Raw genomic sequence first — 56,736 nt, 5'->3', positions numbered from 1 at the left:
CTCCATCTTGGCCAGGGTGGTGAGTCTGGCGGCTTCGTTCACCGGGTCGCCGATTACCGTGTACTCGAAGCGCTTGGCGTGGCCGATGTGTCCGGCGATGACCGTGCCGTAGGAGACGCCGATGCCGGCGGTCAGCGGCGCGAGCTCGGGGAGCCTGGCCTGGAGTGCGCGAGCGGCGCGCAGGGCCCGGCCGGCCTCGTTCTCCACCTCCAGGGGCGCCCCGAACACGGCGAGCAGGGCATCTCCTTGGAACTTGTTGATGTACCCGCCGTTGCTGTCCACGGCCTCGACGGCGATCCGGAAGAAGTCGTTGAGTACCTGCACGACCTCGGCGGGTTCGTGCGCGGCGGCGAACTCGGTGGAGCCGGTGAGGTCGACGAACAGGACCGCGACCTCACGTTCCTGGCCGCCGAGTTCGGTGCCCCGCTCGAGGGCGTTGCGCGCGACGTCCTCGCCGACGTAGCGGCCGAAGAGGTCCTGGATGGCCTCGCGTTCCTGGAGTCCGGTGACCATCTCGTTGAAGCCCTGTGCGAGTCGCCCGATTTCGGAGCTGTCGTAGATCGTCAGCCGGGTCTCGAGATCGCCCTTCTTGACCAGTTGGACGCCCTCGCGCATCTCGCGCACGGGGTCGGCGATCGAGTCCGAGGTCAGCCCCATGCCGATGGCGCCGGCGATCACGGCGACACTGGCCAGCACGGCGACGGCGACGAGGATGTGGGCGGGGTCTTCGCCGAACAGGCCGAACCACTGTCCGATGAGGATGAGGATCACGCCGGCGATCGGGATGACTGTGGTGAGTGACCAGCCGAGGAAGATGCGCCGACGGATGCCGGGGACGTGCCGGTTGGTCGGGACGCCGCGCGCGAGGGCGCGCACCGTGATGGGGCGCATGATCCGCTCGGCCTGGAGGTAGGAGATCAGGCAGGTGACGACCCCACCGAGGATGCTGGTCACCGCCACGATGAGGGCGAGGCGTGGGGAGTGGCCGACATTGACGACGACGAAGAGGAGAGTTCCGATTCCCCACATGGTTCCCGAGATCAGGGCCTGTTGAAGGGGCAGACGCAGGGTGCGGTTGCGTATCTCGCCGCCGAAATCCCCGCCGGAGCGGTCGGCCCGCAGGACGGGGAACAGGAGCAGGGTCGACGCGATCACGCCGCCGATGAACGCCAGGACGAGGTACCCGATGAACAGGTACTGGTTGAGGAAACGGAACTCGTCCAGGTCGAGAAAGCTGTCGAGCGGGAGGACGAAGCGGAGGAACGCGAACACGAAGACGGCGCCGATGATGTTGGCCTGCACCATCGTCAGTGCATAGACGGGCCAGGGGGTGGCCCACAGCCACCTGAACAACCTGACCCAGTTCTCCATCGACCCCAGCCTAGTTCGCCCCGCTCATCCCGGGTATGCATGTGTGTCGCACCGCGGGGATAAGGTGGGGCCATGCCCGGGGTATTCGATCGTCTGGCCGGCCAGGATGAGGCCGTGGCCCAGTTGCGAGCAGCGGCTGTCGCAGCTCGCGACCGTGTCCCCGGACAGGGTTGGGATTCCGCGGATGCGCGCATGGTGCACGCGTGGCTTTTCACCGGCCCGCCCGGCAGCGGCAGGTCCGTCGCGGCCATGTCGTTCGCGGCCGCGCTGCAGTGCGAGCATCCCGAGATCGTGGGCTGTGGCGAGTGTCGGGCCTGTCACACGGTCCTGGCCGGTACCCATTCCGATGTGCACCTACTGGCCCCGCAGGGGGTCAACATCCTGCTCAAGGACGTGAAGGAGACCGTTCACCGGGCCTCCTCCAGACCGGGGACCGGGCGGTGGCAGATCGTGGTGGTCGAGGAGGCGGACCGGCTGACGGAGCAGTCCGGCAACGCTCTGCTCAAGGTCGTGGAGGAGCCGCCGAGTCGGACGGTATTCCTGTTGTGTTCGCCCACCACGGACCCGATGGACATCATGGTGACCCTCCGTTCGCGGTCGAGAAATGTTGCTCTCCGGCAGCCCGGTGCCGCGGCCGTTGAGTCGGCGCTGCTCGCGGACAGTGGCATCGATCCGGATCTGGCGAGGTGGGCGGCGTCGGTGTCCTCTGGGCATGTCGGTCGTGCGCGGTGGCTGGCCACGGACGAGGCGACCAGGGAGCGGCGCACCACGGTGCTGCAGCTGCCGATGGTCATGCACAACCCGGGGCGCGCGTTCCCGCTGGCGGACCAGTTGGTCAAGACGGCCGAGCAGGAGGCGGTGGCGCGGAACACCGAGTCCGACGAGCGGGAGATCGAAGAACTCCGGACCGCGCTCGGCGCCGGTGGCACGGGCAAGGGCACCGCGTCGGCCGGCAGGGGAGCAACCGGCGCGGTCAAGGAGTTGGAGAAGTTGCAGAAGTCGCGCCGCACCCGGTCGACGCGGGATTCGTTGGATCTCGCGTTGGTCGACCTGGCCGGCTTCTACCGGGACGCGTTGATGGCGTCGCTGGGGGCCCAGGACGTGACACTGGTCCACGCGGACAAGGAGGCGGAGACGGCGCGTCTGGGCGGTCACTATCCGTCCGCGTCCATCCTCGGCGCGATCGAGGCGGTGCAGGAGTGCCGGCGGGCGATCGAGGTCAACGTCAAGCCCAGGTTCGCCGTGGCCGCCATGGTGGGGGCCATCCGCGCAGCCCTGAAGTGAGTGGAGAGAGTCCACCGCGCGGCCTTGAAGTGAGTGGAGGGAGTCCTCCGCGGAGCCTCGAACGACGTGGTGGGCACGGGTGGGGTGACGCGTTTTTTCTGTGGCGGGTCCCGTCGGATATAGTTGCCTCGCCCCACAAGGGCTCGCCGCGTTAGCTCAGTCGGTAGAGCATTTCACTCGTAATGAAAAGGTCGTCGGTTCGATTCCGACACGCGGCTCCACTAGGAGGGCCTCTGACGTGCATCAGCGCGTTAGGGGCCTTTCGAGCATCTGTGCGAAGTCTGCTGTGTGATCACACTATGAACACGAGCGTTCTGCGAAGCGCGACACTGGACGGGTGGCGCGGGGTAAGTTCCCGTGGGTGACGACGACACCAGCGACCTGGATCTGTGACGAATGTGGCGAGACGATCGGCGAGCCCGGACAAGGCATCGTGGTCTGGACGCAGAGTTGGGATGACGATTCCGCAGTTGATCGATTCCGGATTGTTCACAAGGAGACTTCCGGCCGACAGTGCGATCCCGGCGGCAATTCTCGCTGGGTGGACGTTTCTCGCTTGGTCGGAGCAGACGGGCTCGCATACTTGCTGTCGTTCCTCAGCGTCGGGCCGATCCTCGGCGGGGGCGGCCTGAAGATCAGGGACTTCGACAACTATGTGGATACGGTCCGTCGACTCCAAACACCCGGCTACGAACAAGCCCGCTCGAAGTTTGGCAGCCAGGAAGTCGCAGATAATTATGGAGACGCGAATGAGTACTTCCCCTATCTCCCTGAGGAGCTCGAAAAGATCATTCACCTCTAGCGCGCCTGGTTGCGAGGGATGAGCGCGCGCATCGCATCGACAGCTGCGGCGCCCGCATCGTCGTACACGCTCGTGTAAACGTCTGACGTGATCGCCGTGGACGAATGCCCGAGGACGGTCGAGACGACCTTCATGGACGAACCAGAGGCCAGCATCAGGGACGCTGCCGCGTGGCGTAGGTCGTGGAATCGCACAGGCGGTAGATCGGCCTTGAATGCCTGGCGCTGGAACTCCTTCAGGAGCCACGAGGGATCGAGGTCTGTCCCGTCCTCGCGCACGAACACTCGGGAGGTGTGGGAGTAGGCAGGTCCCCAGGCGAGACGATCAGCATTGGTGCGAGCGCGATGGGCCTTGAGGACTTCCACACCCTCCTTGCCGATGGCGACGACGCGACCTGACGCGCTCGACTTGGGCGAGTCCTCCTGAACCTTGCCCACGACGTTGACGAGTTGGCGCTCAATCGTGATCGTGCCTGCGTCCATGTCCACGTCTGCCCATCGAAGGCCGCACACTTCCCCTCGCCTCATGCCCGTGTGCGCAGCGACGTAGAAGAGGGCGTAGAGCCTGTGCTGTTCGACGTGATCGAGGAAGGTTCCAAGGTGATCCCCTCGCCACACCATGACGCTGCTCGGACGCTTCGCCTTACGCCGGGCGAGGGAGGGTGTGGAACCCTCGTTGATCAATCGCTGGACCTCTGCTCGCCACTCGTCCTCACGCCCCCGTGTCCACACAAGGGCCTTCGTGCGAGTCGCAGTGGGCATCTTCACCAGGGCTGCCGGGTTCGTGGAGATGTAGCCCTCACGCACAGCGTCGCTGAGCGCGCTTCTGAGGACCGCTCGCACACGTTGTGTCGTCGCGTTCCCGGTAGACGACGTACGGCGATTCTGGGCGCTGCTGTTGACCTCCTGCAGCATCGCCGTGATGTGATGCGCTCGCAGGTCGGCCAGGGCGATGCCGCCCAGGTGGGGGATGAAGACCTTCTCGATGTAGCGCCTGTAGTGCGCAGCGGTGTTCGCCTTCACGTCGTGCTTGCTGTCGATCCATCGGGTGAGGAAGTCGCCCGTCGTGATGCGCTTGTCTACGCGAATGCCGTTGGCTGCTTGTGCTCGCAGGTCATCCATGACCTTCTCGGCCTCGTCGCGAGTATCGAACCCAGATCGAGAGACCTGTCGGCGCTCGCCTGTGTGCAGCGTGAGGCTGAGCGTAAAAGCCCACGCGCCGTGGTTCGCCCACTGCCCGTTCGCTCGCCTCAACTTGGGGCAGGACCGCCCGAGTTGCTTTCGCTTCCCGGTGCTCGGGTCCAGTTCTGAGCAGCCGCACCGTCGATAGACAGAGCCACGGGCCATTGCTTATTCCTCCATCTGCTGGCGAATGATCTTCGAGAGGCGCTTGGTCATGCCGCCCCGTAGGGTGCGCAGTTCTCGCGGGGACTTGTCGGCGTGCTCGCTGAGGCGCTTGTCGCGTTCGGCGGTGAGCGAGTGGCCCCAGAGGTCCACGGCAATCTGCGTGACCTGCTCCTGGGTGATCCCAAGGACTCGGGCCGCACTTTCGTCTGCGCTGTAGTCCTCGACGGTCGAGAAGTCGACGGACACGACCCGGGAGGGTGTGGGAGTCTCGCCCGCGAGTGCCTCACGGATGACGCTGCGCTTCATGCTCATGTGCTCAGTCACGGCCACATCACCCGTGCCGGCGAACCATGACGAGAGTGGGCACTCGAAAACGATTGAGAGCACGAGCAGTTCGTCAATGGTGATCGACTGACGGCGACCCGTCTCAATCGTCGTGACGTTGGCCTGGGCCCATGAAAGTCCCATCGAGTTGGCCTTGCTCGCTACCTCTGCCTGGCTCAGGCCAGCAGATATGCGCTGCTTGCGTAGGTTCTCGCCGACGATACGACCGGTGCTCGATTCGCTCATGAACAAGACTGTATCACCTTCATGCCACGCGTTTGACTTAGTTCATGAACGCATGGCACATTGTCACCGTTCGATCATGAATCAACTCAGAACGTGACATGAGGAAGGCTAAGTCATGGCTATGACAAGGGAAGAACTGCTGGCATTGCCCGCGACGATCAAGGTGCCGCAACTGGCGAAGGCGCTGGATGTCTCGACGACGTACGTCTATCGAATGATCAAAGAAGACAGGCTGCCGGTGCCGATGCATCAACTGGGTTCGAACTTCAAGTTCCCGACAGCGCCCCTTCTCGACTACCTCGGGATCCGGGACGAGGGAAGTGATCCCACACCTCCCGTGCAGGGCGAGACGATGACTACGCCCAAGGGGACGGTGATCGTCTCTACGAAGCGATACAAGGTCCGCGGTCGATCCATCCTCGGCGCTGATCTGATCGCAGGCGCTCGCCTGTTCGGGGTGGGGGCATGACTGTGGCGATCACCGACGAGGGCGTGGATATCGACCTCGCGATGGAGCACCTGGACCTCATCTTGGGGGAGGCAAAAGGTTATGCATGGCTCGCAAGTTGCGGGCGAGCCGAGGTGGTCAACGGAAAGCCGAAGATGATCAACTGGCAGCAAGAGTCATTCGCGTGGCCAGCAGAGCGAGACGACGTGCGCGAGTACATCGAGACCCACGCGATGACGCGCGAACTGTTCTTCTGTCCGTTCGTGCACAGGAGTGGGGACAGCAAGCGCAAGGGCGCGTCCGTCGAGCGCCAATGGGTGGTTGTCGATCAGGACCGCCCAATGACGAACCCAGGCGCACTGAGGCCCACGCTTGTCGTGAACTCGGGAACGCCGGGTCACTCGCACCTTTACTACTCCGTCCCGGAGGGTGTGGAAGTCGATAAGTACCAAGCGTTCGCGAAGGGGCTGGGTGAGTGCCTTGGGTGTGGGAATGACAAGACGACCGACGAGGGGTTCCTACGGCTACCGGGGACTCGCAACCTTAAACACGACCCGCCGACTCTGTGTGAGGTAGTCGAACGCACGGACGCGACCTACACCCAGCAGGGCCTCAGCGTCGCTGTGAACGTGCGACCGAGTGCACACTCACATGACCGGGTGCCAGGCGCTCAGAATCGCTCTCAGGGCCTTCAATTCGAGCCTGTGAAACCCGCCGTCGTGCCCCGGTCGATCAAGCGAGCACTTCGCGAGGAAGACCCCGGTGACGGGACGGCTCGATTCAAGAGAACCATGCGCCTGGTCAAGGAATGCCAGGAAGCGGGAATGAGTCAGGCGGAAGCGCTGTGGGTGCTCACGAATCACGAGCCGTCCGTGGCGAAGTTCCAGCACGAGGACCGATTGAGGGGCCAGGTCGTCGCGTGCTGGGAGATGAGCACGAGGGACGAGGGGCCGGGAACGCACGAAGACGAGAACGGGCTTTCCCTGCTCGATCTTGACGACCTGCTGACGCGAGGCATTGAGCCCGTCGAATGGCTGGTGCCGCAGGTGTTCCAACGGGGCGGGCTATATCAGGTCGTGAGTTACGCGGGCATGGGCAAGTCATTGCTGATGCTCGATATCTCGCAGCGACTCGCACGAGGCATCGAGGCGCTGCCGGGGGCTGTGATTCCCGACGGGGATTCCACACCCTCCAAGGCGTTGACTGTTCTCTATATCGACGGCGAGAACACGCAACGGATCATCATGTCCCGACTTCAAGAGATGGACGTGAGGGGCCTCAATCGCCTGAAGTACGCCAGTATGCCCCCACTCCTTCCGCTGGACACGGAACGCGGAGGGGCTGAGTTCGTCGCACACGTGCGACGGGTACAGGCTGAGGTTGTCGTGATCGACACGCTCTCTCGCTTCGTAGAAGGAGATGAGAACGACGCAGCGACCTATGCGGCTCTGTACCGCTATGCGCTCGCACCGCTGAGGGCTGACGGCGTGACGATCATCCGCCTGGATCACACGGGCAAGGATCAGTCGAAAGGTGCCCGAGGGTCAAGTGCGAAGAATACCGACGTTGACGGGTCTTGGATTATTCAAGGCGAGAAGAACTCGTCAAGGTTCAAGCTCGTCTGTGACAAGGACCGGACGGGCGACCTCGCATCCGTCGTGCCGATACGTCGAACGCAGGAACCACTCGGGCACGCGGCGACAATGCTGGGCGGGGACGTTCCCACACCCTCCGACGGACTCCTTGATCTGGACTTCACGGAAGTCGATGAAGGCATCCGCCCGTTGGTTGAGGCCGTTGACGATGCAGGCCTTGACCACGACGCGGGCAGGGTTCTGGTTGCGAGGGCAATAAACAAAGCGGGCCTCAAGGCCGGTACCGAGAAGACTCAGCGAGTGATTGCGTATCGAAAAGCGCGAGGCCCGGCCTTGTGAAAGGGCGTTCCCGGAGGGCGTACTGGCGAGTGTCCTTCGGGAACGCTCTTCGGGAACGCTCTTGTGTTCCGGGAACGCCGTACCGTACTGGCGAATAACTGCAGGCAGGACATGTCCCGGAACACTCAGTACGGTCGCCCCAGTCGCGTTTCCGGGACGGTGCGTGTGTGTACGTAGTGCACACACCGCCGGTACGCCGATTCGAGGACGTACTAATGGCTCAGTTGAATCCAACTTCTCTTAGCATTAATTCGATCCGGAAAGGAAGGTAGTTCGATGATTCGACTAAGGCATCTGCGAGGCGCTCTATGCGGAAAGCGAGAGTGGGCGCAGTTTCTACACGGCGGACCGGAAGGGTCCCAGGTCTCGGTGATGGTTCACGTGGACGTTATGTGTCCAGACTGCAATACGCCTCACGGGTGCGTAGACGACGTACTGAACCCGACCGTGATGATTCTTCACCACGACGACACCTGTTGGAAGACGCGGGGATATGTCGTCGAGGTCGGGGAAGAAGCAATCACCGAACACTACTTCCGGACCGAGATCGTTGCACCTGCTAAGGCGAGTGCGTGATTGCTATAGCAATCCAGGCCAGAATTTTTGCCCCTGTCGAAAGGAGAATGAGGAATGGATATCGAGGACCTGAAGGACTACATCGACCAGATGAAGGTCATTGTCGAGGATCACGCGACCTACGCTGTGAGCGTCGAGGCTGAGGTGGACGACTCGCGCACACTCACTGAGGCGGGGGGTGTGGAACGCATCAAGGGGTGGGACGCACAGCGCAAGTGGTCTGATCGTCTCGCAGGCATGCGCGATCAGATTGACGCGGCTGTGGACCAGGCGGTGGAGGACGTGCGCGTGGCTGACGCTGCGATCACTTCGCCCAAGGGCTCAACGGATGAGCGCTCGCTCGCAGAGGCCACGTTCTCGCGTCGCAGGGACAGCATCGTGAGCAGTCTCGAGGCGGAGGAGGGGCAGCGACGCATAGAGAGAGGTGTGGAATTGGTCGCCTCGGAGGGCCACGACGACGCGCTCAAGGCGATCATCACGCAGGAGGTCATCGACCGTCTGGAGACACCCGAGGCTGTGCAGGAGTTCAAGCGTCGCGTCTCGCCTGAGTACGTGCGAGCGAGTGACAACCTGCGAGCGACTGAGCGCATCGCTGCTGTGGCCCGGCACGACCTGGCGATGGCGACTGCACGAATCGACGCAGGGTTCCGTCTCCCTGAGTTCTCGCTCAACTGGGTAGAGGCTGACGCCGCCGCTTGATCGTTCGTTCATTCAGTCTCGCTGTGCAATACGCCGGCGAGACTGAGTGCAGAGGGCGCTAGATTCGCTGCTGAGCGCCTGGCGCCGTCCCGCACGAGTGCATACATGGTCACCGTGTCCCAGACGCTCACAGGCGCTGCTGTGTCCGACCCACCCGCTACGCTGCTGGCATGACGGAAAGCGAACAGCCGCAGATCGAGGACGCACCGAACTCCGCGTACGCGCTGAGGGACTTATTCGAGCGTGTACGAACCTCAGGGAAAGATAACTTCCAGAACGGGTGGGCAAGCGCGTTGGGTGCGGGCTTTCCGTCGCGGGAGTTCTCCGAACGCCATTCGGCGATGATGGACCTATTCGGTGAGGTTTCCGCGACGGTTCGCGCCTTCCCGGACGAATCGCGTGAGTACCGCAGGTATTCCCCTTACCTGCAGAAGTGGCATGGTTACGCCATTGGTTACCCTAATTGGAATGGGGGAATCAAGCTCGCTGACCATCTCGATGTGCCTGTACTCGATCAGCTTGAAAGTCTTGGCCAGTTTCTAGAATCGTCTAACTCGTACCCATCGGGGCAGGCAACGTCCTCTGAACTCACTGAGCTCTTGCGAGCGTTGGAGGCTTTGAAAGACGTAGTCGACGCTGCAGAAGTTGCTCCGGCGATCCGTGATCGGATTGCGTATCATCTTCGTCAGGCTGAGTGGTACATGGCTCACGCTTCCACTTTCGGAGCGGCAGCTATAAAGCGACACGCGACCTCAGCCGCTTCCGAGGGGCTGGGGTTGTTTTCGCGTGTAACCAGCCCCGAACTAAAGAAGAAGATTAGCAATGCGGCATTGTGGATATTCGCCGCGCTTGGACATGTCGAGGATGTAACAGGCGACGTTCACGGGATTATCGAGAACGTGACGGGGACGTACTCTGCGATTGAGCAGGTTGTCGCGACTGATGGTAACGACGAGTCTCAGAGCGACGACTGACTACTCCACTGCCCCCGCACGAGGCGAGGGCAGTCGGGAGGGTGTGGGATTACTCGGCGGGCACGCAGTCCTCGCACAGGGACGAGCCGGAGGCTTCGTCGTGGTACAGGTCGACCTTCGCGCCGCAGTTGTCGCACGGGCCTTGGTCGTTGGCTGCTTCTCGCGCGGCCTGTCGCTCAGCCTCCCAGGCGACGAACTCCTTCTTGACCTTCGCAACGTCCTTCGCGGGCAGGGCGTATCGCTTGCCTGATCCCACACCCTGCGAGGTCGCACGCAGGAACACTCGCAGGGTCTTCGGGTCGGTGCCGACCTTCTCGGCGACCTCGCGGGTGGAGAGAGTCTTGGGTTCGGTCATGGTGTCCTCCTGGGCAGCGGGGGTCTGACGTGAGGACGATAAGAGACTTTGCTCGCTACCCCGAAAGACTCTTGTGCATCATCTCCGACATGCGGAACGCTGCATCGCGTCCACCTGTCCCTCGTGCGGGTCCACCCTTGAGGCGAGCGCGTGTGCAGTCGCGTCGTGCGTCGCGGGTGTCGTCGTGATCGCAGTGTCGGTGTGTCAGGCGCTGGTACCACTCGTAGACGCAGGCCTTGCGCTCCTTGTAGGAGTCAGGGTGCGAGCACAACGTGTGGCACGTGGACGTGGAGTAGTTCTGGTGTGAATGATCGCGCTTCATGTGTCGAATGCTATTGCCGTGCGGGACACGTCGAGCCTCTGCAGTGTGATCACAATGTGCACACACACGTCATTGCACGAGAGTCAGTGAAAGCGATAGGAAACAGGCTTCTTACTGGGCTTTTGTGAATCGGCGTGTGATCACGAATCACGACGTGAGTAGGTTCAGACCTAACTCGTAATGAAAAGGTCGTCGGTTCGATTCCGACACGCGGCTCCACGAAGCACCCACAACCCCGGCCCCGGCCGGGGTTGAGTTTTTCCCGGCGCCGGCCCCGGAGTCGGTGGGCAGGGCGGGACTGGCACCGTACAGAGCGATCGTCGCACCGGCGCCCCTGATTCGCGATCTCGGTAGGCTCGTGAAGAAGTACCGAGAAAGGTCGCCCGTGGAATTCCTCCTCATCGCCGCACTGATCGCGATCACCGTCGCTATGGTCAACCGTAGTCAGAACAAGGGGCAGACGCAGCTGCAGGCGCACCAGAACCGCCACCTCGAGGACTACCGGGCCGAGGCGTCGCGGTGGGTCGAGCGACTTGGTGGTCAGGTGTTCAACATCGACGGGATCGACGACGCGTCCAAGCAGGCCATGGCCGACGCCTCGGAGCGGTACACGTCCGCGGTCGCCGAGTTGGAACGCGCGCAGACGCCCGTGCAGGCGCAGCTGGCCAAGGACACCGCGCTCGAGGGGCTCTATTACGTGCGAGCGGCACGGGAGGCGATGGGTATGGACCCCGGTCCCGAGCTGCCAGCCACCCCGGGTCAGAGCCGGGCGGGGCGCGTGACCGAGGACCGGACCGTCGAGGTGGACGGTCGGACCATGAGCGCGGCCACCGGGCCGAGCGACCAGACGCCCCACTACTACCCGGGCGGCGTAGTGGCCGGGCGGCCCGTTCCCGCCGGCTGGTACTCCGAGCCGTGGTGGGCGTCTGCGCTGGCCAGCGGCATGTGGATGATGAGCTCGATGATGATGTTCAACATGATGTTCGCCGGCATGGCGGGGGTCGGGTACTCCGGTGAGGACTTCGCGTCCGGGGTCGGCGAGGGCGGCGCGGACATGGGTGAGCTCGGCGGTGACATGGGCGGAGATGCCGGTGGCGACGACGGTGGGTTCTTCGACGGCGGACTGTTCGGAGGTGACGGCGGCGACGTGGGCGGAGATGCCGGTGGCGACGGCGGCGGCTTTTTCGACGGCGGAATGTTCGGCGGCGGTGACGGTGGCGGCGGGTTCTTCGGCGGCGGTGGCGACGGCGGAGGCTTCTTCGACGGCGGACTCTTCGACTTCTGACCCACCGCTTCACACGCCGGGCCGACCCCGACGAGACACGCCGGGCCGGCCCCACCGATCAGCCGACTGTCACCAACCTGGACGTCGAGTACCTCTAGCAGGTGGCCAGCACCCGGTCGATCGCGTCACGTTCGGCGTGCGTCACCCACAAGCCGTACCGCTCCTTGACCATGACCTGACGCGCGACGTACGAGCAGCGGAACTCGCGACGCGGCGGTAACCAGGTGGCAGCGTCGCCGTCACTCTTGCTCTGGTTTACGTGCCCGGCCACCGCCAGCAGGTTTAGCGGGTCGTTGGCGAAATCGCGCCGCTGATCCACGGTGAGCCGCTGAGCCCCCTTCTGCCAGGCGTCCGACAGCGCCACCACATGGTCGACCTGTACCTGCGATGAAGTGCCCTGACCGCGCTGGAACTCGATGCGCTCCCCGGAATACGGCCCGGTCAGCACGCCCGTGAGCACCACACAGTCGCGGGTCCCCGGCTTGAGCGTGGCCTCCACCAGGTCGCGACGCAGGATGTCGTTACGGGTGTCGCAGCCGTTGTGCCCGAACTCCACGCCGACATCGTCCGACCAGGCCTGACCGAACAGATCCCGGTCGTACCCCGTCTTGGGCGCCCGTCCCTTGACCTCGAGTTGCCCCACCGCCGCGCGGGCGGCCGGGATCAGCGGGTCGGGCGGGGGACCCGGCGCCGGCGGTGCCGGCTCGCCGGGCGGCGGGGGAGGAAGTGCCGCGTCGGTGCCGGGTGCCGGCGCGGAGGGCGGTGTGGATGCGGGCCCGGACGACGACGGTGCCGCCGACGTGACGGTCTGCGAAATGCCGGGTTCGCCACTCGCTCCGGTTTCCCCGGGACCGGCGACACCGCCCTGGTCCGAGCACCATCCGATTCCCGCCACCACGGCCACGGCCAGGGTGATGCCGAAGACCGAACGGGACGTCGTGGAACTCATGCCGGGCACCATAACCCCCGCCTCCGACACGACCGTCAGGGCGCGGCAGTCAGGGCTTGTCGGACGCGGGCGCTAGCCTGACCCGCGATGACGACCACAGACCGGACACCGCCCGAGGCCCCGCTCCCGGGTGCCGCGGGGACTCAGTTCCCGGGTGCCGCGGGCACCCTGCGCGCGCCGTCGGTGCGTGGAACGGTCGCGATGTGCGCGGTGGTCGTGATGGCGGCCGTGGCCGTGCGCACGTGGGTGGCCGCCGCCGGCTGGTTCTACTGGGACGACCTCATCCTCCACGGACTGGCGGCCCGGCACCCGTGGCCCTCGCCGGAGTTGCTGTTGACGGACCACGACGGGCACCTCATGCCCGGCGGCATGGCGCTGGCGTGGATCGCCGCCCACGTCGCACCCCTGGAATTCCGGGTGCCTCTCGTGCAGATCGCGATCCTCCAGACGCTCGCGGGCGCGGCGTACGCCCGCTTGCTGTGGGTGCTGCTCCGGGGCAGGCCCGTGCTCCTGGTCCCGCTCACCGCGGGACTGGCCCTCCCACTGGGACTTCCCTCGGCCACCTGGTGGGCCTCCGCGCTCAACGTGCTCCCTCTCGTCGCCGCGCTGTGCTGGGGTGTTGCCGAGATGGTCCGACTCGACCGGACCGGGCGGCGTCGACATGCGGTCGGGGCGGCGCTGGCGACGATCGTGGGTCTGCTGTTCGTGGAGAAGGCGTTCGTCATCCCCGTGGTCTGTGCGGCAGGGCTGCTCGCCTGCTGGTGGATCGCCGGGGGAGGCCGACGCGAACTCAGTGAGATGTGGCACCGCACGCGTCAGGCCTGGGCCGCACAGGTGGTGATCGTGGCGGCGTGGGCGGCGGTCTTCGTCGTCGTCGTCGGGAGGTTGGGCGGTGGGGACTCCCCCAGCGACGCCGAGGGCACCCGCCCGGGCTTTCTGTCGCTCGTCGACACCGCCTACCACTCGGCCGTGGTCCCGACGCTGGCCGGTGGACCGTGGCGGTGGGAGCGTTGGCATCCGGGCCCGCCCATGGCGGACCCGCCGGTGGTCGCGGTGGCACTCGGCGTGCTCGCCTGCCTCGCTGTGGTCACGTGGTCGCTGGTCACCCGGCGGCGTACCGGTCCGATCTGGGTGGGGGTGGCCCTGTACCCGTTGGTCGCCGTGGTGCTGGTCGCCGTGGGCCGCGCGGGACCGGACACCGCCGCGGAGATCGTGGACACCCTCCGCTACCACGCGGAGTTCCCGGTCATCGTCGGTGCGGCGGTGGCCTTGGCCCTGTCCGCGCCGCGGCGCCGGACCGTGGGCACGCCGGAGATGCGTCGGGCAGCCACGGCGGTGGCGCTCATCGCGGTGCTGGTCTCGTCGGCGGTGTCGACTGTGACGTTCCGCCAGGTGTGGTCGGAACAGCCGTCGCGGGACTACACGATCCCGCTGCTGGAGACCCTGCGCGAGCGGTCCGTTCCGATGCTCGACCAGCAGGTCCCCGTCGAGGTCCTGCTCCCGGTCACCGCGCCCGCGAACAGGGTGTCAGCGGTGGTCGCCGGGGTCCCCGAGATGCCGGAAATGGGGGACTGGACCACGGATCCGGTGCTCATCGACGAGCAGGGACAGCTCCATCCGGCCCAGGTGGCGTTCGGTCGCACCATCGGGCAGGGCCCCGAGCCGGGCTGTGGGTTCCGGATCGGGCCGGGCGGCGACAGGCTCGACCTGGACGGCCCGCTGCTCGGGCGGGAATGGGTGGTTCAGCTCAACCTGTTCGCCGACGCCCCGGGCGAGGTGGCGGTCCGGCTCGACGAGGGTGGGGACACCGTCGCCCCGGTCGAGGCCGGACTGAGCACGGTTTACCTCCGCGTCGAGGGCGCGGGAACAGGGGTGACCGTGACGCCACGCGGAGGCGTCGACGAGCTGTGTATCGGCAGCGGACCTGTCGGAGTCCTCGTGCCGCGATGAGGAGACGGCCGGCGGTGCCCCATAATGGGCGGGTAGGTAGGCACGGGGAGAACGGAGGCGGGTCATCGACATCGCGTTGGTCATGATCACGCTCGTCGCACTTCTCGTGGTGCCCGGAGCGATCGTCGGTCTGGCCGCGCAGTTGCCACTGCGGATGTCAGTGGCCACGTCGATCCCCGTGTCGTTCGGCATCGCCGCGATCGCCGGCTACGTCTACGGCCGCATATCGGTCCCGTGGTCCCTCGGCGGGTACGCGGTGGCCACTGCCGTCACCACCGCGGTGGTCGGCCTCGTGGGGCTGCTGATCACCGGCGCGGGCTGGCTACGTCGACGGCTTCGGAACCGCCGCAAGGGTGAGGCCACGGGCGCCGGTCGCGGCCGAGGTGGGCGTCGCGGCCGGCCCGGCCGCCTCGGCCGCCCACGTCGACACGGTGGCACCGGTCGCCGGCGTCAGCGCCGGCGGGGGGCCGCACGGGTGGGCGGCGAGCCGCGCGACGCAGGCGTGGACACCGCTGGCGGGACCGACGGGCGGTCCTGGTGGTGGCTGCTGCCAGGCGCGGCGGTCGTGGTCAGTGCCTGGTTGATCGGCCAGATGATCATCACCGAACTGTCGGCGACCCCCGGCGGCATGGCGAATGTGTTCCAGGGCTGGGACGCCCACTGGCACGCCAACTACATCCGGTTCATCCACGATCTCGGACTGGCCTCACCCGATCACGCCGGCGAGCTGCGCTACCCGGAGAACGGCGCGACCCTCTACTACCCGAGCACCTGGCACGCGATCGCCGCACTCGTCATGACGCTCCGTGGGATCGGGGCGGTGGAGGCGTACAACCTCGTGCAGATCGGTTCCGTCGCGGTGGTCTTCCCCCTCGGAGTGGCGGCCCTGGCGTGGATCATCACGCACCGCCGGTACTCGCGCGCCGTGGTGGCCACCTCGGCGGCGGTCGCCGCCATGGCCACGCCACTGTTCCCGGGCCTGCCGTTCGTCGAGGTGATGGTCGCCGCGACACCGTCGGCGGTCGCGAACGGGATGGCCGGACTCGGCGCGGCCGTCGTGGTGGCCGCCCTGGCCGATCGCCGGCTTATCCCCGCAGGTGCCCTGGGACTCGTCGGGATCGGCGGGGTGCACCCGTCGGGCATGGTCACCGTCGCGGTGATCGTGCTGTTCTGGTGGTTGTTCGAGGGACTGTGGCGACCGGTCCGGGGCCGCATCCGTGACTTCGCGGTGCTGGCCGGGATCGGACTGGCCGGCGTGCTCACGTTGCTGCCGCAGATCCTCACCGTCTCCGCCGAGGCGGACGACATCTCGGCGTTCGAGTTCCAGACAGGCGCGGACCGCGCGGCCACGTGGGGCAAGGCGGTCGCACTCCAGGTGCGGCACGTGCAGGACTGGGGCGTGCGCTGGGTCCTTCTCTCCCTGGCCGCGGTCGGGTTGATCGTGATGCTGCGCCGACTGGTCTTCTGGCCCCTGCTGCTGTGGGCCGGACTGCTGGTGGTGTGCGTCAACGCGATGAACGTCTTCGGCAACTGGACCGGCGGCGCCCTGCGGGCCCTCGGCAGCGTCTACTACAACGATCCCCGCCGGATCGGAGTCGTGATGGCCGTACTCGTCGCGGCGGCCGTGGGCGTGGGGGTGGGCGCCTTCGTCCAGATTCTGGCCGGCTGGCTGGGCCGCCTGGTGGACCCGATCACCGACCCGAACGGCAGCGGCGTGGCGCTCGCGCGCGTCGCGGTGGCGCTCGCCGCCCTGACGGGCGTCGGCTCGTGGGTCGTCCAGACCTCGCCCGAGTACGCGGTCGCCGCCGGGGTGAACCAACGTTGGGGACGCATGGTCGACGTCCACGACCTGCGTGCCTTCACCTGGCTCTCCGAGCAACCACAGGCCTACTCCGGACTGATCTACACCAATCCCGACGAGGGCTCGGGCTGGATGTACGCCACCGACGGCCTGCCGTCCACGTCCAGGCACTACCTCTACTCCGGGGACACCACACCGCTCACCGACTACCTGTTCCACACCATGGACAGGGCGGGCACCGACCCGGAGGTGGACCGCGCCCTCGCCGACCTGGGCGTCACCTACATCTACGTCAGCCCGCCGAACTACTGGCATTTCCAGAAGGACAACAAGGCCCTGCTCGAACTGGATGCGACACCGGGCCTGGTCAAGGTCTACCGGGACTCGCACGTGCGGATCTTCGCGGTCCGCGCCGCCTTCACCGAGCCGGAACTCGCGCAGATCCTCGCCGACTCCCCGTTCCCGCCCGAGCGTCGCACCCCGCTCACGCTCGCGACCGAGCTGCGCGGACCGGAGTGACCAGCACCGGCGGTGCAGGGGTGACCGCCACCGGCGGTGCAGGGGTGACCGCCACCGGCGGTGCGGGGGCGGCCGGCACCGGCGGCGCGGGGTGACGGCCCGGTAGGACGGCCGTATTCTGGGCGGGGACGTCCAGAGGGGATGCCAGCGGCCGAACCGCCGCACACCGGAGGGGGACCACTTGCGCGCACTGGTGACGGGCGGGGCCGGCTTCATCGGCTCGACCCTCGTGGACAGACTGCTCGACGAGGGCCACGACGTGACGGTCGTCGACGACCTGTCTCGCGGGCGGCTCGAGAACCTCACCACGGCGCGTGAGTCAGGGGACCGCTTCGCGTTCCACCAGGTCTCCCTCACCGACCCGGCGATCGAGCAGATCATCGCCGAGGCCCGCCCCGAGGTGATCTTCCACCTGGCCGCGCAGATCGACGTGCGCCTGTCGGTGGAGGACCCGGTGCACGATGCGCAGGTCAACGTGGTGGGCACCGTGCGACTGGCCGAGGCGGCACGCCGGGCCGGGGTACGCCGGATCGTGTTCACCTCCTCAGGGGGATCGATCTACGGTCCCGTCACCGAACTGCCCGTCGCTGAGTCGAGGCCGGTGGACCCGCTCAGCCCGTACGCGGCGGGCAAGGTCGCCGGTGAGATCTACCTCGAGATGTTCTCCCGGCTGTACGGGATCGAGTGGGCGGGCGTGGCCCCGGCGAATGTCTACGGTCCACGTCAGGACCCGCACGGTGAGGCCGGCGTGGTGGCGATCTTCTCCCAGCGTCTGCTGGCCGGAGAGCCCACCCGCGTGTTCGGCGACGGCGGAAACACCCGCGACTACGTGTTCGTCGACGACGTGGTGGACGCATTCGTCCGGGCCTCGCGGGTCGAGGGCGCGGCGGGGATGCGCTTCAACATCGGCACCGGCATCGAGACCTCCGACCGCGGCCTGCACACGCTGGTCGCCGAGGCCGCAGGTGCGGAGGACGACCCGGATTACGCGCCCGCCCGCCTCGGCGACGTGGCCCGCTCCGCGCTGGACGCCGGCCGCGCCGGTGAGGTGCTGGGCTGGAGCCCCCAGGTGTCGATCCGCGAGGGCGTGGCCCGCACGGTCGACTACTTCCGCGGCTGACCCGCCCGGGGCGCGGGGATCTCGACCAGCTCATCGGGTGCCTCCCACAGCACCTCGGGCTCGGAGTACGGGGCGTCGTCCCGCCGGAGCCACAGCCCGATGAGGTGTCGGCGGACGATCGGCAGCATCCGGCCCTCCTCGCCGCGGCCAACACCCGTGTGCCTGGCGCGGATCTCCCGCTCGCGCCACAGCGGCGCCGTCCCGCCGAGCATCACCGTGAGCATCGCGCGGAACGCCCCACAGTCCCGGTCGAACACCCCGCCGTGGCCGCGCGTGCCGTAGACGAGCTCGTCGTCGTCGAAAAATCCGGTGTCCAGTCGCACCACACCGTCCGCCAGGTCGGCGTGGCTCCCGCGCCGGCGCAGACCGAACCGGACCTGCAGCAACTCGACGGGGTCGGCGGGCGCGGTGAACGAGAACCGCCGCACGGGCCCGGGGGCGCGCCAGTCCGCGGGGCCGCGCACGCCCACGCCGAGGTCCGGTGACTCGGCATAGATGATCCTGTCGGCGCGCAGGCCGAGGCGCTCGGCGGTGCCGACGATCCGGCCGCCGTACGAGTGCCCCACGACCGTCACCTCGGCGCCGGGGCAGTCGATCTCGATGAGTCGGTCGACTTCGCGGCAGAAGCGGACCAGGCGCGGTGCCATCTCGAGCGCGAAATGCGGTCGTCCGGCGTCGGTCATGATGTCCTGCGGGAACTCGCCGTCGAGGTAGGCCACGGCGACCAGGCGGCCGTCGGAGGCGGCGACCAGGTCCTCCACGACGTCGGTGTTGACGTGCGACATGTCGAGGTTGGTGCCGGTGCCGGGCACGTAGACGGCCACGGCCTCGGTCCGCGGCCCCGGGGTGCCCACCACCTCGATCATCCGCCCGCCGCGCCGCGCGGAGAACCCCACGAAGGAGCGACGACGACGAGCCGTCCGCCGCGCCATGGTCTCGAGCCGACCGATTCTCGGGCTCCAGGGGGTGCCCGCGATCTGCTCTCGGTGCAGTGCGCGCCGGACGGACACCGCGTTGGCCCGGGCCCGCACGGCCCACGGGACCCCGTACGTGCCGCCCACGGCCTCGGGCTCGGCCAGCGCCAGCAGGCGCCTGTCGGCGCGGGTCATGTGCTCGATGGTCGAGTACACCTCGTCGGGGTCGGCGTCGGCCCACGCCGCGACGGTGGCCCGGGTGTCGAGGCCGGCGGCGACATCCGCGGGAGGGTGCACGCTCGTGCCGGTCAATCGGGCGAGGTCGGCGAGCGCGTTGTCGACGGCCCGGTCGAGCGTGGCGCGCAGGCGATCACGCTCGGGTCCGGGGAGCGGGTCCGGTCCGTCCACGTCGTCCCAGCTGTCCTCGGCGAGTTCGACGAGCCGGTAGATGCCAGCGAGGACCTCGGACAGCCCGCGGGCCTCGCCGTCGAGTGCCTCGGCGAGTCCGGCCAGGGCGGGGGAGTCGACGGGAGCGGAACAGACGGCGTCGCGTGCGGTGGTGATGCCGTCCCGGGCGGCGACGATCTCGGCGGCCATGTCCAGCAGCCGCGTCACCGCCGGTGGCGGCGGGTTCTCGGGGATGGCGCCGCTCACCGCGGCCGCCGGACGGGCTGGGAGTCCGCGATCGCCCTCGCGGCCTCGGCGACGGCGGTGTCGGTCATCGTCCCGTCCGCCAGCGAGCCGGCGAGTTCGAGCAGGTGTGAGACGCGGTCGGCGGAGGGATGGAGAAGGGCGCGCAGCCGCGGGTCGATGTCGTCGTTGTCGTCGTCATCCCCGCCCGGTCGAGGACCGCCGGCGGTGAGGGCGTCGAGGCGGTCAGCAGCTACGTCGGGACGGCGAGCGGCTCCGTCGAGTCGATGAGACGCTACCTCGAGGCGGGCGCGCAGGCGGGCGGCCTCGGCCCGGACGTCGTCACCGGCGTCCACGGCGCGGCTCAGGCCTGGAGGGGGTCGTCGTCGCGGACGGGCTTCATGATTCGCACGTCGATCTGGTCCTCCGGGCGCACCGCGTTTGCCAGGGCGATCGTCCGGGCCAGGCGCGAGTACCGCAGTTCCTGCTCGCGGAACCGCACCCACGTCGACACGGTGACAAACGCGAAGCCCATGACCAGCGCGTACAACACCAGGTCGGTGCCGCGCTGCACGCCGAGGTAATTGGCCACCACGGTGAGATCGTCGGGGCGGAGCACGGCGTAGACCATGAACACCACGAACAGGACAAAGCCGATCTTCACACCGGCCTTGGCCCGCGCCTTGCGGCGGTTCGCGACGAAGAACAGCACCAGCCCGGCGCCGGCGAGCAGCAGGAGAACCTTGATCATCGGGGAAGCCTCCGTCCCACGAAACCGTCGGACAGGATGTTGATCCCGTTGAGCAGCGACTGCCCCTTCGACATGGAGTACTCGGTATAGAGGATGTCGACCGGCTCCTCGGCGACCCGCCAGCCGCGCGCATCCATGAGCTCCACGAACTCGCTCGCGTGGCTCATCCCGTTCATGCGCAGGTTCAGGTCCTCGGCCACGCGACGGTTGAACACGCGCAGGCCGTTGTGGGCGTCGGTGAGCCCGAGGCGGCGCGTGCGGGGGCTGAGCAGGACGACGGTCTTGAGGACGATGCGTTTGATCAGCGGCACCTGGTCGCCCTCGGCGCGCGGGCGACCGAAGCGTGTGCCCACGACGATGTCGACGGGCTCGGAGCGCAGGCGCCCGACCATCGTCAGGACGTCCTTGACCTGGTGCTGACCGTCCGCGTCGAAGGTGACGAAATACTGGGCGCCGGGCTGGGAACGCGCGTACTCCACGCCGGTCTGGATGGCCGCGCCCTGGCCGAGGTTGACGGGGTGACGCACGAGGTGCGCGCCGGCGCGGTGGATGGCCAGGGACGAGTCGTCCGTCGAGCCGTCGTCCACCGCGACGATGTTGGGGAACGTCTTACCGGCCTCACGCAGGACGTCCTCGATGACCGTGCCCTCGTTGAAGCAGGGCACGACGAGCCAGACGTCGCTGTTCCGGACGGGGGTGTCGCCGACCGTCTCACCGGGCCCCGTGGGCCGCACACTGTCTCCACTCATCGCGGGTCGATACTATGCGATCGGACGTACAACCCGGTGACGACAAGGACGGCGGTTCCCCGATGGCCATCGACGTGATGCTTCCCTACTACGGGGATGTCGACCACTTCAAGAAGGCAGTCGACAGCGTTCTCGCGCAGAGCTACGGCGATTTCCGGCTCGTGGTGGTGGATGACGGCTACCCGGACCCGGAGCCCGCCCGGTACATGGGTGAGATCACCGCCCGCGACAGCCGCGTGACGTACGAGAAGAACGAGACGAACCTCGGCGCGAACGGTAACTACCGCAAGTGCATCGGCATGGTCACGGCCCCGATCGTGGTGATCATGGGTGCCGACGACATCATGCTGCCCAACTACCTGCAGGTCGTCGCCGACGGCTTCGCGGCCGTGCCCGACGCCGCCGTGATGGAGGTGGGCGTCAGCGTCATCGACGAGAACGGCCAGGCCGTGCGCGGCCTCTCGGACAGCGTCAAGGCGATCACCACCCCCAAGACCGACGGTCGGACCGTGCTGCACGGCGAGAAGCTCATGACCTCGCTCATGCACGGCAACTGGACCTACTTCCCGTCGCTCGCGTGGAGCTCCGAGTGGGTCAAGCGGATCGGCTTCCGCGAGGGCCTGGACGTGGTGCAGGACCTGGCGCTGCTCGTCGACGTGATCACCGGCGGCGGCCACATGATCTACGACCCGACCCTGGCGTTCCTGTACCGCCGCCACTCGGCCTCGGACTCCTCCGTCCGCGCGCTGGACGGCCGTCGCTTCGACGAGGAGTCCCGCTTCTTCACCGGCGAGGCCGACGCGTTCGCGGCCCGCGGCTGGAAGAACGCCGAGCGTGCCGCGCGACTGCACGTGACCTCCCGCCTCAACGCGCTATCACTGCTGCCGACCGCGGCGAAGGCCGGCAAGCTCGCCGAGGGCGGGAAGAAGCTGCTGGGGCACACGTTCCGGAAGTTCTGACCTGTGGCCGAGGAAATGAGCAGCGATACCCGGTCTGCCTTGTGGTCGCTGGGCATGGTGTTCTACTTCGTAGAGGTCCTCGTGGTGGGCTTCGCGAGCTTTCTCTTCGGCGGCTTGTCGGTGATGGCGTCGGACGGCTGCTCTGCGGACAACGTAATGCGGATCTGTTCGCAGGAGTGGCAGTCGGTCATGACGTACACCGCGACCGGGGTGCTGGTTATGACCGTGATCGCCATGTCCGTGCTGATGGGCGTGGTCCGGGAACTCTGGACGCTCGGCCTGGCGATCGTGCTGACGATTCTCTTGCCGATAGTGGCGTTTGTTTTTACTCACGCGATCGTCACCGCCTGAGGGCGACGTCCACCGAGCCCTCCACGGTCGTGACACCGGCGCTGGGTCGGGCACACTCGACTCATGCTCCCCGACACCTGGATCCCGCACCGCCGCGAGGACGGCGAGTTGATCGGCTGGATCGACATTACCGTCGCCGAACCGCGGATCGTCCCGATCGACCGCCTGGGCCGCGCGCTGGGACCGGTCGACGATTGGTTCGAGGCCGAGGAGGCCCTCGAGATGATCGGCCTGCGTTTCCTCGCCGAGCGCTACGTGTACGGGGCCGACGGGGGAGCGGCCGGTCACCGAGGTGCTGGGGGAATTGATGACGACGACGAGCCCGCCCAGCCCGTCACCGTGCGGATCGCCCACGTCTACGATGACCGGATCGTGCTCACCACGGCGTTGACCGATGCGATCGAGGACGTGGGCGAGGAGATCGTGGTGCCGTTTCCGGCTCCGGCGGAACTCCGCGTCCTCGGCTGAGGGGCGCAGACAGGCTGAGGGGTGCGGACTGGTTCCGTTAGCGAGGCTCGCCGACGGCTCTACCGCCGCACCACCACGACCTGCGACTTGAGCAACCGGATCTCGAACAGCTCCGGGTCGGCGAACTGCGCTGGCCGGAACGCGATGTTCTCCCGCGAGTTGTTCTGGACGCGCGGCATCTCGTTGATCGTGGCGAGAAACGACCAGCGTCCGGCGTCGTCGCGGTCGAGAACCAGGACGTCGGGCGCGCGGAAGTCGCTGGCGTCCATGGCGGCGGCGAACTCGGTCGGCGAACCGGCCCGCGACCACTCGCGGAGCTCCTCGGTGCGGGCCTCGTAGCGTCCGGTCGGGGTGGCGTAGGCCTGCGAGGGCGCCTGGAACATGAAGTACGGCCGATACGCGGACAGTCTCGGATCCGAGCTCAGCAGGACCAGGTCCGACGGCTGGTGATGCGGGGTCATCTCCTCGATCGCGCCGAGGACGTCCTGCGGCATCCCGGTATTCGTCCGTGCCGCGGCGGCGAACTTCGTGTCCTCCTCCGAGACGTGCTGCACCATCTGCACGGCTGCGAGCCCGGCCACGACCACCGCCGCGGCCAGGACCTTGCCGCGGGACTTCGCCGGTGAGGTCGCCGCGGCCCAACGGGCGAGGGCGAGAGCGCCCACGACGCCGGCGAGCGCCAGGACGAGGGTGAGGGGCGGGATCATGCGGAACGGCAACAGCGAGCTGCCCGTGACGGCCCGCAGTCCGGAGAGGACGAACCACGCGAACACCGTCACCGTGCTCAGTCCGAACGCGCGGGCCAGCACCAACTGACGGTCGGGCGAGGGCAGGATTCCCGAGGTCGCGTGAGGGCCGGCGGGGAGCGAGGTCGTGTGAGGATCGGCGGGGAGCGGGGTGTCGTCGTCGTCGACCCGCGCCCGCACCGCCTCGGCCCCGCGCCCGGCGACCCTGCCGGCGCCTGACGGCCACACGGTCACCACCACCCACACCACGCCGATCAGGCAGAGCAGCCCCGCGGCGGACACCTCGAACATCGGCAGCGGCCAACTGGCCGAGGACTCCGGCGCGAAGTCGTTCGCCACGGACGGCTCGGTCTCGGCGCCGCCGAGCACGGCCACCAGGTACGGATGCCACGTGATGAGGGCGATCGCGGCGGAGATTCCGGCCATCCCCAGGAGCCGGCCGGCGAGCGCCCGGACGGTCTCGCGGTGGTGGCGCCACCGCCACGCGGCGATCACCACGACCAGCCCGACCAGCAGCGCCGCGAAGCCCGCGATGAGCGTGTAGCCGAGCGCCGCCCAGCCGAGGTACACGCCGATGGTCACCACGAGGGGCCACGTGGGCTCGCGGTAGGCGGACGGGCCGGGCGCACCGCGTCGCTCGGTGACGCCTCGGCACAGCAGGATCGTCGCCACCACGACCTGCGGAAGCAGACAGATGAGGATCCACGAGTACGGCTCGTAGGCGTTGGTGTGCCCGCCGATCACCGAGGTGACCAGGCCGAACAGGACCGCGAGCCGGGCGGGGACGAGCCAGCGCCAGGAGACGAACGCGATCGCGCCGGCGACGGCCATGGTGGCGATCGCGTACGGCTTGTAGAACTCCCAGCCGTCCACGCCGAGCAGCGCCGCGAGTCGCCCGCCGACCCAGAACCACTGCGGCGGGTAGAACGGTGCGGCGTCGGCGTAGAACGGGTCTGACAGGGCGGCTGAGTCCGCGAACCGGGTCAGGTAGGTCACCCGGTTGATCTGGTCGCCGCCGAGCCCGAACAGGTAGTGCGGCGTCCCGTTCAGCAGCAGGCCGAGGTGCGAGGCCGAGAGGAACGCGGGGCCGGCGGTGCCGAGCGCCCACAGGCCCCGGTCACCGGTGCCGCGCCGCAGGAGCAGCCAGCCGGCCAGCACCACGAACCCCGCGGCCAGGGTCGCCCCGAACGCCTCGGGCAGCCAGCTCGGTTCGACGAACGGCAGCAGGCTGATCACGCCGAGCGTGACCGCGCCCATCACCACGGCGACGAGCAGCCCGGCGAGCAGTTCGGCCGCCCGCCGCGCGAGGGAGCGGGGGTCCACCACGGGGCGCGGGGCCGTCACTGGTCGCGTTCCTCGAGTGGTGAGGACCGGGCGGTGACGACGACGAGGCCGGCGATGTGCACCAGGACGCCGATGCCCGGTCCTGCGAGCAGGGCGATCGCGGAGCGGACATCGAGCGGACCGGGAACGGCGACGAGCAGTGCCGCGGCGGCGACAACCGCGACCCACCAGCCGACGTTGTAGAGCAGGTGGCGGTCGAAGGCCAGGGCGGCGTTGCCGGTGACCATGAGCGCGGCCGTGCCGACGGACGCGGCGGTGAGCGCGGCCAGGACAGGACCGGACAGCTCGAACTCGGCGCCGAACAGCACCCGGATCAGCCACGGTCCCAGCAGCCAGGCGGCCCCGGCACCGACGACGCCGACCGCGGTCACGGCGGCGAGCGGCAGCGCCAACGCGCGCGGCCCCTGCCGGCGGCGCTCGACGAAGTAGACGATGATCGCGCTCTGGAAACTCGTGAGCGGCACGAGCAGGGGAGCGCGGGTGAGGGTGATCGCGAGGATCACGGCACCGACGAGCGGGGCCGGATCATCGGGCCGGGCCGTCGCGGTGACGAACAGCGGGAACCCGGTGACCAGTGCCGAGGTGCCGGCGGAGGCGAGCATCGCGGTGCCCGTGTTGCGCCAGAACTGGCCGCGTCCCACATCGAGAGCGGAGGCCAGGGCCGAGCGGGTGGCCGGGGACAGGGCCACGAGCAGAGCCCAGGTCACGGCTCCGGCGACGGTGGCCAGCGCGAACCCGAGTGCGGCGTCACCGATCCACCAGGCGATCCCCGCCACGACCAGACGCAGGGCGGCGTCGACGGTGACCAGGACGGCGTAGAGGCCCCACTTCTCCGTGCCGGACAGGGCGCCGGCGGTCGCGGCCTGGAGGCTGAAGCCGAGGATGCCGAACGCCATGATCGCCACGCCCAGGCCCGAGAACGTCGGCAGGCCGACGGAAGTCCAGGCGGGGGCGCTCACCACGACGGCGGCCGCCAGGGCCACGCCCAGCACGAGGCCGGACGGCAGAAGCCTCACGCGGGGACCGGGCGGCGGGACGGCGGCCCGCGGTCTGGTGGTGGCGGCGTTGTCGTCGTCCTGCGCGGCGAGCTGACGCGCCGACCGCACCGCGCGGGTGGCCTCCTGCATGAGACCGTTGGCCACGCCGCCGAGCGCGAAGAACGCGCCCCAGTACGTGGCGAACAGAGGATAGTCGGCCGGGCCGAGCGCGCGGCCGGCGATGAGCATGACCAGGTACCCCGACGCCGCGGCGAACAGGGTGGCCATGGTCAGCGCTCGCAGACCGCCCGCGGCCGGCCGAGCGGAATCCGGGCCGGGCGCGGTGTCGGTCCCGGGCTCAGCGGGATCCGGGCTGGCCATCGGGCATGCCGAGGGTGGGCGGCAGCGGCTCGGAGAACAGCCACGCGTTCCACAGCGGCCGCAGGTCGACCGGGGAATGATCGGCGGCCATGTGCAGGAAGTCGTCGGTGGTGACGTTCTTGCCCGAGTACCTGGCCACCCAGGCGCGCAGGAGCTCGAAGAACTTCTCGTCGCCGATCGTCAGGCGCAGCGCGTGCAGGGTCAGGGCGCCGCGCTTGTAGACGCGGTCGTCGAACATGTCCCCCGGCCCCGGATCGGCCAGCAGGATGTCCTGCGGCGAGTTCTGCAGCTTGGAGTAGTAGCGAAGGGCGTGGCTGCCCGCGTCCGCCCCGCCGGAGAACTCCGTCCACAGCCACTCCGCGTAGCAGGCGAAGCCCTCGTGCAGCCAGATGTGCTTCCACTCCGCGGCGGTCACGGCGTTGCCGAACCACTGGTGGGCAAGCTCGTGGGCGATCAGTCGTTCGTCGGCGCCGTTCGCCTCACACGTGTTGCGGCCGAACGTCGACATGCCCATGGCCTCGAGCGGGATCTCCAGCTCGTCGTCGGTGATCACGACCTTGTACTGGTCGAACGGGTACGGGCCGAAGAGATCGCTGAACACGTCGATCATCTGGAGCTGCTTGTCGAACGCCTCGCGGAACCCGCGCTTGAGGTCGGCGGGCAGATAGGCCCGGAACGGGACCTTGCCGCCACTGACCTCGAGGTGCTCATACTGCCCGAGGTTCACCGTCACGAGGTACGTGGAGGTGGGGTAGGGCAGGTCGAATTCCCACGTGGTCATGCTGCCGCTGCGCTTCTTGGCGACGAGCGTGCCGGTGACCACGGCCCGGTAGGGCGAGTCGGTGGTGAGCTTGATGCGGAACGGGGCCTTGGAGGAGGGGTGGTCGTCGCAGGGGAACCAGCTGGCGGCACCGTTGGGCTGATTGGCCACCAGGACGCCGTCGGTGAGCTCCTCCCAGCCGACCTCGCCCCACGAGCCGCGGATGGGTCGCGGGTTGCCGGAGTAGCGGATCGTGATGGTGAACGTCGATCCCACGGCCAGGGGCTCGGAGGGCGTCACCGCGAGCTTGCCGCGGGGACGCGACCAGCGCACGCTCCGACCGCCGCCCATGGTCACCTTGGACACGGTGAGGTGCTGCGACAGGTCCAGGTGCAGGGTCTTGAGCGACTCGGTGACGGTGCCGCTGATGACGGCCTGGCCCCGGAGGTTGTTGGAACTCATCTTGTAGGTGAGATCCAGTTCGTACCGCGAGACCCGGTACCCGTGGTTGCCCGCGGTGGGCAGATATGGGTCGACGGGGTCGGTGCGCGACGGGTTGAGGGGAGCCGCGACTTTGGCGACGAGGTCTCGTTTCACTGCCCTGAGTTCCATGACCTGCGCGAGTCTAGTTGACCCGCGACACCGCCTTTCGTGTTGCGTCAGCCCCGCTCCCGGGGATCATCAGCCCCGCCACGGCGCGATCGGGTTGCCCTGCCAGCGCGTGCCGGCCGGGATCCGGTCGCCGCGCATGACGAGCGAGGCCGGACCGACGGTGGCGCCCTCGCCGATCGAGGACGCGGGCAGGGTCACACAGTGCGCCCCGAGTGTGGCGCCGGCCTCCAGGTCCACGCGGTCGATCTGCATGATCCGGTCGTGGAAGAGGTGGGTCTGGACCACGCAGCCGCGGTTGACGGTCGCGCCGTCGCCGAGCGCGATGAGGTCGGCCTCCGGCAGCCAGTACGACTCACACCACACGCCGCGACCCAGGCGCGAGCCGAGGAGCCGGAGCATGGCGTTCATGACGGGCGTGCCCGTGGCCGGCCGGGCCATCCACGGCGCGGCCAGCAGTTCGACAAACGAGTCCGCGACCTCGTTGCGCCACACGAACGAGGACCACAGGGGTTGCTCGCCTGCGCGGATCCGGCCCACGAAGATCCACTTGGCGAGCACCGCCAGCACCAGGGCGACCAGCCCGGCGTAGGCCAGCACGACACCGGAGGTCAGCGCGGCCACCGCGAAGCCCCAGCGGTCGTGGACGGTCTGCATGAGCACGAGCACGCTGACCAGCAGCAGGAACGACAGCCAGACGGGCATGAGTCGGAGGGTCTCCCAGGCGCCACGCGCCGCCTTGAGCCGCTTCGGTGGCTCGTACGTGCGGGCGCCGTCCGTATCGGTGACGGCCCGCGGGAGCTTCTGCGGCGGGGAGCCCAGCCACGAGGTGCCCTTCTTGGCCTTCTGCGGAGCCGAGGAGAGCACCGCGACGAGCCCGCGTGCGGGGACCTTCCGGCCCGCCGACGCGATCCCCGAGTTGCCGAGGAACGCGCGCTTGCCGATCTGTGCGTGCTCGAGCCGCATCCAGCCCGACCCCAGTTCGTAGGGGGCGACCATGGTGTCGTCGGCGAGGAACGCCCCGTCGCGGACCGTGGTGAGGGACGGGATGAGCAGAACCGTCGACGCCTCGACGTCCTTGCCGATCTTCGCACCCAGCATCCGCAGCCACACGGGCGTGAGCATCGAGGCGTACAGCGGGTACAGCCAGTTCCGGGCGGCGTCCATGATCCGCTCGCTGCACCAGGCCTGCCACGCAATCCTCGAGTGCACCGGGTGGAACCCCGGGGCCAGGCGGAACGACAGGACCCGGATCGCCACGAGGGTGAACAGGGCGAACAGGGCAAAGGCGAGCAGAGCTCCGGGGATCGACCACAGTGCGGTCCGCAGGGCCAGCTCGGCCGGTCCGTCCGCGTCGCGGGCTCCCCACACGACCAGGACCAGCCCGGCGGCGATCGCCACGACCGGCATCCCGCCGAGTACCAGCGCCGACACCTGGTAGATCGAGCTCCACACGCGGCTGTGCGGGGCGGGCTCGGCAGGCCAGCTCGACCCCCTCTTGCCCCGCTTGAAGGCGGGCGACCCGGCGTACCGCTTGCGGGCCTTGACGGTGCCCACCACGGCGGAGCCGATCTCCACGTGGGCGCCCTCCCCGATGGTCGACCCCGGCAGCAGGGTCGACCGGGCGCCGATCACGGCGTTCGCGCCGATCTCGATGGCACCGACGTGGACCACGTCGCCGTCGACCCAGTGGCCGGCCAGGTCGACCTCGGGCTCGATCGAGACGCCGTCACCCACCGTGAGCAGGCCGGTCACCGGCGGGAGGGTGTGCATGTCCACGCCCCGACCGATCTTCGCGCCCAGGAGCTTGGCGAAGGTCGACAGCCAGCCGGCGCCGGTGAGGGAGGCCGTGCCCGAGGACTCGACGAGACGCTCGGCGGCCCAGATCCGCAGGTGAACCGACCCGGCCCGCGGGTACACCCCGGGAGTCACGCCGGCCAGAAGCAGACGACAGATCCCGGCGGTGACGAGCATGCGGCCGACGGGCAGCAGGAGCAGGACCGCCATGAGCGCGAGCACCCACCACGACACCGGCCTGGCCCACGTCACGCCCAGTTCGGCACCGATGTTGTTCGCGATACCAAGCCACGTGAGCCACTGCAGGCCGGTGATGGTGAGCAACGGGATCGTGGAGAGCACCTGGACGATCTGCGCGCCGCGGCCGACGGGTCGCACCTCCCGGATCTCCACCTCGGCCTCGGGCTCGAGCTCGTCGAGGAAGGACGCGAAATCGCCCAGCCGGGACCTGTCGTAGATGTCGTTGACCGTGACGGCCGGGAACCGCTCGCGGACCCGCGCCACCACGTGCGCCGCGGCCAGCGAGCCGCCGCCGAGGGCGAAGAAGTCCTCGTCCACGCCGGACACGTCGGCACCGAGGGCGCCCGACCACAGCTCGGCGACCCACGCCTCGGTGCCGTCGAGCTCGGACTCCGACGCCGAGGTCTGCGTCAGCGGCCACGGCAACGCCGCGCGGTCCACCTTGCCGGACGTGCGGGTGGGGAGCTCGTCCACCAGCGCCAGCCGCGGGACCACGCCCGACGGCAGGGTCTCGCGCAGCAGGCCCGCCGTGTAGGGGAGGTCGAAGGTGTCCGGGTCCTCCGCCACGAGATACGCCACCAGGACGGACTGTCCGGCATCGGTCTTCTTGATCGCGGCCGCGCCCGCGCTCACCCCCGGGAGAGCGGAGACCGCGGTGTCGACCTCGCCGAGCTCGAGGCGTCGGCCACCGATCTTGACCTGGTCGTCGACACGCCCGTTGAAGTAGAGACCGTCCTCCTCGAGTCGCACCACATCGCCCGAGCGGTACGCGCGCTCCCAGCCCAGGGTGGCCATCGGCGCGTACTTCTCGGCGTCCTTTACGGGATCGAGATAGCGGGCCAGACCCACGCCACCGATCACCAGCTCGCCCGACTCGCCGAGGCCGACCGGCTGCCCCTCGGCGTCCACCACCGCGAGATCCCACCCGTCCAGTGGCAGACCGATCGACACCTCGCCGACCCCGTCCATCGGGGCCGCACAGGAGACGACCGTCGCCTCGGTGGGGCCGTAGGTGTTCCACACCTCGCGCCCACCACCGGCCAGACGTGCCGCGAGCTCCGGCGGGCACGCCTCGCCACCGAGGATCACCATCCGGACACCCGCGAGCATCGAGTCCGACCACATCTGCGCCAGCGTCGGCACCGTCGAGATGACCGTGATGTCACGCTCCCGCAGCCACGGCCCCAGATCGAGACCGGACTTGACGATCGACCGCGGCGCCGGGACCAGGCACGCCCCGTGCGCCCACGCCAGCCACATCTCCTCGCACGAGGCGTCGAACGCCACCGACAGCCCCGCCAGCACCCGGTCCCCGGGCCCCAGCGGCTCGGACTGGAGGAAGATCCGGGACTCGGCATCGACGAACGCCGCCGCACTGCGATGCGAGACCGCCACACCCTTCGGCAGGCCCGTGGTGCCGGAGGTGAAGATGATCCAGCAGTCGTCGGTGCCGACCGGGCCTCGTCGTCGTCCCTCGTCCACCACCCGCCCCGGGGCGGTGACCCGCAGGCCCTCCGCGGTGAAGACCGCCGCCACCTCCGCCTGGCCGAACACCAGCTCCGCCCGCTCGGCCGGATCATCCACGTCGACCGGCACGTACGCCGCGCCGGCGGCGAGCGTCGACAGGATCGACAGATACAACTCCACCGTGCCCGACGGCATGTGGATCCCCACCCGGTACCCGGCGCCCACGCCCTGGTCGTGCATCCACCGCGCCGACGTGTGGATCTCCCGCCACACCTCGGAATAGGACATGACCCGCGTGCCGTCGTCGAGGCACGGCGCATCGGGATGACGCTCGGCGGCACTGCCGAGGACATCGATCAACGTCCGCGGGTCAGGGGCGTCTGAACTGCGGAGATACTGCGCGGGGATGGTGTGCACCGGCGCATGGTATCCCGCCGAGGTGAACATCCAGAGCTGACGCGGGAAAGCCGGGGGTTTGTCAGGCACCGACGCCAGGGCGCCGATGGGCGTCGCCACCCGGGGTCCGGCAGGTGCCGCCGTCAGCGGGCTCTGTCGGGCGCCGCCATCAGCGGGCTCTGTCGGGCGCCGCCGTCAGCGGGCGAGCGCGGCCTCGAGGTGCTGCAGCGACTTCTCCAGGAACGACGGCTGGAACGGCGGCAAACTGAACTGCTCGCGCAGGACGTCGGGAACCGCACTCCAGTCGTAGGTCAGCCGGACCCGGGTGCCGGTGGCCGTGGGCTCGAGGTCGTACCGCCAGGTCCACCCGCCGGTGCCGAGTTCGCCGTTCTGGTCGTACTGGCCCGGCTCCCACGCCAGGGTGCGGTCCTGCTCGAACGCGATCACCCGGTTGTGCATGGTGTACGGCGTGCCGTCCTGCGGGAACCCCATGTTCATGCCGAACACCTGGCCGACCTCGGTGATCGGCGCCGGGTCGATCGCCTCGCGCACCCAGTCGCCGGGCTCGGTCTCGTGGTGGCGCGCGGGATCGGCCAGCAGGGCGAACACCTGCGACGGAGACGCGGACACTTCGTGGTCCACGACGAAGCGGGCGGCGTCTGGGGCGGTCTGGTTCGGCTCGGCCTGGTCGGTCATGACGTGCTCCTCGGGATGGAGTTCGGGAGATCGCCACCAGCACACCACAGGCGAGGCGCTCCGCGGGACCCCCGCGGGCCACCTGCCGTCGCGGTCCGGCCCCGCGCCCACCTCTACCGGATCGCACAACCCGCCCCGCCGACCGCCACCCTCCTGGTTGTATGTCCATCTATGACAGGGCTACTCACGGACAAGACCATCGTGATCATCGGCGCCGGCCCCGGTTTCGGCCGGACCCTCGCGCTGGAGGCCGCACGCGAGGGCGCGGCCGTCGTGGTGGCGGCGCGGTCCGCCGAGCGACTGGAGAAGCTCGCCGCCGAGGTGACCGAGGCGGGCGGCCGGGCCATCGCCGCGACGGTCGACGCCACGGACCCGGAGTCGGTGCGCGCGCTTCGCGAGACCGTCGAGAAGCACACCGACGCCGTCCACGGCCTGGTCAACAGTGCGTTCGCGGTGCCCAGCATGAAGTCGCTCGCGCAGACCGACCACGCCCAGATCACCGCCGGCATCGACCTCTCGGTAATGGGCGCCCTGCGCGCGACGCAGGAGTTCACGGACCTCCTCGAGGCGGGAGGCGGTTCGGTGGTGATGATGGCCTCGGCGGTCATCCACCACTCCCGCGAGCGCTACGCCGGCTACAAGATCGCCAAGACCGCGCTGGTTGCGCTGGCCCACTCACTGGCCACGGAGCTCGGCCCGCGCGGGATCCGCATCAACACGGTCGCGCCCGGCTACATCTACGGCGACACCCTCAAGGCCTACTTCGAGTCCCTCGCCGAGAAGTACGGCGGCTCCACCGACGACGTCTACCAGCACATGGCCGCCAAGATGGACCTGCGCCGCCTGCCGTCCGAGCAGGAGATCGTCGATCCGGTCCTGTTCCTGCTGTCGAGCCGCTCGTCGGCGATCACCGGCCAGACGCTCACCGTGGACTGCGGGGAGTTCCACACCTGACGGGTCCGCTCGTCAGGTCTGTACCTCGGCCCCGGCCCCGGCCCGGTCCTGCGCCCTGACCGGCCCGGCCCTGCCCGGCCCCGGCGCACCGTCGCACCCCTAGGGGTGTCGGCCAGTGAAGATCAGGGACGGGGTCGGGTCGTTCCCCGATGTGGGATCGATCGTGCGGGAGGACAGTGGAAGTCACCGGGGGAGAGCCCCCGGAGACAACCGATCTGACGACGACACCGAGGAGTTCCGTCATGACCAGTATTCCCACTTCCGGCAATCCCTCCGGCGCCAAGCGGCTGGTCCGGTCCGACGACCGATGGATCGGTGGCGTGGCCGGCGGTGTCGCGAACTACTTCGGGGTGGACCCGACGCTGGTCCGGATCCTGTTCGCCGCGGCGCTGCTGCTGCCCGGACCGCAGGTTCTGCTCTACCTAATCCTGTGGCTCGTGATGCCGAATTCCGGAGCCTGATCCGATACTGCCCGGGACCGGGGTGGCCGGGGCATGGCAGGCTGACCCCATGAACGATTCCAGCACCCCCACCCCCGGCGAGTACGCCTCCGTCCGCATTGAGAAGGGCGCCCGTCACCCGCATGTCGCGCAGGTGACCCTCATCGGCCCCGGTCGCAACAACGGCATGGGCCCGGAGTTCTGGGCCGAGATGCCCGAGGTCATGGCCGAGCTCGATGCCGACCCCGAGATCCGTGTCGCGGTGATCGCCGGCGACGGCCGTAACTTCTCCTACGGTCTCGACCTCATGGCGATGATGCCGCAGTTCATGGAGTTCCTCCCCGAAGACAAGACGCCTGACGCCTCACGCAACGAGCGCATCCTCGACTTCGTCGAGACCATGCGCCGGGGTATCGACGCGGTGGCCGCGGCCAAGACCCCCACCGTCGCCGCGGTCCAGGGGCGGTGCATCGGCGGTGCGATCGACCTCATCTCCGCGTGCGACGTGCGGCACGGGTCGGCGGACTCGACCTACTCGATTCGCGAGGTCAAGGTCGGCATCGTCGCCGACATGGGCACGCTGGGGCGCCTGCCCCACATCATCGGCTCCGGCCTGACCCGCGAGCTCGCCCTGACGGGCCGTGACATCACCGCCGAGACGGCCCTGCGTTACGGCCTGATCTCCCACGTCGCCGACGACGCGGCCGGTGTCCTCGAGTCCGCACACGCCACGGCCGCGGAGATCGCCGACAACCCGCCGCTCGTCGTGCGCGGTGTCCGCGAGGTCCTCAATCGCGCGATCGAGGGCCCGATCCACGAGTCGAACCGCTATGTCGCGACGTGGAACGCGGGCTTCCTGGCCTCCGCCGACATGATGGAGGCCATCGGCGCCGCGCTCGAGAAGCGGGACGCCAAGTACACCGGTCGCTGACCCGCCGGCGGGCGGCCCCGGACGCGAGTCCGCCGCCCGCCACTTGCCTACCGCGGGCCCGCGCCTGCAAACCGCGAGGCCTCCCGCCCGCCGCGGGCCCGCGCCTGCAAACCGCGAGGCCTCCCGCCCGCCGCGAGCCCGCGCCTGCAAACCGCGAGCCGTCACTCCGGTACGTTTTCCCGAGAATTCACCTGGGGAAACGCTGACCGGAGTGACGGCTCGTTCGGTTATGCGTGGGGCCGGGACCGCAAGCTCGATGCTGAAAACAGGCCCGACGCGGTCAGCGGGCAGCGGTCAGTGGGCCGCGACGAGCAACGACGAGACTAGCAACGACGCGACGCACAGCGGCCCCACGCACAACGAGCAGAGGGTTCTACACACCTCCCTGTCGGGAGCCGTGTGCAGAACCCTCTGCGTATTTCAGGTGGTCCGGAGTCAGCTGACGCTGACCATCTCCCGGTCCTGAGCGTCGGTGCGCGCGGCACCGGGGGCCTCGACCGCGAGGTTCTCGCCCTCGATGTCGACCTTCGGCAGGATCCGGGCCAGCCATCCGGGCAGCCACCAGGCCTTGTCGCCGAGCAGGTACATTAGCGACGGCATGACCACCATGCGGACGATGAAGGCGTCGAAGAACACGGCCGCCGCGAGCGCGAAGCCCATCGTCTTGATGAACGCCATGTCCATGAAGATAAAGGCGCCGAACACGCTGATCATGATCACCGCGGCGGCGCTCACGACGCGGGCGCCGTACTTGTACCCGTGGACCACCGCGTCGCCGGCGTTCTCGCCGTGCGAGTACGACTCCCGCATCCGCGAGACCAGGAAGACCTGGTAGTCCATGGCGAGGCCGAAGACCAGTCCGATGAGGATGATCGGCAGGAAGCTGATGATCGGAGTGCCCTCGACCAGCCCGAGCCAGCCCCACTGGAAGATCGCGACGGTGGCGCCGAGCGTCGCCAGCACGGACAGCAGGAAGCCGAGCGCGGCGGTGAGCGGCACGACGATCGAGCGGAACACCACCATGAGCAGCAGGAATGCCAGGGTCACGACGATCGCCAGGTAGGGGATAAGTGCGTCGAACAGTCGCTCGGACACGTCGGCCTGGATGGCGGTGAGCCCGGTGATGCCGTAGTTCGCGCCGGTCTCCGCGGTGTACGCGTCGGCGTGATCGCGCATCGTGTGCAGCAGGTCCTCGGTGGCCTCGTCGGTCGGACCGGTGGTGGGGCTGACGAGGATCTGTGCGGTGTCGGCGCTGGCCGGGTCGGCGGGGTCGCCGTTGGTTCCGATCACCTGGGCGTTGACCACGCCGTCTATCTCGCGGAAGTCGGCGGCCGCGGTCTGGAAGGCCGACATCCGCTCGTCGGCGGGCACCTCGGCGGCGTCGACGATCGCCAGAAGCGGGGCGTTGGCGCCGGGGCCGAAGCCGCGCTCGAGCAGGTCGGAGGCGTCGCGGGCGGGGGTGCCCTTCTCCATGGTGGTGTCCGACGGGAGGGCCAGTCGCATGGAGCCCACCGGGATGGCCAGCAGCGCGAGGATGATCACGCCTCCGGCGAGCCCGATCCAGGGCTTGGCGCGCATGGCCTTGGCGAAGCGCTCGCCGGCGGTGTGGACGCCGTCGTCCTCGGGGTCGGGCGCGGTGATCTTCGGCAGGCGCCCGGCAAAGACCTTGCCCTTGAGCGCGCCGAACAGCGCGGGGAGGAGCGTGAGGGCGATGAGGACGGAGACCACGACGGCGCCGGCCGCGGCGAGTGCCATCACTGACAGGAACGGGATCCCCACGACCGTGAGGGCGACCAGCGCGATGAACACGGTGAGACCGGCGAACACCACTGCCGATCCGGCGGTGCCCACCGCGCGACCGGCGGCGTGTGCGCGATCGTCGGTGAGTCGGATCTCGTGCTTGAAGCGGCTGGCGATGAACAGGGAGTAGTCGATCGCCACGGCGAGGCCGAGCATGGTGGCCAGGATCGGGGTCATGTCGTTGACGTCCACCACACCGGAGAGGGAGTGGACGGACAGGACGGCGATGCCCACGCCGACGATCGCGGTGACGATCGGCAGGCCGGCGGCGGCGATGGACCCGAAGGTGACGGCCAGGACGATGAGGGCCACGACGATGCCGATGATCTCGGACGTGAACCCGATGGCGCCCATGTCCTGGGCGGCGGGACCGTTGTAGGCCACCTCGAGGCCGAGCGAGTCACCGGTCTCGGCGACGGCGTCCATCGCCTGGCGCTGCTCGTCGGTGATGTCGATAGCGGTGGGGGTGATCTCGGTGTCGAATGCGGCCTGGACCTTGTAGACCGACGCATCGGGGGAGAGGGGTGAGACCGTCTCGGCGTCCTTGGCGGCCTGGGCCTCGTCTCCACCGGCGGCGGTGGCCTGCTGGATCAGGCCGGCGGACTGGGCGTTCACGGCGGTGACCCAGGGCAGGTCGCCCTCGGCCCCGGATGCGAGCGCCTCGGCGGGCAGGCCCAGCGTGCCCACGGCGTCAGGGGTGGCCAGGCCGGGGATCGCGCGGATCTCGTCGAGGACCTCGGCTACCTTCTCCTGGTTCTCCGGGCTGGTCAGCGGGCTGGAGTCCGGCGTCGCGATGACCATCGTGAAGGTCGGGGCGGTCTGCGGGTCCTCGCCGGTGTCGCTGGGGAAGCGCTCGGTGAGCAGGGTCTGCGCCCGCTCCGACGGGATGCCGGGGATGGTGAACGAACTGGAGGCCGGCGCCGAGAACGCCGCCGCCAGGCCACCGACCACGGCGAGGAGCCCGATCCAGGAGGCCAGGACGATGTACCAGCGTCGGTACGAGGCCCGTCCGATGCGGTAGAGGAAGGAAGCCATGTGGTCTGTCTGCTCCTAGTCGGTGGGGGTGGGGGCGGCGGCGACGGCGGTGGCCGGTGCCGGATCGGTGGGGGTGGGGGCCGCGACGAGCATCGGCAGTGCCGTGAACGCCTCGCGGAGGAGGTCCTGGTGGGTGCGGCCGCCGAACTCGTCTGTGTCCTTGATCCGGATGACCGTGACCGCCAGGGTGAACGAGAGCTCGACCAGCACGTGGGGCACCACCGAGACGGCGGGGTCCACGCCGAGGCGCCGTGCGATCTCGTGGACGTTGCGGGAACCCACTTCGGGGTGGGAATCCCGGAGGTGGCGACGGAGGTCGGAGTTGGTCTCGATCGCGTCGACGAGTGCGCTCAGCTCCGCGATGTCGTCGTCGTGTCGACCGAGCATGGCCAGCCACGCGCCGCGGAGGGGGTCCGCGCAGCTGAGCTCGTCGCTCTGGTCGCACAGGAGGCCGTGGAACTCGGTGATGAGGTCGGTCGCCAGGTGCCCGAGGACCGCGGCCTTGCCGGGGAAGTAGTTGTGGAAGGTGCGCACCGAGACGCCGGCGGTGCGCGCGATCGCCTCGACGGTCGTGGCCTCGTAGCCGTCACGGGCGACGTGCAGCAGTGCGGCGTCGGACAGCGCGGATCGGGTCTGCGCCTTCTTCTCTTCGCGCAGCCCGCGGGGTTTGAGACAGTCGGGACTCACCAGGCCCACGGTACGGATCGTGCATGCCGATGCAAAGTTTCAGAGTCATGAAATTTCGTGATGATCATCACCGTGACCTGCGGCACAGTGGATCGGCGCGGGTAACCGTCGGCCGAACCCCGGCGTTGGACCGCTCATTGAAATGGCCGGGGCCCGGCACCGATCGTCGGTGCCGGGCCCGGAGCGAGGGCGCTGTGGGTCAGCCCCGGAAGGGCTCGGCCTTGTCCTCGGGGTGCTTCACGAAGTTCTCGAGACCCTCGGCGACGAGCTTCTCGCCCCACGCCTTGTCCTTCCACTCGCCGGGCGTGACGTGCTTGCCGGGCTCGAGGTCCTTGTAGTGGAGGAAGAAGTGCTCGATGGCCTTGAGTTCGAACTCCGGCACGTCGCCGACGTCCTGGATGTGGTCCCAGCGCGGGTCGCCGTCGGGGACGCACAGGAGCTTGTCGTCGCCGCCGGCCTCATCCGACATGGTGTAGACGGCCACGACGCGGGCGTTGACGATCACGCCGGGGAAGACGGACTCGTCGAGCAGCACGAGGGCGTCGCAGGGGTCGCCGTCGTCGGCGAGGGTCTCGTCGATGTAGCCGTAGTCGGCCGGGTATCCCATCGAGGTGTAGAGGAACCGGTCGAGGTAGATCTTCCCGGTCTCGTGGTGGATCTCGTACTTGTTACGCGACCCCTTGGGGATCTCGATGGTCACTTCGACGGACACTGGCGTACCTCGCTGATCGGAGTTGTCTGTTTCCGGGTCTGCGCGCCCGGGGAATCCGGGCTGATTCTAGTAGGCGCTCCGGTGTCGGGGGTGGGCGACACCGTGGGTCCCCGCTAGCGTGGATGGCTGCAGACGACGCCGCGCTCGACGGCGCCACAGATCAGGCGAGGACGACGAGGGGGCGGTCCGTGGCAGAGCGGGGTGTGTGGCGCGGCCGGTCACTGGCGTGGCGGATCGGTGTGTCCGTGGTGGTCCTGGCGGTGCTCGTCGCCGCCGTGGTGGCGGCCGCTCTGGTCACGGAGGTCGACGACGACAACGCCGCCGCACCCGGGCTGCCCGCCTCTCCCGAGGTCCGCGCCCCGGGCCTACTCGCGGTGAGCGAGGACGCGCCGATGCCCGATCCCGCTGCGCTCGCCCGGGTGCTGGCCCCGTTGGCGGATTCGGCGGAGGTGGGCGAACTTGCCGGCCGGGTGGTGGACGACGCGACGGGGCAGGTGCTGTGGGAGCGCGACCCGGACAAGCCGAAGGTCCCCGCGTCGACCACGAAGCTCCTCACCGCTCTGGCGGCGCTCACGCAGCTGCCGGCGGACAAGCGCGTCGACACGGTGGTCGCCCGAGGCTCCGATCCCACGACCCTCGTCGTGATCCCGGGCGGTGACCCGACCATGTCCCGGGGCTCCGAGTCGGGCCCGCTCTTCCCCGGCTCGGCGACGGTGGTGGAGCTGGCCGACATCGTGCGTGGGGCGGGGTTCACGCCGGCACGGATCGTCGTGGCCCCCGGACCGTATATGGGGCCGGGGTTGGGGCCGGGCTGGTCACGGGGGGAGATCGCCTCGGGGAATCTCGCCCCGATCGAGCCGTGGATGCTCGACGGCGGGCGTATGGACCCGGCCGACGAGTACTCGCCGCGGTACCCCGAGCCCGCCCTGGCCGCGGGCCGGATCCTCGCCCGTCAGCTGGGCGTGGACCCCGAGACGGTGCGGGTGTCGGCGGAACCGGTGGAGACAGGCGAGGAGCTCGGGAAGGTCTCGTCCGCGGACCTGGTCGAGCGCGTGCGGTCGATGCTTGTGCACTCGGATAACGTGCTGGCCGAGGCGGTCTGCCGGGAGGTGGCACTGTCCCGCCATCCGGACCAGAAGGCGGACTTCGCCGCCGGGGCCACCGCGGTCACCGACACCCTGACCGAGCTGGGGATGGACCTGTCCGGCGTGCGCCTGGACGACTGCTCCGGCATGAGCGCCGGCAACCGGATCCCGGCGCGTGTGCTCACCGACGTCCTGCGGGTCGCGTCGGGCCCGGACGCCTCTCGCGAGATGCGCGACCTGCTCGACACCCTGCCCATCGCGTCCGGGTCGGGCACCCTGGTGGACCGCTTCGACGGCCCCTCCGGCGCCGGCGCCGGCTGGGTGCGCGCCAAGACCGGCACGCTGAGCGGGACGAGTGCGCTGGCCGGCACGGTGACCAGCGTCGACGGACGGCCGATGAGCTTCGCGCTGTTGTCCACGGGCACCGACCCCGCCATCGCTCGTCCGGTGCTCGACCAGATCGCCGCGGAGCTCCGCACCTGTGGCTGCCGCTGACCGTCCCGCAGCCGCCTGGACAGGCGACGCCTGGACCGTCCGGTCGGCGGTGCGGGCCTTCCGACGTGACCACCCCGAGGTCGGCGACGACGTGTGCGTCGGCCTGTCCGGCGGAGCCGACTCGCTGGCCCTGCTCGCCGCCGCCGTGGCCGAGTTCGACCGGGTCACTGCGCTGATCGTCGACCACGGACTGCAGGCCGGCTCGGATGAGGTCGCGAGGGACGCGGCCGCGGCAGCCCGCGGGCTCGGTGCGGAGGCGGAGATCCTCGTCGTCGTCGTGGACAAGGGCGGTTCCGGCCCCGAGGCCGACGCGCGCTCCGCCCGGTACACCGCGCTCGACGGCGCGCGCCGGTCCCGCCCCGTCCTCCTGGCGCACACGCTCGACGACCAGGCAGAGACGGTCCTCCTCGGGCTGGGCCGCGGCTCCGGCGCGCGGTCCCTGCGCGGCATGGCCGACTGGGACGCGCCGTGGGGCCGCCCGCTGCTCGGGGTGCGCGCCGGCGAGACCCGCGCCGCGTGCCGTGTCCTCGGCCTGACCTGGTGGGACGACCCGCACAACACCGACCCCACGTTCACGCGCGTGCGCCTGCGGCACGAGGTGCTGCCGCTGCTCGAGGACGTGCTCGGCGGTGGCGCGGCGGAAGGGCTGGCGCGCACCGCCGAGCTGCTCGGGGTCGACGACGACGAGCTCGACCGCCGCGCCGCCGAGGCCTATGCCGCCGCGGCCGACGCTCCTCGCGGTGACGCCTCACGCTCCCCGCACGTCGCGCTGGACACCGCCGCGCTCGAGGCGCTGCCCACCGCGGTGCTCACCCGCGTGATCCGGCGCTGGCTGCTCGCCGGCGGCGTGGCCTCCCCGACGTACGTGCACCTGACGGGCGTGGCGGCGCTGGTCACCGACTGGCGCGGGCAGGGCGGCGTGGCCGTAGGCGGAGTGGCCGTGGGAGGCGGAGGTGGGGCGGCTCCGGGCGGCGGATCGGCAGGTAGCAGCATCGGACCGGCAGGTCGCGGCAGTGGATCCGGCGAGGTTCGGGTGACCAGGTTGGTCGCCCGGCGTCGGCATGGAAAGGTGGTCCTGGAGATGGACCGGGCGAGCGGATCGGGGAGCTAGATGACGACGGACAAGTACGCGGACGAGATCGAATCCGTCCTGCTGGGCGAGGACCAGATCCGGGAGCGGATCGCCGAGATGGCCGCCGCCGTCGGCGAGAAGTACGCCGATGTCGAGCAGGAGGTCGTGCTGATCGCGGTGCTCAAGGGCGCGGCGATCTTCGTCTCCGACTTCGCCCGCGCACTGCCGATTCCGTCCGAGATGGAGTTCATGGCCGTCAGCTCGTACGGCTCCTCCACCAGCTCGTCCGGCGTCGTGCGGATCCTCAAGGACCTCGACCGCGACATCGCGGACCGTGACGTGATCATCGTCGAGGACATCATCGACTCCGGCCTCACCCTGTCCTGGCTGATGCGCAACCTCCGCACGCGCAACCCGCGGTCGATCGAGATCGTCACCCTGCTGCGCAAGCCCGACGCGGTGAAGGCTGACCTCGACATCCTCGAGATCGGCTTCGACATCCCCAACGAGTTCGTGGTGGGCTACGGCCTGGACTTCGCCGAGCGCTACCGCGACCTGCCGTACATCGGCAAGCTGCACCCGCGCATGTATTCCTGAGGCTGCGGGGGCTCCGGCGCCCCGGCGTTGTGCCGACTGCGCCTCACCTCGCCAGCTCGGACCCCACGCCTGCCAGGGCTCGCGCCTGTCCGGATCCCGCGCTGCGATTGCAAGACATCCCCGGACGGTTGCACGACATCTCATGCGAGAAATCGGTCCGGAACCGCACCTCATGTCGCGCAACTATGGGTCGATGTCTTGCAACCGGGAGGGAGGTGCGGCTGCACGTCGAGCGCCGCAATTGGACCATGGTCCGAAAACCGTGATGCGCATCACATGTCGGATATATGCTCGCGGCATGTACCCCGGAGCCTTCGCCGCCACCACGCCCGACAAGCCCGCCGCCATCCGCCCCGCCACGGGCGAGCAAGTCACGTACGCCGAGCTCGAGGCCCGATCGGCCCAGCTCGCGCACCTGCTGGTCGACGACTGGGGGATGCGTCCCGGCGAGACCATCGCGGTGGTCTCGGACAACACCCTCGAGATGCTCGAGATCTACTGGGGAGCGCTGCGTGTCGGCCTCTACATCGCGGCCATCAACCACCATCTCACCGCGGATGAGTCGTCCTACATCATCGGCGACTGCGGAGCACGCGCTCTGTTCGTCTCCGCGCCAGTGGCGGACCATGTCGATCTGTCGGAGGGCGCGAACCCGAGCGTGGAGCACCGCGTGGTGTTCGGCGGCCAACTCGCCGGCTTCGAGGACTACCGCACGTTGCTTGAGGGGCAGCCGACCGAGGCGCCGGCGGATCAGCCCCGCGGCCACGACTTCCTCTATTCCTCCGGCACCACAGGCCGGCCGAAGGGCGTGCGCGTCGATCCGCCAGAGGGGCAGATCGACGAGGTGCCGGACTATTACACGCCGATCTTCAGCTTCCTCTACGGCTTCGATGCGAGCAGCATCTACCTGTGCCCGGCGCCGCTGTATCACGCTGCGCCGCTGCGGTTCTGCGGTGTGGTGAATTCGGTCGGCGGCACGGTGATCCTCATGGACCGCTTCGACGCGGAGGAGTCACTGCGGCTCATCCAGGAGTACGAGGTCACGCATTCGCAGTGGGTGCCGACCATGTTCGTGCGCATGCTCAAGCTGCCGGAGGCCACGCGCGCGAAGTACGACCTGTCGAGCCTGACGCACGCCATCCACGCGGCCGCGCCGTGCCCGCCGGAGGTCAAGCGCCGCATGATCGAGTGGTGGGGCCCGGTGATCCACGAGTACTACTCGGCCACCGAGGGAATGGGCATCACGTTCATCAACTCGCAGGAGGCGCTCGAGCGGCCGGGCTCGGTGGGTAAGGACGGGCTCAAGGGGATCGCGCACATCTGTGACGACGACGGCAACGAACTCCCGACCGGCGAGATCGGGACCATCTACTGGCAGAACGACGAGAACTCTTTCTCGTACCACGGCGACGACGAGAAGACGGCGTCCGTCCGCCACCCCGATCACCCGACCTGGGCCACGTTCGGCGACGTGGGCTACCTCGATGAGGACCGCTTCCTCTACCTGACCGACCGCAAGGCGTTCACCATTATCTCGGGCGGCGTGAACATCTACCCGCAGGAGATCGAGAACGCGCTCGTGCTGCACCCGGCCGTCGAGGACGTGGCCGTGATCGGCATCCCCGACGAGGATCTGGGGGAGAAGGTGTACGCGGTGGTGGTGGCTGCCGAGGGGCGCGAGCCCGGGCCGGAACTGGCGGAGGAGATCCTCGGGGCGTTGCGGGGCACCATCTCGGATTTCAAGATGCCCCGCGGACTGGACTTCGTCGACGAGCTGCCCCGTACGCCGACGGGCAAGCTGGTCAAGCGCCGGATCGTGCAGCAGTACGCGTAGTGAGCGGCCTGTCCAGCACTGCGAGTAGTGAACGACTCTCCTGGCAGTACGTGTAGTGAACAATGGCCGGCATGGACCGGACCCCCGAATTCGAACGTGAACGCCAGCCCCACAGCAGGTTGTTGCTTCCTACGCCAACGGGAACCTCACCTTCGGCGGCAGGATGACGATCGCGCCGCTACTCGGGATGATGGCGTACTTCGGTGGCGAGCCGGCGACGCGGGCGCTGATCGCGTCCACTCCGGCTCACGACATCACCATCGCGCCGTGGGTGAAGGTGGTCGGCGCTCTGGTGACGGCGAACATCGCGATCAACAGGGCGGTCGACGCGCTGCCGTTCCGGGAGCAGCGTCTGAGGTGGCGGGGCCGAAACGGCGACCGGTTCTGGCGGATCAACATGGTGACCTCGCGGGTCTCGGCGAGGAAGAACGGGATCACGTCGACCCCGTACGACCACCACGACGGGACGCCGGCCACCCCCGCGGGCTGTCCGATCCACTGACCAGGCCGGCCGCCCGAACACGCTGACCAGGCCGGCCGCCCGAATCCGCTGACCAGGCCGGTTGCCCGATCCACTGATCGGGCCGGGTGCCCGGCTAGCGACCCGCGGTGCGGGCGTTGTCGTCGTCGCCCCTCTCGATCGCCGCGGCGAGCGCCAACAGGGTCGCCTCGGACCCGGGGCGACCCACCAACTGGACCGACGTGGGCAGGTACCGCCCGAGCGTGGTGTGCGTGGAGCCGCACGGCACGGTCATGGCGGGCCAGCCCAGGACGTTGGCGAGCGGGAAGAACGGCGCGAACCGCATCGACGCCCACAGTGAGCGGCCCCAGGAGCGGCGGTGCCAGTCGGTCGCCTCGGGCGGGAGGTCGGCGAGTGCCGGGGTGAGCCACACGTCCACGCTGGCGGCGTCCATCGCGCGTTCGACCTCGGCGCGCAGTGCCTCGACCCCGCGGTTCCAGCGGGTGTCGCCGTCGCCCGCCATCCCGTTGCGGAACACCGTGCGCCCGAGCAGCGCGTGGTGGCGGGTCCGACGCTCCATCGCGGACAGCGGCAGGTTCTCGGCCTCGGCCGCCCGGGCGACGGCGGAGGTCCATCTGGCCAGGTAGAGGACCGGATCGCGCGGGGAGGGGAGGGAGGTGTCGACGACGACGAGGTCCCGCCCACGCAGGATCGAGGCCGCGTCCCGGGCCGCACGGATCCACGGCTCGTGGATGCGGACCAGATCGAGCCCGAGGCGGATCGGGCTCGCGACGGACAGGCCGATCCGGGTGCCCTCCGGCACCTCTGTGGGGGAGGCGAGCTCGGGGCGTCCGGCCATGACCGACAGGGCCAGGGCCACGTCGGCGACCGTCCTCGCCAGCGGTCCGGACTCGGCGAGTCCGCCCCAGTTCCCGGCGCTCAACCGGGTGGGGACCACGCCGGTTCCGGGTTTGATGGTGACCAGGCCGCAGGCGGCGGAGGGGATGCGCAGCGACCCCATGCCGTCGTCGCCGATCGCGAGCGGCACCATCCCGGAGGCGACGGACGTGGCCGAGCCTCCCGAGGATCCGCCCGAGGTCAGGGACAGGTCCAGTGGGTTGCGGGTGATGCCGTGGGCGTCGGAATCGGTCATCCCCCACGTGCACAGTTGGGGGGTCGCGGTGATCCCGACGGGGAGCGCCCCGGCCGCCAGCAGGGGCGTGACCACCGGGTTGTCGAGGGTGACGGTGCCCTTGATCGCCAGCGGGACCCCCGCCAGGGGGAGTGCCGCGCGCTGGTCGGGGCCCATCGCGTCGACGGCGGCGCCGGCGGCCCGTCCGTCCGCGCGGAGGATCGAGGTGAAGGCGCGCAGGGTCGGATCGGCGTCGGTGATCCGGTCGACGGCGGCGTCCAGGGCCTCCAGGGCGCCGAGTTCGCCGGAACGCACGGCGTCGGCGGTGTCGATGGCGGTGGGCAGGGGGCTGGTCACGGCCACGATCGTACGACGACGAGCCCGGTGTCCGTTCGCGCTCCTCGATCACGCTGTCCGCCGTGGGCGATCAGGCCGGTCGGCTGTCGGAGTTCGCAGGTAGCCTGGTCAGATACCGACCCAGTCGGTCGCAACACCTGGTCCCCCGTCCGGCGGGGCCGTTCTCCCCACACGAGGACCGAATGGATCGAAAGAGCAGCACCGTCTTCCGCAACGTCGCGATCGCAGGCGTCATCATCCTGATGATCGTCGGTTTCTCGTTCTTCGCGAACAACGAGCGCGGGTACGCCGAGGTCGACACCTCGGTGGCCCTGGCTCAGGTCGACGCAGGCAATGTCAAGGAAGCCCTGATCGAGGACCGGGAGCAGCAGCTGCGGCTGGAGCTCACCGAACCCGTCAGCCCGGCCGAGGGGGAGGACGCGACCGACAAGATCATCGCCAAGTACCCGGAGCGGGCGGCGGACCAGATCTTCGACCGGGTCGCAGCGGCGGAGCCGGAGAAGTACGACACGGAGGTCACGCAGCAGGGCTTCCTGATGCAGATGGCCTCGTTCCTGCTGCCGATGCTCATCCTGTTCGGTTTGCTGTTCTTCTTCATGTCGCGCATGCAGGGCGGCAAGGGCGGCCTGTTCGGTGTGGGTAAGTCGCGCGCGGTGGAGTTCACCAAGGACATGCCGCAGACCACGTTCGCCGACGTCGCGGGCGAGGACGAGGCGGTCGAGGAACTCAACGAGATCAAGGACTTCCTCCAGAACCCGGCCCGATACGAGCGGCTCGGCGCGAAGATCCCGCGTGGCGTCCTGCTCTACGGTCCGCCCGGTACCGGTAAGACTCTGCTGGCTCGCGCGGTGGCCGGCGAGGCGGGAGTGCCGTTCTACTCGATCTCCGGGTCGGACTTCGTGGAGATGTTCGTCGGTGTGGGCGCGTCCCGCGTTCGCGACCTGTTCGAGAAGGCCAAGCAGAACTCGCCCTGCATCGTCTTTGTCGACGAGATCGACGCGGTGGGGCGCCACCGCGGATCGGGCATGGGCGGCGGTCACGACGAGCGTGAGCAGACGCTCAACCAGCTGCTCGTGGAGATGGACGGGTTCGACGACCGGTCGACGGTCATCCTCATCGCGGCCACCAACCGACCGGACGTGCTGGACCCGGCACTGCTCCGCCCGGGTCGCTTCGACCGGCAGGTCCCGGTCACCAACCCCGATCTCCGTGGTCGCGAGGCGATCCTCGCCGTGCACTCGGTGGGCAAGCCTTTGGCGGCGGACGTGGACATGAACTCGCTGGCCAAGCGCACCATCGGCATGTCTGGCGCGGACCTGGCCAACGTCCTCAACGAGGGCGCTCTGCTGGCGGCGCGAATGGGTCGCGACGAGATCTCGATCGACATCCTCGAAGAGGCCACGGACCGCGTGGTGGGCGGCCCGCGTCGCAAGCACCGCGTGATCAGTGAGCACGAGAAGAAGGTCACGGCCTATCACGAGTCCGGCCACGCGCTGGCCGCGTGGGCGATGGAGGACCTGGAGCCGGTCCACAAGGTCACGATCCTGGCCCGTGGGCGCACCGGCGGTCACGCGCTGGTCGTGCCGGAGGACGACAAGTCGTTGATGACCCGCGCGGACATGATCGCGCGCATCGTCATGGCGATGGGTGGCCGTGCGGCCGAGGAGTACATCTTCGGCGACCCCACCTCGGGCGCGAGCTCGGACATCGACCAGGCCACCCGGATCGCCCGGACGATGGTCACGGAGTACGGGATGAGCGCCAAGCTCGGCGCGGTCAAGTACGGCAGTGAGGGCGGGGACCCGTTCCTCGGTCGCGGTGGCGGGGGCGGCGCCGAGTACTCGCCCGAGGTCGCGAAGATCATCGACGACGAGGTGCGGCGGATCATCGACGCGGCGCACACCGAGGCGTGGCAGGTGCTGGACTCCAACCGCGGCATCCTCGACGCGGTCGCGGGGGAGTTGCTGGAGAAGGAGACACTCCGGCAGGACGATCTGGAGCGCCTGTTCGCCGATGTCGTCAAGCGTCCCCGGATCACCGAGTTCGACGATTTCGGTGGCCGCATCCCGTCCACCCAGCCGCCCATCAAGACCCCGGGTGAGCTGGCCAAGGAGCGCGGCGAGCCGTGGCCCCCGCCGGTGACCGACCCCTTCGCCATGCCGGTGCTGCCCGCCAGCCGCGACACCGAACGCGACCCCGGTCCGGTGTCCGGGGATCCCCGCCCCGATGCCCCGTACCCGGTTCCTGCCGGACGCGACGGGAACGGCAGCAGTGCCGACGGTGGCGGCGGCGCCGGCAGCAGAGTCGGCTCCGGCTCCGGCCCGGACGCCCGGACCACGACGATCCCGTCCTACGGGACCCCGCCGCCCCCGGGCTGGTCGGCTCCCGGCTGGCCTCCGCAGCCGTCGAACGGCTCGACCGCGCCGAGTGCGGCGCCGAGTACCGCGGAGACGACCCGCCTCCAGGCGTACCCCGCCTCGGGCGAGCGCACGGCGGGCTACGAGTCGCCGTCGGCTCCGGACGGCCCCAGCGCACCTGATGCCCCCGAGGCCATCGGGACACCCGCGACCTCCGAGGCTCCGCAGGCCCCGGCTCGCCATGATGAGCGGGATCCGCAGCCGGACTGGTCCGCTACGTCGCCGCGGGCGTGGTCGGCAACGGAGCCCACAGAGTCCACGCCCGCCGGTTCCGGATCGGAGACCGTCGCGGATACTAACCCGGATGCCGATTCCGGGCGGTCCTCTCGTGGCTCGCACCGACGCGAGGACAAGGATCCGGAGTGGCGTGCGCCGTGGGAACGTGACGACTGACCTCCCGGTCGTAGACGTCTGAGAAGAGGATTGATGACGACCACAGAGAATCGCCCCGGGGTCGACGAGGTGTCTGTGTCCACGGGCAACACGAGCACTGACAGTGCGAGCACGGGCAGCGCGAGCACGGACCGCGTGTTCGACGCGGAGCGCGCCGAGGCGGCGGTACGTGAACTGCTGATCGCCGTCGGTGAGGACCCGGACCGGGAAGGGCTGCGCGATACGCCCGCCCGGGTCACCCGTGCCTACCGCGAGGTCTTCTCGGGCCTGTACGCCGACCCGTCCGAGGTGCTGGCCAAGACCTTCAACGAGGACCATCGCGAACTGGTGCTGGTGCGGGACATCCCCATCTACTCCACCTGCGAGCACCACCTCGTCCCGTTCCACGGGGTCGCCCACATCGGCTACATCCCCGGCAAGTCCGGGGCGGTCACCGGACTGAGCAAGCTCGCGCGACTCGTCGATCTCTACGCCAAGCGCCCCCAGGTCCAGGAGCGCCTGACCAGCCAGGTCGCCGACGCGCTGGTCGACCGGCTCGACCCGTCGGGTGTGCTCGTGGTGATCGAGTGCGAGCACCTGTGCATGGCCATGCGTGGCATCCGTAAGCCGGGATCGGTCACCACCACCTCGGCCGTCCGCGGCATCATGCGGTCCAACGCGGCGAGCAGGGCGGAGGCACTCGGCCTCCTGCGCGGCACGTGAGCGAGACACCCCGGCTGCCCCGACCGGATCGCTGCGCGGTCATGGGCATCCTCAACATCACCGTCGATTCATTCTCCGACGGTGGACGGCACCTCGCGTTCGACGACGCGGTGGCCCACGCTCGGCGGATGGTCGCCGACGGTGCCGACATCGTCGACGTCGGAGGCGAATCCACCCGGCCGGGCGCGATCAGGGTCGCCGAGTCCGACGAGATGCAGCGGGTCGTCCCGCTCGTACGGGCACTCCGCGCCGACGGGGTGCCCGTCTCGGTGGACACGATGCGTGCATCCGTCGCCGCAGGCGCGCTCGCCGAGGGCGCGACAATCGTCAACGACGTCTCCGGCGGACTCGCCGATCCGGACATGCTCCGGGTCGTCGCGGAGCACGGTGCACCGGTGATCCTCATGCACTGGGTCTCGCCCGACGACTACCACGCGGGAGCGGGCGGCCGGAGCGATTACGGCGGCGACGTGGTGGGCTCGGTCCGCGATCACCTGGCCCGCCGGGCCGACGCGGCGCTGGCCGCCGGCATCGCCGCCGAGGACATCGTCCTCGACCCGGGACTGGGCTTCGCCAAGGACTCCGACGACAACTGGGCGCTGCTCCGCGACATCGACCAGCTGCTCGACCTCGGGTTCCCGGTGCTCGTCGCGGCCTCGCGCAAGCGGTTCATCGGTGCGCTCCTGGCAGATCAGGACGGCAGCCCCCGCGAGGTCTCCGGGCGCGACGCCGCCACGGCGGCCGTCACGTCGATCGCTGCCGCGGCAGGCGCGTGGGGAGTGCGGGTGCACGATGTCGTCCCGAGCGCGGACGCCGTCCGGGTCGCCGCGGCGTGGTCCGCGGGACGCGCGGGACGAGCCCGACTAGCGGGAGAGTGACCATGGCCGACCGGATCGAACTCACCGGACTCAAGGTCCGCGGCAAGCACGGCGTCTTCGAGCACGAGAAGCGCGACGGCCAGGACTTCCTCGTCGACGTGGTGCTCTGGACCGACTTCTCGCGGGCCGCGGCCTCGGACGATCTCGCCGATACCGTCGACTACGGGGCACTGGCTCTTCTCGCCCGCGACATCGTGTCCGGTCCGGCGTGCGATCTCATCGAGACCGTCGTGTCCCGGATCGCCGACGGGATCATGGAGATGGCGCCCACCGCCACCGCCGTCGAGGTGACCCTGCACAAGCCACAGGCCCCCATTCCCGCCGAGTTCTCGGACGTCGCGGTGGTGGCCCGGCGCACGCGCGAGGGTGTGGCCGGATGAGCTGCCGGGCGGTGCTGTCGATCGGCGGGAACCAAGGGGACGCCCTCGGGCTGCTGCGCGGTGTCGCCGAGGCGGCCGCCGCGGACGGGATCCTGCGCGCGGTCTCATCGGTGTATTCGACCCCACCGTGGGGCGGGGTCGAGCAGGACGATTTCCTCAACGCGGTCCTCGTCGTCGACCACCCGGGCACCCCCGCCGACGTCCTCGACTGGGGCTTCGGGCGCGAGCGCGAGGCCCATCGCACGCGGGAGGTCCGCTGGGGGCCGCGCACGCTCGACGTCGACGTCGTCACCGCCACGGTGGACGGCACCGACGTCACCTCGGACGACCCGGTCCTCACCCTCCCGCATCCCCGCGCCGTCGACCGGGCGTTCGTCCTCGTGCCCTGGCTCGAGGTCGACCCGGACGCCGTCCTCTCCTCCCGTCCCGTGCGCGACCTGATCGAGGAGTTGCCCCCGGGCGAGGTGGAGGCCGTCACGAGGCTCGACCAGCGCCTGGCCCCCGAGGGGTGGGAGGGCTGACATGACACGGATACCGGCCTCCACGCTGGTGCTGGTGGCGCTCGTCGCCGCCGTGGCCGCCTTTGCGCTCACGGGGTCGTTCCTCGGCTCGATGCCGCCGATCGGCTTCGCGTGGGTGTCGCTCGTCGTGGTGGCGGTGATCGACGTGATCCTCGCGGTGCGTATCCGGTCCGCCATCTCGGACGGCTCCGTCGGCCAGGACCGTAGCCAGATGCATCCGGTGGCCATCGCCCGGAGTGCGGCGCTGGGTCAGGCGTCCGCGGTGCTCGGCGCGGCCATGTCGGGGGTCGGCGCGGGGCTCACCCTGTTCTTCCTGCTCCGCCTGGGTGAACTGGCGGTCGCGCGTGCGGAGCTGCCGGCGGCGATCGCCGTGCTGGTCTCGGGCGCGGTGTTACTGGGGGCGGGCCTGTTCCTGGAGTGGGTGTGCCAGACCCCGCCCGATGACGACGACGAGGTGCCCGGACTCGCCCAGCCGACGTGACGTCCGGGATCCGGTTCCCGGCGGCCGCGGTCCGGCCGCCCGTCGCCGTCTGGACCAACACGCGTCGGTCACCGGTGTGACTGGTGGTTCGGGCGCTATCATGCGGGGCATGAGTTCCGACGGCTCGACTGACAAGCCCAGGTCGGCTCGTCCAGGCCGCGGCGAGGACCGCGATCTGGCGAGCATAGCCCTGGGGGTGCTTCTGATCCTCGCGGTGGTGGCCACCGTGGTGATGGTCATCTCCGACAATCCCGTGTGGATGCGTGTCGGAACGCTGGCCGCGCTGTGGGCGGCCTTCATCGGAGCGTTCCTCGTCGCCCGCTACCGTCGGCAGGCCGCCGCCGAGTCGGCGCGTGTCCGCGACCTGCACACCGTCTACGAGCTGCAGCTCGAGCGCGAGATCTCGGCCCGCCGTGAGCACGAGCTCGTCGTGGAGAAGGATCTCCGCGATTCGATCAGGCTCGAGACGTCGGAGTCCGTCCTGGCCCTGCGGCACGAGATCGCGGCGCTGCGTGAGCAGCTCGGCGCGATGGGTGTGACCATCCCGGAGGACAGGTTCGCCGTGGGTGGGCACGCTCCCGCCGCCCAGATCGGTGCCGGGAACCTGCAGTCTGTTCCGTCCGAGCGGGTCGAGCCGCGGCGTCGTCCGTCCGAGTCGTCGGCAGCGCGTCCGGGGCAGACCGATCGTCCCTCGTCGGGTGCCGCGCAGGAGTCCGATGCCGGCAGGTCCGGGTCGGGCGCCGCCGCCGGTTCCGGCGCAACGGGTGCACCCGCAGCGGGCGCAGCCGCCGGTGCAGCCGCTGCGGGCGCCGCCGCCGGTGCAGCTGCGAAGACCGGCACGCGTACCGGCACGCCGGTCTCGGGCGTCGGCCCGGGCGCCACTCCGAGCACCGAGCGCACGGAGAAGCTCTCGCCGGTCGCCGACCGCGATGACACGTCGAGCACCGGCACTGCGTCCAGTTCCGGCATCGCACCTGGCTACAGCTCCGCATCGACTTCCGGCTCCGCACCTGGCTCCAGCTCCGCATCGACTTCCGGCTCCGCGTCGGCCACGCCTTCGGGCGCGAACGCCGGCTCGGGTGCGAACACTGACTCGGGTGAGATCCGTCGCCCGGCGGTCCGTCCCACGGGTGGCTCCGGCCGGGCCGCGCGTCGAGCGGCGGAGGCCGAGACCTCGAGCGTGCCGTCGGAGTCGACCTCGAGCCCGTCGCAGGAATCGTCCGCTGGCGATTCGTCGTCGGGCGAGCAGTCCGCGCCGGCCAGCCGTCACGGTCAGGGCTCTGGGCTCTCCGTGGCTGAGCTGATGGCGCGCCTCGGTGGGGATGACGTCCCGTCCGGTGGCCGTCGCCGTCGTCGCGCGGAGGACTGACGCCGTCACTGGTCCACCAGCTGCGGCTCGCTCGTCTGACCCAGCTCGCGTGGTCCAGCTCACCAAAGGATCCGCTACTCGAATTGTGGATCCGCTACCCGCAGAGGGGTAGCGGATCAGCAGGCCGGGTAGCGGATTCTTGGTTTTGGGGGTCGGGCGGTTGCGGAATGGCGCGGGGTGTGAGGTGTGCCACGTAAATGCGACGTGGACGCCCATCGGGACTATCCTCGCCAGCGAGATGTCTGGGACCCACTCACTCGTGGGCCTGGAACGGATCGAGCACTGGAGCCCCATCGATGTCCGAATTCGGCGTCACCGGAACACCCCCTGCCCGCCTTTCCATCGGCCTCATCTCCGGAGGCCGCGTAGGTACTGCCGTGGGCGCGGCCCTCGAACGGCGCGGCCACGTCGTCTCCGCGGTCGTCGCACGGTCCGAGCGGTCGCGGGACCTCGTCGCACGTCGCCTGCCCGAGGCACGCCTCACCGACCCGGTCGGCGTGGCCGAGGCGGGCGAACTCCTCATCCTGGCCGTACCCGACTCTGCGCTGCCCGGCGTCGTGGCTGAGCTCGCCGAGGCTGACGCCTTCCGTCCCGGCCACATCGTCATGCACGTCGCCGGAGCAGTGGGCGCCGAGGTCCTCCGCCCGGCCGCGGACGCCGGCGCCGTGGTGGTGGCCGCCCATCCGGCGATGACCTTCACCGGCGGCGAGGCCGATATCGACCGAATGCAGGGCTGCTCGTGGGCCCTGACCTCCCCGGACGAGACGGGACTGGTCGTGGGGCAGATGCTCGTCATGGAGACCGGCGGACTGCCCGTCACCGTCGCCGAATCCCACCGGGCCCTTTACCACGCCGCCCTCGCGCACGGCGCCAACCACCTCGTCACGCTGGTGAACGACGCCGCCGACGCCCTCGCCGCCTCCTTTGCCGTTCTGCCGGGTGGCTCGGTCGAGGGCGATCCCGACGGGATGGGCGGCCAGGATGCGGTGGCACTCGCGCGCCGTACCCTCGAGCCACTGCTCCGCGCCGCCCTCGACAACGTCCTGAACTCCGGCGACTCCGCCCTCACCGGACCCGTCATGCGTGGCGACGCCGTGACCGTCTCCCGCCACCTCGATGCACTCGAGAACGTCGACGGCGGGATCGCCGACGGCTACCGCGCCGCCGCCCTGCGTACCGCCGACCGGTGTGGCGCCGGTCGTGACGTGACCGACCTCCTGGCCCCCGACCTCACGGAGCAGCTTCGATGACCACCTCCCTCCCGGTCCACACCGCCGTCCCGGGCCGCCCGGGCACCGGCTACACGCGCGGTGAGCTGACCGTCCATCACGAGCCGGACTCGCTGCACGCGGTCACCGAATCGCTGCGCAAGGTCGGCAAGCAGATCACGTTCGTGCCCACCATGGGTGCGCTCCATGACGGCCACCTCGCGTTGGTCGAGGCTGCGCGCCGCACGCCCGGCGCCGTCGTCGTGGTCTCCATCTTCGTCAACCCGTTGCAGTTCGGTCCCGGCGAGGACCTCGACGCCTACCCACGGACACTCGACGAGGACATCGCCAAGCTCGCGGCGGCCGGCGTCGAGCTGGTGTTCGCCCCGAGCGCCACCGCCATGTATCCCGACGGCCCGCGCACCACCGTGCAGCCCGGCCCGACCGGTGACATCCTCGACGGCGGCGCCCGACCCGGCCACTTCGCCGGCATGCTCACCGTGGTCGCGAAACTGCTGGGTATCGTCGCGCCGCACCAGGCGTTCTTCGGGGAGAAGGACTACCAGCAGCTTGTCCTGATCCGCCAGATGGTCGCCGACCTCAATCTCGACGTGCGGATCGTGGGGGTGCCGACGGTCCGCGAGGCCGACGGCCTGGCCATGAGCTCGCGCAACCGCTACCTGTCCGAAGACGAGCGCGAACTGGCCACCACCATCAACGCCGCGCTCGTCGCCGGCACGTTCGCCGCCAAGGCCGGCCGCGACGCCGTGATCGAGGCCGCGGCCGCGGTCTTCGCCGAACGCCCGCAGATCTCCCTCGACTACCTCGAGCTCCGCGCCGCGGACCTCGGCGACCCGCCGGAAGAGGGCCCCGGCCGGCTCCTCGTGGCGGCCCGCATCGGAACCACCCGCCTCATCGACAACGTCGGCGTGGCCATCGGCACCGGCTTCCTCGCCGCCGCCGAGGCCACCGTCGCCGCCCAGCAGGCCGAGCTGGCCCAGGACCTCGCAGACTCCCAGGAAGGCTGACCAATGCAGCGCACCATGCTCCAGTCCAAGATCCACCGCGCCACCGTGACCCAGGCCGACCTCCACTACGTCGGCTCCTGCACCATCGACGCCGACCTCATGGACGCCGCCGACCTGCTCGAGGGCCAGCAGATCGACATTGTCGACATCAACAACGGCAACCGCCTGACCACCTACGCCATCACCGGCGAGCGCGGCTCCGGCGTGATCAGCATCAACGGTGCCGCCGCCCACCTCGTGCACCCCGGTGACCTGGTGATCATCATCGCCTACGGGATCATGGAGGACGCCGAGGCGCGGACCTACAAGCCTCGCGTGGTGTTTGTCGACGGCGACAACCGAAAGCTCACCGAGGGCGACGACCCGGCGAACGTCCCCGAGGGCTCGGGCCTGAAGAACCCGCGCGTCCCGGAACCCGCCGCCGTCTAGGCCGCGGACGACCACAGCGACCATGCTTCTCACCGTCGACGTCGGGAACACCCACATCCGGCTTGGCGTATTCCCTCTGGACGGCGGGCCGCTCGAGCGCACCTGGAGTGTGCGAACGTCCCCGTCGGTGACCTCCGACGAACTCGCGCTGACCGTCCGCGGCCTGCTGGGGGAGTGCGCCGACCGCCTGGAGGGGATCTCCGCACTGTCCGTCGTGCCCTCGGTGACTGGGGAACTGCGCCGGATGGCCGCCGACTACTGGCCGCGACTGCCGTCCGTCGTGGTGGCGCCCGGGGTGAAGACCGGGGTGCCGCTCCTCGTGGACAACCCGCGGGAAGTGGGCTCTGACCGGGTCGTCAACGCGTTGGCCGCACACTCACTGTTCGACGGTCCCGTCGTCGTCGTCGACGTCGACACGGCGACCACCGTCGACGCGATCTCCGCGCGCGGCGAGTTGCTCGGCGGGGCGATCGCGCCCGGCATCGACATCTCCGTCGACGCACTGGCGGAGCGCGCGGCGGCGCTGCGCAAGATCGAGGTGGTCCGGCCCAAGGGGGCGCTCGGCAAGAACACCGTCGCGGCGCTGCAGGCCGGCATCGTGATCGGTTTCGCCGGACAGATCGACGCCCTGGTCGACCGGCTGCGCACCGATGTCGCGGAGTTGGCGGACGCCTCTGTCGTGCTCACCGGGCTGCGGGCCGACGTGGTGGCCGAGGAATCCCGGACGGTGACCGACGTCGAGCCGGACCTCGCGCTCGAGGGGCTGCGGTTGGTGTTCGAGCGCAACTGCTAACGCCGC

General features: G+C 69.4%; 51 protein-coding genes and 1 tRNA gene (1 of these 52 only partly in view). 33 read left to right on the top strand and 19 right to left on the bottom strand.

What is annotated here, in order from left to right; translation table 11 throughout:
- On the bottom strand, nt 1-1,371 hold the 5' portion of the coding sequence (locus tag OPF83_RS09770; RefSeq protein WP_264887253.1) for an adenylate/guanylate cyclase domain-containing protein. 207 nt of this gene lie to the left of the window's left edge; only the first 1,371 of its 1,578 coding nucleotides appear in the window; it begins with the start codon at nt 1,369-1,371; the stop codon falls past the left edge of the window.
- Between the two features lie 72 nt (nt 1,372-1,443).
- On the opposite strand from OPF83_RS09770, the gene OPF83_RS09765 reads away from it, so the two are divergent.
- The 3 genes from OPF83_RS09765 to OPF83_RS09755 all read left to right on the top strand — a co-directional run bounded on the left by OPF83_RS09765 (nt 1,444) and on the right by OPF83_RS09755 (nt 3,457).
- A complete protein-coding gene (locus OPF83_RS09765; RefSeq protein WP_264887252.1) occupies nt 1,444-2,655 on the top strand; it encodes a DNA polymerase III subunit delta' in 1,212 nt (403 codons plus the stop codon).
- 145 nt (nt 2,656-2,800) lie between these two features.
- Nucleotides 2,801-2,876, top strand: a tRNA-Thr gene (locus tag OPF83_RS09760).
- Between the two features lie 140 nt (nt 2,877-3,016).
- On the top strand, nt 3,017-3,457 hold the full coding sequence (locus OPF83_RS09755; RefSeq protein WP_264887251.1) for a hypothetical protein: 441 nt from the start codon (nt 3,017-3,019) through the stop codon (nt 3,455-3,457).
- On the opposite strand, the gene OPF83_RS09750 is transcribed toward OPF83_RS09755, so the two are convergent.
- Both OPF83_RS09750 and OPF83_RS09745 read right to left on the bottom strand, forming a co-directional pair.
- Complete coding sequence (locus OPF83_RS09750) at nt 3,454-4,803, bottom strand: site-specific integrase (protein ID WP_264887250.1); 1,350 nt, start codon at nt 4,801-4,803, stop codon at nt 3,454-3,456. The two genes, OPF83_RS09755 and OPF83_RS09750, sit on opposite strands and share 4 nt — an antisense overlap.
- A 3-nt stretch (nt 4,804-4,806) precedes the next feature.
- Complete coding sequence (locus OPF83_RS09745) at nt 4,807-5,373, bottom strand: helix-turn-helix domain-containing protein (protein WP_264887249.1); 567 nt, start codon at nt 5,371-5,373, stop codon at nt 4,807-4,809.
- 115 nt (nt 5,374-5,488) lie between these two features.
- Between OPF83_RS09745 and OPF83_RS09740 the strand changes: the two genes are divergently transcribed.
- The 4 genes from OPF83_RS09740 to OPF83_RS09725 all read left to right on the top strand — a co-directional run bounded on the left by OPF83_RS09740 (nt 5,489) and on the right by OPF83_RS09725 (nt 10,004).
- Complete coding sequence (locus OPF83_RS09740) at nt 5,489-5,842, top strand: AlpA family transcriptional regulator (protein WP_264887248.1); 354 nt, start codon at nt 5,489-5,491, stop codon at nt 5,840-5,842.
- Nucleotides 5,839-7,755, top strand: coding sequence for an AAA family ATPase (locus OPF83_RS09735; RefSeq protein ID WP_264887247.1), 1,917 nt, complete (start codon nt 5,839-5,841; stop codon nt 7,753-7,755). Before OPF83_RS09740 ends, OPF83_RS09735 begins: the two co-directional genes overlap by 4 nt.
- Nucleotides 7,756-8,385: 630 nt before the next feature.
- Nucleotides 8,386-9,030, top strand: coding sequence for a hypothetical protein (locus OPF83_RS09730; protein WP_264887246.1), 645 nt, complete (start codon nt 8,386-8,388; stop codon nt 9,028-9,030).
- A 170-nt stretch (nt 9,031-9,200) separates the two neighbouring features.
- Nucleotides 9,201-10,004, top strand: a complete 804-nt coding sequence (locus OPF83_RS09725) for a hypothetical protein (RefSeq protein WP_264887245.1) — start codon at nt 9,201-9,203, stop codon at nt 10,002-10,004.
- A gap of 49 nt (nt 10,005-10,053) precedes the next feature.
- On the opposite strand, the gene OPF83_RS09720 is transcribed toward OPF83_RS09725, so the two are convergent.
- Nucleotides 10,054-10,359 (bottom strand): hypothetical protein, encoded by a 306-nt coding sequence (locus OPF83_RS09720; protein ID WP_264887244.1) that lies wholly within the window; start codon nt 10,357-10,359, stop codon nt 10,054-10,056.
- Between the two features lie 55 nt (nt 10,360-10,414).
- On the bottom strand, nt 10,415-10,681 hold the full coding sequence (locus OPF83_RS09715) for a hypothetical protein (protein ID WP_264887243.1): 267 nt from the start codon (nt 10,679-10,681) through the stop codon (nt 10,415-10,417).
- Nucleotides 10,682-11,066: 385 nt separating this feature from the next.
- Between OPF83_RS09715 and OPF83_RS09710 the strand changes: the two genes are divergently transcribed.
- The gene (locus OPF83_RS09710) at nt 11,067-11,966 is read left to right on the top strand and encodes a DUF1542 domain-containing protein (RefSeq protein ID WP_264887242.1); all 900 of its coding nucleotides are present in this window, start codon (nt 11,067-11,069) and stop codon (nt 11,964-11,966) included.
- 94 nt (nt 11,967-12,060) lie between these two features.
- Here OPF83_RS09710 and OPF83_RS09705 read toward each other — a convergent pair whose 3' ends face one another.
- On the bottom strand, nt 12,061-12,915 hold the full coding sequence (locus tag OPF83_RS09705) for an HNH endonuclease family protein (RefSeq protein ID WP_375546244.1): 855 nt from the start codon (nt 12,913-12,915) through the stop codon (nt 12,061-12,063).
- Between the two features lie 87 nt (nt 12,916-13,002).
- Between OPF83_RS09705 and OPF83_RS09700 the strand changes: the two genes are divergently transcribed.
- From OPF83_RS09700 to OPF83_RS09690, 3 genes are all read left to right on the top strand, one after another.
- Nucleotides 13,003-14,865 (top strand): hypothetical protein, encoded by a 1,863-nt coding sequence (locus OPF83_RS09700; RefSeq protein WP_264887240.1) that lies wholly within the window; start codon nt 13,003-13,005, stop codon nt 14,863-14,865.
- 82 nt (nt 14,866-14,947) lie between these two features.
- Complete coding sequence (locus OPF83_RS09695) at nt 14,948-17,185, top strand: DUF6541 family protein (protein WP_264887239.1); 2,238 nt, start codon at nt 14,948-14,950, stop codon at nt 17,183-17,185.
- A gap of 181 nt (nt 17,186-17,366) precedes the next feature.
- A complete protein-coding gene (locus OPF83_RS09690) occupies nt 17,367-18,305 on the top strand; it encodes an NAD-dependent epimerase/dehydratase family protein (protein WP_264887237.1) in 939 nt (312 codons plus the stop codon).
- On the opposite strand, the gene OPF83_RS09685 is transcribed toward OPF83_RS09690, so the two are convergent.
- The 4 genes from OPF83_RS09685 to OPF83_RS09670 are packed head-to-tail and all read right to left on the bottom strand — an operon-like array spanning nt 18,290 to nt 21,349.
- Nucleotides 18,290-19,873, bottom strand: coding sequence for an alpha/beta hydrolase family protein (locus OPF83_RS09685; RefSeq protein ID WP_264887235.1), 1,584 nt, complete (start codon nt 19,871-19,873; stop codon nt 18,290-18,292). The genes OPF83_RS09690 and OPF83_RS09685 overlap by 16 nt on opposite strands.
- On the bottom strand, nt 19,870-20,205 hold the full coding sequence (locus tag OPF83_RS09680) for a hypothetical protein (RefSeq protein ID WP_264887233.1): 336 nt from the start codon (nt 20,203-20,205) through the stop codon (nt 19,870-19,872). The genes OPF83_RS09685 and OPF83_RS09680 overlap by 4 nt, the downstream gene beginning before the upstream one ends.
- Nucleotides 20,206-20,213: 8 nt before the next feature.
- Complete coding sequence (locus tag OPF83_RS09675; RefSeq protein ID WP_264887232.1) at nt 20,214-20,600, bottom strand: DUF2304 domain-containing protein; 387 nt, start codon at nt 20,598-20,600, stop codon at nt 20,214-20,216.
- Entirely contained in the window at nt 20,597-21,349 is a 753-nt protein-coding gene (locus OPF83_RS09670; protein ID WP_264887230.1) for a glycosyltransferase family 2 protein, read from the bottom strand. The genes OPF83_RS09675 and OPF83_RS09670 overlap by 4 nt, the downstream gene beginning before the upstream one ends.
- A gap of 62 nt (nt 21,350-21,411) precedes the next feature.
- Between OPF83_RS09670 and OPF83_RS09665 the strand changes: the two genes are divergently transcribed.
- From OPF83_RS09665 to OPF83_RS09655, 3 genes are all read left to right on the top strand, one after another.
- Nucleotides 21,412-22,308, top strand: coding sequence for a glycosyltransferase family 2 protein (locus OPF83_RS09665; RefSeq protein WP_264887228.1), 897 nt, complete (start codon nt 21,412-21,414; stop codon nt 22,306-22,308).
- 15 nt (nt 22,309-22,323) lie between these two features.
- Nucleotides 22,324-22,659 (top strand): hypothetical protein, encoded by a 336-nt coding sequence (locus tag OPF83_RS09660; protein ID WP_264887226.1) that lies wholly within the window; start codon nt 22,324-22,326, stop codon nt 22,657-22,659.
- Between the two features lie 63 nt (nt 22,660-22,722).
- Complete coding sequence (locus tag OPF83_RS09655) at nt 22,723-23,127, top strand: hypothetical protein (RefSeq protein WP_264887224.1); 405 nt, start codon at nt 22,723-22,725, stop codon at nt 23,125-23,127.
- A 59-nt stretch (nt 23,128-23,186) separates the two neighbouring features.
- On the opposite strand, the gene OPF83_RS09650 is transcribed toward OPF83_RS09655, so the two are convergent.
- From OPF83_RS09650 to OPF83_RS09630, 5 genes are all read right to left on the bottom strand, one after another.
- Nucleotides 23,187-25,217 (bottom strand): galactan 5-O-arabinofuranosyltransferase, encoded by a 2,031-nt coding sequence (locus tag OPF83_RS09650; RefSeq protein ID WP_264887222.1) that lies wholly within the window; start codon nt 25,215-25,217, stop codon nt 23,187-23,189.
- Complete coding sequence (locus OPF83_RS09645; RefSeq protein ID WP_264887220.1) at nt 25,214-26,575, bottom strand: polysaccharide biosynthesis protein; 1,362 nt, start codon at nt 26,573-26,575, stop codon at nt 25,214-25,216. Before OPF83_RS09645 ends, OPF83_RS09650 begins: the two co-directional genes overlap by 4 nt.
- The gene (locus tag OPF83_RS09640) at nt 26,553-27,947 is read right to left on the bottom strand and encodes a M1 family metallopeptidase (protein WP_264887218.1); all 1,395 of its coding nucleotides are present in this window, start codon (nt 27,945-27,947) and stop codon (nt 26,553-26,555) included. The genes OPF83_RS09645 and OPF83_RS09640 overlap by 23 nt, the downstream gene beginning before the upstream one ends.
- A 69-nt stretch (nt 27,948-28,016) precedes the next feature.
- The gene (locus OPF83_RS09635; protein WP_264887325.1) at nt 28,017-31,895 is read right to left on the bottom strand and encodes a Pls/PosA family non-ribosomal peptide synthetase; all 3,879 of its coding nucleotides are present in this window, start codon (nt 31,893-31,895) and stop codon (nt 28,017-28,019) included.
- A 144-nt stretch (nt 31,896-32,039) separates the two neighbouring features.
- A complete protein-coding gene (locus OPF83_RS09630) occupies nt 32,040-32,540 on the bottom strand; it encodes an SRPBCC family protein (RefSeq protein WP_264887216.1) in 501 nt (166 codons plus the stop codon).
- 171 nt (nt 32,541-32,711) lie between these two features.
- Between OPF83_RS09630 and OPF83_RS09625 the strand changes: the two genes are divergently transcribed.
- The 3 genes from OPF83_RS09625 to OPF83_RS09615 all read left to right on the top strand — a co-directional run bounded on the left by OPF83_RS09625 (nt 32,712) and on the right by OPF83_RS09615 (nt 34,865).
- The gene (locus OPF83_RS09625) at nt 32,712-33,494 is read left to right on the top strand and encodes an SDR family oxidoreductase (protein ID WP_264887214.1); all 783 of its coding nucleotides are present in this window, start codon (nt 32,712-32,714) and stop codon (nt 33,492-33,494) included.
- Between the two features lie 242 nt (nt 33,495-33,736).
- Nucleotides 33,737-33,955 carry a PspC domain-containing protein gene (locus tag OPF83_RS09620; RefSeq protein ID WP_264887212.1) on the top strand — a complete coding sequence of 73 codons (219 nt, stop codon included), beginning with the start codon at nt 33,737-33,739 and terminating at the stop codon, nt 33,953-33,955.
- Nucleotides 33,956-34,004: 49 nt separating this feature from the next.
- Nucleotides 34,005-34,865 carry a crotonase/enoyl-CoA hydratase family protein gene (locus OPF83_RS09615; RefSeq protein ID WP_264887210.1) on the top strand — a complete coding sequence of 287 codons (861 nt, stop codon included), beginning with the start codon at nt 34,005-34,007 and terminating at the stop codon, nt 34,863-34,865.
- A gap of 435 nt (nt 34,866-35,300) precedes the next feature.
- Here OPF83_RS09615 and OPF83_RS09610 read toward each other — a convergent pair whose 3' ends face one another.
- The 3 genes from OPF83_RS09610 to OPF83_RS09600 all read right to left on the bottom strand — a co-directional run bounded on the left by OPF83_RS09610 (nt 35,301) and on the right by OPF83_RS09600 (nt 39,099).
- On the bottom strand, nt 35,301-37,700 hold the full coding sequence (locus OPF83_RS09610; protein ID WP_264887208.1) for an MMPL family transporter: 2,400 nt from the start codon (nt 37,698-37,700) through the stop codon (nt 35,301-35,303).
- Between the two features lie 15 nt (nt 37,701-37,715).
- Nucleotides 37,716-38,387 (bottom strand): TetR/AcrR family transcriptional regulator, encoded by a 672-nt coding sequence (locus tag OPF83_RS09605; protein WP_264887206.1) that lies wholly within the window; start codon nt 38,385-38,387, stop codon nt 37,716-37,718.
- Between the two features lie 199 nt (nt 38,388-38,586).
- Entirely contained in the window at nt 38,587-39,099 is a 513-nt protein-coding gene (locus OPF83_RS09600; protein WP_264887204.1) for an inorganic diphosphatase, read from the bottom strand.
- 122 nt (nt 39,100-39,221) lie between these two features.
- Here OPF83_RS09600 and dacB point away from each other — a divergent pair, with 122 nt between their 5' ends.
- The 5 genes from dacB (at nt 39,222) to OPF83_RS09575 (ending at nt 44,684) form a co-directional block, all read left to right on the top strand.
- Nucleotides 39,222-40,679: a D-alanyl-D-alanine carboxypeptidase/D-alanyl-D-alanine-endopeptidase gene (gene dacB / locus OPF83_RS09595; RefSeq protein ID WP_264887202.1), complete on the top strand. Its 1,458-nt coding sequence runs from the start codon at nt 39,222-39,224 to the stop codon at nt 40,677-40,679.
- Entirely contained in the window at nt 40,666-41,790 is a 1,125-nt protein-coding gene (gene tilS, locus OPF83_RS09590; protein WP_375546243.1) for a tRNA lysidine(34) synthetase TilS, read from the top strand. The genes dacB and tilS overlap by 14 nt, the downstream gene beginning before the upstream one ends.
- Complete coding sequence (gene hpt / locus OPF83_RS09585) at nt 41,791-42,348, top strand: hypoxanthine phosphoribosyltransferase (protein ID WP_264887200.1); 558 nt, start codon at nt 41,791-41,793, stop codon at nt 42,346-42,348.
- 298 nt (nt 42,349-42,646) lie between these two features.
- A complete protein-coding gene (locus tag OPF83_RS09580) occupies nt 42,647-44,182 on the top strand; it encodes an acyl-CoA synthetase (protein ID WP_264887198.1) in 1,536 nt (511 codons plus the stop codon).
- Between the two features lie 163 nt (nt 44,183-44,345).
- Nucleotides 44,346-44,684: a hypothetical protein gene (locus OPF83_RS09575; RefSeq protein WP_264887196.1), complete on the top strand. Its 339-nt coding sequence runs from the start codon at nt 44,346-44,348 to the stop codon at nt 44,682-44,684.
- A 94-nt stretch (nt 44,685-44,778) separates the two neighbouring features.
- Here OPF83_RS09575 and OPF83_RS09570 read toward each other — a convergent pair whose 3' ends face one another.
- Nucleotides 44,779-46,131 carry an amidase gene (locus tag OPF83_RS09570; protein ID WP_264887194.1) on the bottom strand — a complete coding sequence of 451 codons (1,353 nt, stop codon included), beginning with the start codon at nt 46,129-46,131 and terminating at the stop codon, nt 44,779-44,781.
- Nucleotides 46,132-46,313: 182 nt separating this feature from the next.
- Here OPF83_RS09570 and ftsH point away from each other — a divergent pair, with 182 nt between their 5' ends.
- The 11 genes from ftsH to OPF83_RS09515 all read left to right on the top strand — a co-directional run bounded on the left by ftsH (nt 46,314) and on the right by OPF83_RS09515 (nt 56,730).
- On the top strand, nt 46,314-48,941 hold the full coding sequence (ftsH, locus tag OPF83_RS09565) for an ATP-dependent zinc metalloprotease FtsH (protein ID WP_264887192.1): 2,628 nt from the start codon (nt 46,314-46,316) through the stop codon (nt 48,939-48,941).
- Between the two features lie 33 nt (nt 48,942-48,974).
- A complete protein-coding gene (gene folE, locus OPF83_RS09560) occupies nt 48,975-49,643 on the top strand; it encodes a GTP cyclohydrolase I FolE (protein WP_264887191.1) in 669 nt (222 codons plus the stop codon).
- Nucleotides 49,644-49,684: 41 nt separating this feature from the next.
- Nucleotides 49,685-50,521 carry a dihydropteroate synthase gene (gene folP / locus OPF83_RS09555; RefSeq protein WP_264887323.1) on the top strand — a complete coding sequence of 279 codons (837 nt, stop codon included), beginning with the start codon at nt 49,685-49,687 and terminating at the stop codon, nt 50,519-50,521.
- A 2-nt stretch (nt 50,522-50,523) separates the two neighbouring features.
- Nucleotides 50,524-50,901 carry a dihydroneopterin aldolase gene (folB, locus tag OPF83_RS09550; protein WP_264887190.1) on the top strand — a complete coding sequence of 126 codons (378 nt, stop codon included), beginning with the start codon at nt 50,524-50,526 and terminating at the stop codon, nt 50,899-50,901.
- Nucleotides 50,898-51,422 carry a 2-amino-4-hydroxy-6-hydroxymethyldihydropteridine diphosphokinase gene (gene folK / locus OPF83_RS09545; RefSeq protein WP_264887189.1) on the top strand — a complete coding sequence of 175 codons (525 nt, stop codon included), beginning with the start codon at nt 50,898-50,900 and terminating at the stop codon, nt 51,420-51,422. Before folB ends, folK begins: the two co-directional genes overlap by 4 nt.
- Nucleotide 51,423: 1 nt before the next feature.
- Complete coding sequence (locus tag OPF83_RS09540; RefSeq protein WP_264887188.1) at nt 51,424-51,903, top strand: DUF3180 domain-containing protein; 480 nt, start codon at nt 51,424-51,426, stop codon at nt 51,901-51,903.
- A gap of 109 nt (nt 51,904-52,012) precedes the next feature.
- On the top strand, nt 52,013-53,272 hold the full coding sequence (locus tag OPF83_RS09535) for a DUF6779 domain-containing protein (protein WP_264887187.1): 1,260 nt from the start codon (nt 52,013-52,015) through the stop codon (nt 53,270-53,272).
- Nucleotides 53,273-53,568: 296 nt separating this feature from the next.
- The gene (locus tag OPF83_RS09530) at nt 53,569-54,522 is read left to right on the top strand and encodes a Rossmann-like and DUF2520 domain-containing protein (protein WP_264887186.1); all 954 of its coding nucleotides are present in this window, start codon (nt 53,569-53,571) and stop codon (nt 54,520-54,522) included.
- Nucleotides 54,519-55,508, top strand: a complete 990-nt coding sequence (gene panC / locus OPF83_RS09525; RefSeq protein WP_264887185.1) for a pantoate--beta-alanine ligase — start codon at nt 54,519-54,521, stop codon at nt 55,506-55,508. The genes OPF83_RS09530 and panC overlap by 4 nt, the downstream gene beginning before the upstream one ends.
- Before the next feature lie 3 nt (nt 55,509-55,511).
- Nucleotides 55,512-55,937: an aspartate 1-decarboxylase gene (gene panD, locus OPF83_RS09520; protein ID WP_264887184.1), complete on the top strand. Its 426-nt coding sequence runs from the start codon at nt 55,512-55,514 to the stop codon at nt 55,935-55,937.
- A 22-nt stretch (nt 55,938-55,959) separates the two neighbouring features.
- Nucleotides 55,960-56,730 (top strand): type III pantothenate kinase, encoded by a 771-nt coding sequence (locus OPF83_RS09515; protein WP_264887183.1) that lies wholly within the window; start codon nt 55,960-55,962, stop codon nt 56,728-56,730.
- Nucleotides 56,731-56,736: the final 6 nt, after the last annotated feature.

The organism is Dietzia sp. NCCP-2495 (assembly GCF_026011735.1).
In the GTDB taxonomy this organism is placed as follows: Bacteria; Actinomycetota; Actinomycetes; order Mycobacteriales; family Mycobacteriaceae; genus Dietzia.
Note: the sequence above shows the minus strand (reverse complement) of the source record. Positions and strands in the feature narration are given on the sequence as shown.

Excerpts from the sequence above, each read along its gene's own strand:
- folK (WP_264887189.1), top strand. The coding sequence starts at position 50,898 with ATGAGCTGCCGGGCGGTGCTGTCGATCGGCGGGAACCAAGGGGACGCC.
- OPF83_RS09720 (WP_264887244.1), bottom strand. The coding sequence starts at position 10,359 with ATGACCGAACCCAAGACTCTCTCCACCCGCGAGGTCGCCGAGAAGGTC.
- OPF83_RS09750 (WP_264887250.1), bottom strand. The coding sequence starts at position 4,803 with ATGGCCCGTGGCTCTGTCTATCGACGGTGCGGCTGCTCAGAACTGGAC.
- OPF83_RS09530 (WP_264887186.1), top strand. The coding sequence starts at position 53,569 with ATGTCCGAATTCGGCGTCACCGGAACACCCCCTGCCCGCCTTTCCATC.
- OPF83_RS09665 (WP_264887228.1), top strand. The coding sequence starts at position 21,412 with ATGGCCATCGACGTGATGCTTCCCTACTACGGGGATGTCGACCACTTC.
- OPF83_RS09535 (WP_264887187.1), top strand. The coding sequence starts at position 52,013 with ATGAGTTCCGACGGCTCGACTGACAAGCCCAGGTCGGCTCGTCCAGGC.
- OPF83_RS09580 (WP_264887198.1), top strand. The coding sequence starts at position 42,647 with ATGTACCCCGGAGCCTTCGCCGCCACCACGCCCGACAAGCCCGCCGCC.
- OPF83_RS09745 (WP_264887249.1), bottom strand. The coding sequence starts at position 5,373 with ATGAGCGAATCGAGCACCGGTCGTATCGTCGGCGAGAACCTACGCAAG.
- OPF83_RS09635 (WP_264887325.1), bottom strand. The coding sequence starts at position 31,895 with ATGTTCACCTCGGCGGGATACCATGCGCCGGTGCACACCATCCCCGCG.
- dacB (WP_264887202.1), top strand. The coding sequence starts at position 39,222 with ATGGCTGCAGACGACGCCGCGCTCGACGGCGCCACAGATCAGGCGAGG.
- OPF83_RS09645 (WP_264887220.1), bottom strand. The coding sequence starts at position 26,575 with ATGGCCAGCCCGGATCCCGCTGAGCCCGGGACCGACACCGCGCCCGGC.
- panD (WP_264887184.1), top strand. The coding sequence starts at position 55,512 with ATGCAGCGCACCATGCTCCAGTCCAAGATCCACCGCGCCACCGTGACC.
- folP (WP_264887323.1), top strand. The coding sequence starts at position 49,685 with ATGGGCATCCTCAACATCACCGTCGATTCATTCTCCGACGGTGGACGG.
- panC (WP_264887185.1), top strand. The coding sequence starts at position 54,519 with ATGACCACCTCCCTCCCGGTCCACACCGCCGTCCCGGGCCGCCCGGGC.
- OPF83_RS09610 (WP_264887208.1), bottom strand. The coding sequence starts at position 37,700 with ATGGCTTCCTTCCTCTACCGCATCGGACGGGCCTCGTACCGACGCTGG.
- OPF83_RS09655 (WP_264887224.1), top strand. The coding sequence starts at position 22,723 with ATGCTCCCCGACACCTGGATCCCGCACCGCCGCGAGGACGGCGAGTTG.
- OPF83_RS09625 (WP_264887214.1), top strand. The coding sequence starts at position 32,712 with ATGACAGGGCTACTCACGGACAAGACCATCGTGATCATCGGCGCCGGC.
- OPF83_RS09740 (WP_264887248.1), top strand. The coding sequence starts at position 5,489 with ATGGCTATGACAAGGGAAGAACTGCTGGCATTGCCCGCGACGATCAAG.
- OPF83_RS09660 (WP_264887226.1), top strand. The coding sequence starts at position 22,324 with ATGAGCAGCGATACCCGGTCTGCCTTGTGGTCGCTGGGCATGGTGTTC.
- OPF83_RS09640 (WP_264887218.1), bottom strand. The coding sequence starts at position 27,947 with ATGGAACTCAGGGCAGTGAAACGAGACCTCGTCGCCAAAGTCGCGGCT.
- ftsH (WP_264887192.1), top strand. The coding sequence starts at position 46,314 with ATGGATCGAAAGAGCAGCACCGTCTTCCGCAACGTCGCGATCGCAGGC.
- OPF83_RS09730 (WP_264887246.1), top strand. The coding sequence starts at position 8,386 with ATGGATATCGAGGACCTGAAGGACTACATCGACCAGATGAAGGTCATT.
- OPF83_RS09725 (WP_264887245.1), top strand. The coding sequence starts at position 9,201 with ATGACGGAAAGCGAACAGCCGCAGATCGAGGACGCACCGAACTCCGCG.
- OPF83_RS09735 (WP_264887247.1), top strand. The coding sequence starts at position 5,839 with ATGACTGTGGCGATCACCGACGAGGGCGTGGATATCGACCTCGCGATG.
- OPF83_RS09700 (WP_264887240.1), top strand. The coding sequence starts at position 13,003 with ATGACGACCACAGACCGGACACCGCCCGAGGCCCCGCTCCCGGGTGCC.
- OPF83_RS09620 (WP_264887212.1), top strand. The coding sequence starts at position 33,737 with ATGACCAGTATTCCCACTTCCGGCAATCCCTCCGGCGCCAAGCGGCTG.
- OPF83_RS09615 (WP_264887210.1), top strand. The coding sequence starts at position 34,005 with ATGAACGATTCCAGCACCCCCACCCCCGGCGAGTACGCCTCCGTCCGC.
- OPF83_RS09695 (WP_264887239.1), top strand. The coding sequence starts at position 14,948 with ATGATCACGCTCGTCGCACTTCTCGTGGTGCCCGGAGCGATCGTCGGT.
- OPF83_RS09515 (WP_264887183.1), top strand. The coding sequence starts at position 55,960 with ATGCTTCTCACCGTCGACGTCGGGAACACCCACATCCGGCTTGGCGTA.
- OPF83_RS09765 (WP_264887252.1), top strand. The coding sequence starts at position 1,444 with ATGCCCGGGGTATTCGATCGTCTGGCCGGCCAGGATGAGGCCGTGGCC.
- OPF83_RS09540 (WP_264887188.1), top strand. The coding sequence starts at position 51,424 with ATGACACGGATACCGGCCTCCACGCTGGTGCTGGTGGCGCTCGTCGCC.
- hpt (WP_264887200.1), top strand. The coding sequence starts at position 41,791 with ATGACGACGGACAAGTACGCGGACGAGATCGAATCCGTCCTGCTGGGC.
- folE (WP_264887191.1), top strand. The coding sequence starts at position 48,975 with ATGACGACCACAGAGAATCGCCCCGGGGTCGACGAGGTGTCTGTGTCC.
- OPF83_RS09630 (WP_264887216.1), bottom strand. The coding sequence starts at position 32,540 with ATGACCGACCAGGCCGAGCCGAACCAGACCGCCCCAGACGCCGCCCGC.
- folB (WP_264887190.1), top strand. The coding sequence starts at position 50,524 with ATGGCCGACCGGATCGAACTCACCGGACTCAAGGTCCGCGGCAAGCAC.
- OPF83_RS09705 (WP_375546244.1), bottom strand. The coding sequence starts at position 12,915 with ATGAGTTCCACGACGTCCCGTTCGGTCTTCGGCATCACCCTGGCCGTG.
- OPF83_RS09670 (WP_264887230.1), bottom strand. The coding sequence starts at position 21,349 with ATGAGTGGAGACAGTGTGCGGCCCACGGGGCCCGGTGAGACGGTCGGC.
- OPF83_RS09675 (WP_264887232.1), bottom strand. The coding sequence starts at position 20,600 with ATGATCAAGGTTCTCCTGCTGCTCGCCGGCGCCGGGCTGGTGCTGTTC.
- OPF83_RS09715 (WP_264887243.1), bottom strand. The coding sequence starts at position 10,681 with ATGAAGCGCGATCATTCACACCAGAACTACTCCACGTCCACGTGCCAC.
- OPF83_RS09575 (WP_264887196.1), top strand. The coding sequence starts at position 44,346 with ATGACGATCGCGCCGCTACTCGGGATGATGGCGTACTTCGGTGGCGAG.